General features: G+C 56.3%; 53 protein-coding genes and 1 other annotated feature (2 of these 54 cut by a window edge). Of the genes, 28 read left to right on the top strand and 25 right to left on the bottom strand.

Going from position 1 to position 56,384, the window contains the following annotated elements; all coding sequences use genetic code 11:
• The 6 genes from lpxH to mnmH all read left to right on the top strand — a co-directional run.
• Window positions 1-291 carry the 3' portion of a UDP-2,3-diacylglucosamine diphosphatase gene (gene lpxH / locus AK59_RS0109250; RefSeq protein WP_029882625.1) on the top strand. Its footprint begins 432 nt before the window's first position, so the window shows 291 of its 723 coding nt (coding positions 433-723); the start codon falls outside the window, past its left edge; its stop codon occupies window positions 289-291.
• 140 nt (window positions 292-431) lie between these two features.
• Complete coding sequence (locus AK59_RS0109255; RefSeq protein WP_013095921.1) at window positions 432-641, top strand: YdgH/BhsA/McbA-like domain containing protein; 210 nt, start codon at window positions 432-434, stop codon at window positions 639-641.
• Between the two features lie 65 nt (window positions 642-706).
• Window positions 707-892 (top strand): hypothetical protein, encoded by a 186-nt coding sequence (locus AK59_RS0109260; protein ID WP_029882626.1) that lies wholly within the window; start codon window positions 707-709, stop codon window positions 890-892.
• A 160-nt stretch (window positions 893-1,052) separates the two neighbouring features.
• A complete protein-coding gene (gene purE, locus AK59_RS0109265) occupies window positions 1,053-1,562 on the top strand; it encodes a 5-(carboxyamino)imidazole ribonucleotide mutase (RefSeq protein WP_029882627.1) in 510 nt (169 codons plus the stop codon).
• Window positions 1,559-2,626 (top strand): 5-(carboxyamino)imidazole ribonucleotide synthase, encoded by a 1,068-nt coding sequence (purK, locus tag AK59_RS0109270; RefSeq protein WP_013095918.1) that lies wholly within the window; start codon window positions 1,559-1,561, stop codon window positions 2,624-2,626. Before purE ends, purK begins: the two co-directional genes overlap by 4 nt.
• A 95-nt stretch (window positions 2,627-2,721) precedes the next feature.
• On the top strand, window positions 2,722-3,792 hold the full coding sequence (gene mnmH / locus AK59_RS0109275) for a tRNA 2-selenouridine(34) synthase MnmH (RefSeq protein ID WP_029882628.1): 1,071 nt from the start codon (window positions 2,722-2,724) through the stop codon (window positions 3,790-3,792).
• A gap of 123 nt (window positions 3,793-3,915) precedes the next feature.
• On the opposite strand, the gene AK59_RS0109280 is transcribed toward mnmH, so the two are convergent.
• From AK59_RS0109280 to ybbA, 3 genes are all read right to left on the bottom strand, one after another.
• Entirely contained in the window at window positions 3,916-5,061 is a 1,146-nt protein-coding gene (locus AK59_RS0109280) for a porin (protein WP_013095916.1), read from the bottom strand.
• 182 nt (window positions 5,062-5,243) lie between these two features.
• A complete protein-coding gene (gene ybbP, locus AK59_RS0109285) occupies window positions 5,244-7,658 on the bottom strand; it encodes a putative ABC transporter permease subunit YbbP (RefSeq protein WP_029882629.1) in 2,415 nt (804 codons plus the stop codon).
• Window positions 7,655-8,341 carry a putative ABC transporter ATP-binding protein YbbA gene (gene ybbA / locus AK59_RS0109290; RefSeq protein ID WP_013095914.1) on the bottom strand — a complete coding sequence of 229 codons (687 nt, stop codon included), beginning with the start codon at window positions 8,339-8,341 and terminating at the stop codon, window positions 7,655-7,657. The genes ybbP and ybbA overlap by 4 nt, the downstream gene beginning before the upstream one ends.
• Between ybbA and tesA the strand changes: the two genes are divergently transcribed.
• Genes tesA through AK59_RS0109305 form a run of 3 tightly spaced genes read left to right on the top strand, consistent with a single transcriptional unit; the run spans window position 8,312 to window position 10,648 of the window.
• Window positions 8,312-8,935: a multifunctional acyl-CoA thioesterase I/protease I/lysophospholipase L1 gene (gene tesA, locus AK59_RS0109295; RefSeq protein WP_013095913.1), complete on the top strand. Its 624-nt coding sequence runs from the start codon at window positions 8,312-8,314 to the stop codon at window positions 8,933-8,935. The genes ybbA and tesA overlap by 30 nt on opposite strands.
• Before the next feature lie 28 nt (window positions 8,936-8,963).
• Complete coding sequence (locus AK59_RS0109300; RefSeq protein ID WP_013095912.1) at window positions 8,964-9,734, top strand: SDR family oxidoreductase; 771 nt, start codon at window positions 8,964-8,966, stop codon at window positions 9,732-9,734.
• A gap of 59 nt (window positions 9,735-9,793) precedes the next feature.
• On the top strand, window positions 9,794-10,648 hold the full coding sequence (locus AK59_RS0109305; protein WP_013095911.1) for a co-chaperone YbbN: 855 nt from the start codon (window positions 9,794-9,796) through the stop codon (window positions 10,646-10,648).
• A gap of 48 nt (window positions 10,649-10,696) precedes the next feature.
• Here AK59_RS0109305 and fetB read toward each other — a convergent pair whose 3' ends face one another.
• Together fetB and fetA are read right to left on the bottom strand one after the other, a co-directional pair.
• On the bottom strand, window positions 10,697-11,479 hold the full coding sequence (gene fetB, locus AK59_RS0109310) for an iron efflux ABC transporter permease subunit FetB (RefSeq protein WP_020685020.1): 783 nt from the start codon (window positions 11,477-11,479) through the stop codon (window positions 10,697-10,699).
• Entirely contained in the window at window positions 11,472-12,143 is a 672-nt protein-coding gene (gene fetA, locus AK59_RS0109315) for an iron efflux ABC transporter ATP-binding subunit FetA (protein WP_013095909.1), read from the bottom strand. Before fetA ends, fetB begins: the two co-directional genes overlap by 8 nt.
• A gap of 162 nt (window positions 12,144-12,305) precedes the next feature.
• Between fetA and AK59_RS0109320 the strand changes: the two genes are divergently transcribed.
• Both AK59_RS0109320 and AK59_RS0109325 read left to right on the top strand, forming a co-directional pair.
• Window positions 12,306-13,220: an SPFH domain-containing protein gene (locus AK59_RS0109320; protein ID WP_008499312.1), complete on the top strand. Its 915-nt coding sequence runs from the start codon at window positions 12,306-12,308 to the stop codon at window positions 13,218-13,220.
• Window positions 13,217-13,669, top strand: coding sequence for an NfeD family protein (locus tag AK59_RS0109325; protein WP_029882630.1), 453 nt, complete (start codon window positions 13,217-13,219; stop codon window positions 13,667-13,669). The genes AK59_RS0109320 and AK59_RS0109325 overlap by 4 nt, the downstream gene beginning before the upstream one ends.
• Here AK59_RS0109325 and cueR read toward each other — a convergent pair.
• Entirely contained in the window at window positions 13,666-14,076 is a 411-nt protein-coding gene (gene cueR, locus AK59_RS0109330; RefSeq protein WP_013095907.1) for a Cu(I)-responsive transcriptional regulator, read from the bottom strand. The genes AK59_RS0109325 and cueR overlap by 4 nt on opposite strands.
• A 108-nt stretch (window positions 14,077-14,184) precedes the next feature.
• Here cueR and copA point away from each other — a divergent pair, with 108 nt between their 5' ends.
• From copA to ybaK, 3 genes are all read left to right on the top strand, one after another.
• A complete protein-coding gene (gene copA / locus AK59_RS0109335; RefSeq protein WP_029882631.1) occupies window positions 14,185-16,683 on the top strand; it encodes a copper-exporting P-type ATPase CopA in 2,499 nt (832 codons plus the stop codon).
• Between the two features lie 148 nt (window positions 16,684-16,831).
• Window positions 16,832-17,626 carry a TraB/GumN family protein gene (locus tag AK59_RS0109340; protein ID WP_013095905.1) on the top strand — a complete coding sequence of 265 codons (795 nt, stop codon included), beginning with the start codon at window positions 16,832-16,834 and terminating at the stop codon, window positions 17,624-17,626.
• Window positions 17,627-17,825: 199 nt separating this feature from the next.
• The gene (gene ybaK, locus AK59_RS0109345; protein WP_010428207.1) at window positions 17,826-18,305 is read left to right on the top strand and encodes a Cys-tRNA(Pro)/Cys-tRNA(Cys) deacylase YbaK; all 480 of its coding nucleotides are present in this window, start codon (window positions 17,826-17,828) and stop codon (window positions 18,303-18,305) included.
• 122 nt (window positions 18,306-18,427) lie between these two features.
• Here ybaK and ushA read toward each other — a convergent pair whose 3' ends face one another.
• Window positions 18,428-20,080, bottom strand: a complete 1,653-nt coding sequence (gene ushA, locus AK59_RS0109350) for a bifunctional UDP-sugar hydrolase/5'-nucleotidase UshA (protein ID WP_029882632.1) — start codon at window positions 20,078-20,080, stop codon at window positions 18,428-18,430.
• Between the two features lie 163 nt (window positions 20,081-20,243).
• Between ushA and AK59_RS0109355 the strand changes: the two genes are divergently transcribed.
• Both AK59_RS0109355 and ybaL read left to right on the top strand, forming a co-directional pair.
• Window positions 20,244-21,464: an MFS transporter gene (locus tag AK59_RS0109355; RefSeq protein ID WP_013095903.1), complete on the top strand. Its 1,221-nt coding sequence runs from the start codon at window positions 20,244-20,246 to the stop codon at window positions 21,462-21,464.
• 228 nt (window positions 21,465-21,692) lie between these two features.
• Entirely contained in the window at window positions 21,693-23,369 is a 1,677-nt protein-coding gene (ybaL, locus tag AK59_RS0109360) for a YbaL family putative K(+) efflux transporter (protein WP_029882633.1), read from the top strand.
• Between the two features lie 110 nt (window positions 23,370-23,479).
• On the opposite strand, the gene AK59_RS0109365 is transcribed toward ybaL, so the two are convergent.
• From AK59_RS0109365 to AK59_RS0109405, 9 genes are all read right to left on the bottom strand, one after another.
• Window positions 23,480-24,784 (bottom strand): inosine/guanosine kinase, encoded by a 1,305-nt coding sequence (locus AK59_RS0109365; protein ID WP_020685011.1) that lies wholly within the window; start codon window positions 24,782-24,784, stop codon window positions 23,480-23,482.
• Window positions 24,785-24,846: 62 nt separating this feature from the next.
• On the bottom strand, window positions 24,847-25,809 hold the full coding sequence (gene hemH / locus AK59_RS0109370) for a ferrochelatase (RefSeq protein WP_013095900.1): 963 nt from the start codon (window positions 25,807-25,809) through the stop codon (window positions 24,847-24,849).
• A gap of 124 nt (window positions 25,810-25,933) precedes the next feature.
• Window positions 25,934-26,578, bottom strand: a complete 645-nt coding sequence (adk, locus tag AK59_RS0109375; RefSeq protein ID WP_006809841.1) for an adenylate kinase — start codon at window positions 26,576-26,578, stop codon at window positions 25,934-25,936.
• A gap of 195 nt (window positions 26,579-26,773) precedes the next feature.
• The gene (gene htpG, locus AK59_RS0109380; RefSeq protein ID WP_023620089.1) at window positions 26,774-28,648 is read right to left on the bottom strand and encodes a molecular chaperone HtpG; all 1,875 of its coding nucleotides are present in this window, start codon (window positions 28,646-28,648) and stop codon (window positions 26,774-26,776) included.
• Window positions 28,649-28,758: 110 nt separating this feature from the next.
• Entirely contained in the window at window positions 28,759-29,364 is a 606-nt protein-coding gene (gene recR / locus AK59_RS0109385; RefSeq protein WP_013095898.1) for a recombination mediator RecR, read from the bottom strand.
• Window positions 29,364-29,696, bottom strand: a complete 333-nt coding sequence (locus AK59_RS0109390; protein ID WP_003858972.1) for a YbaB/EbfC family nucleoid-associated protein — start codon at window positions 29,694-29,696, stop codon at window positions 29,364-29,366. The genes recR and AK59_RS0109390 overlap by 1 nt, the downstream gene beginning before the upstream one ends.
• Before the next feature lie 53 nt (window positions 29,697-29,749).
• Window positions 29,750-31,675: a DNA polymerase III subunit gamma/tau gene (gene dnaX, locus AK59_RS0109395; protein ID WP_029882634.1), complete on the bottom strand. Its 1,926-nt coding sequence runs from the start codon at window positions 31,673-31,675 to the stop codon at window positions 29,750-29,752.
• Window positions 30,356-30,420: a sequence feature (DnaX frameshifting element), on the bottom strand. (Overlaps the previous gene by 65 nt.)
• A gap of 88 nt (window positions 31,676-31,763) precedes the next feature.
• Entirely contained in the window at window positions 31,764-32,315 is a 552-nt protein-coding gene (apt, locus tag AK59_RS0109400; protein WP_000127359.1) for an adenine phosphoribosyltransferase, read from the bottom strand.
• 151 nt (window positions 32,316-32,466) lie between these two features.
• Window positions 32,467-32,844, bottom strand: coding sequence for a DUF454 family protein (locus tag AK59_RS0109405; protein ID WP_013095896.1), 378 nt, complete (start codon window positions 32,842-32,844; stop codon window positions 32,467-32,469).
• Between the two features lie 50 nt (window positions 32,845-32,894).
• Here AK59_RS0109405 and priC point away from each other — a divergent pair, with 50 nt between their 5' ends.
• A complete protein-coding gene (priC, locus tag AK59_RS0109410; RefSeq protein ID WP_020685008.1) occupies window positions 32,895-33,422 on the top strand; it encodes a primosomal replication protein N'' in 528 nt (175 codons plus the stop codon).
• Window positions 33,423-33,434: 12 nt separating this feature from the next.
• Window positions 33,435-33,620: a pleiotropic regulatory protein RsmS gene (gene rsmS / locus AK59_RS0109415; protein WP_029882635.1), complete on the top strand. Its 186-nt coding sequence runs from the start codon at window positions 33,435-33,437 to the stop codon at window positions 33,618-33,620.
• 1 nt (window position 33,621) lies between these two features.
• Here the strand turns inward: rsmS and mscK are convergent, their stop codons facing one another.
• Entirely contained in the window at window positions 33,622-36,969 is a 3,348-nt protein-coding gene (gene mscK, locus AK59_RS0109420) for a mechanosensitive channel MscK (protein ID WP_029882636.1), read from the bottom strand.
• Window positions 36,970-37,082: 113 nt separating this feature from the next.
• Window positions 37,083-37,736 (bottom strand): multidrug efflux transporter transcriptional repressor AcrR, encoded by a 654-nt coding sequence (gene acrR, locus AK59_RS0109425; protein WP_013095892.1) that lies wholly within the window; start codon window positions 37,734-37,736, stop codon window positions 37,083-37,085.
• Between the two features lie 141 nt (window positions 37,737-37,877).
• Here acrR and acrA point away from each other — a divergent pair, with 141 nt between their 5' ends.
• The 6 genes from acrA (at window position 37,878) to AK59_RS0109455 (ending at window position 44,718) form a co-directional block, all read left to right on the top strand.
• On the top strand, window positions 37,878-39,071 hold the full coding sequence (gene acrA / locus AK59_RS0109430) for a multidrug efflux RND transporter periplasmic adaptor subunit AcrA (RefSeq protein ID WP_023620093.1): 1,194 nt from the start codon (window positions 37,878-37,880) through the stop codon (window positions 39,069-39,071).
• Window positions 39,072-39,093: 22 nt separating this feature from the next.
• Entirely contained in the window at window positions 39,094-42,240 is a 3,147-nt protein-coding gene (gene acrB, locus AK59_RS0109435) for a multidrug efflux RND transporter permease subunit AcrB (protein ID WP_013095890.1), read from the top strand.
• Between the two features lie 513 nt (window positions 42,241-42,753).
• Complete coding sequence (gene tomB, locus AK59_RS0109440) at window positions 42,754-43,128, top strand: Hha toxicity modulator TomB (protein ID WP_008499288.1); 375 nt, start codon at window positions 42,754-42,756, stop codon at window positions 43,126-43,128.
• 27 nt (window positions 43,129-43,155) lie between these two features.
• Window positions 43,156-43,374 carry an HHA domain-containing protein gene (locus AK59_RS0109445; protein WP_013095889.1) on the top strand — a complete coding sequence of 73 codons (219 nt, stop codon included), beginning with the start codon at window positions 43,156-43,158 and terminating at the stop codon, window positions 43,372-43,374.
• 209 nt (window positions 43,375-43,583) lie between these two features.
• Window positions 43,584-44,135 carry a maltose O-acetyltransferase gene (maa, locus tag AK59_RS0109450; RefSeq protein ID WP_013095888.1) on the top strand — a complete coding sequence of 184 codons (552 nt, stop codon included), beginning with the start codon at window positions 43,584-43,586 and terminating at the stop codon, window positions 44,133-44,135.
• Window positions 44,136-44,250: 115 nt separating this feature from the next.
• The gene (locus tag AK59_RS0109455) at window positions 44,251-44,718 is read left to right on the top strand and encodes a YlaC family protein (protein WP_013095887.1); all 468 of its coding nucleotides are present in this window, start codon (window positions 44,251-44,253) and stop codon (window positions 44,716-44,718) included.
• On the opposite strand, the gene pdxR is transcribed toward AK59_RS0109455, so the two are convergent.
• Window positions 44,690-46,150, bottom strand: coding sequence for a MocR-like pyridoxine biosynthesis transcription factor PdxR (pdxR, locus tag AK59_RS0109460; protein WP_029882637.1), 1,461 nt, complete (start codon window positions 46,148-46,150; stop codon window positions 44,690-44,692). The two genes, AK59_RS0109455 and pdxR, sit on opposite strands and share 29 nt — an antisense overlap.
• Before the next feature lie 101 nt (window positions 46,151-46,251).
• Between pdxR and AK59_RS0109465 the strand changes: the two genes are divergently transcribed.
• The gene (locus AK59_RS0109465; protein WP_023620096.1) at window positions 46,252-46,962 is read left to right on the top strand and encodes a GNAT family N-acetyltransferase; all 711 of its coding nucleotides are present in this window, start codon (window positions 46,252-46,254) and stop codon (window positions 46,960-46,962) included.
• Here AK59_RS0109465 and ykgO read toward each other — a convergent pair.
• Together ykgO and AK59_RS0109470 are read right to left on the bottom strand one after the other, a co-directional pair.
• Window positions 46,959-47,099: a type B 50S ribosomal protein L36 gene (gene ykgO / locus AK59_RS01000000123640; protein ID WP_003859006.1), complete on the bottom strand. Its 141-nt coding sequence runs from the start codon at window positions 47,097-47,099 to the stop codon at window positions 46,959-46,961. The two genes, AK59_RS0109465 and ykgO, sit on opposite strands and share 4 nt — an antisense overlap.
• 2 nt (window positions 47,100-47,101) lie before the next feature.
• The gene (locus tag AK59_RS0109470; RefSeq protein WP_006176933.1) at window positions 47,102-47,362 is read right to left on the bottom strand and encodes a type B 50S ribosomal protein L31; all 261 of its coding nucleotides are present in this window, start codon (window positions 47,360-47,362) and stop codon (window positions 47,102-47,104) included.
• Between the two features lie 231 nt (window positions 47,363-47,593).
• Between AK59_RS0109470 and AK59_RS0109475 the strand changes: the two genes are divergently transcribed.
• On the top strand, window positions 47,594-49,171 hold the full coding sequence (locus AK59_RS0109475) for an EAL domain-containing protein (RefSeq protein WP_029882638.1): 1,578 nt from the start codon (window positions 47,594-47,596) through the stop codon (window positions 49,169-49,171).
• On the opposite strand, the gene AK59_RS0109480 is transcribed toward AK59_RS0109475, so the two are convergent.
• Entirely contained in the window at window positions 49,152-49,427 is a 276-nt protein-coding gene (locus AK59_RS0109480) for a metal/formaldehyde-sensitive transcriptional repressor (RefSeq protein ID WP_014830896.1), read from the bottom strand. The two genes, AK59_RS0109475 and AK59_RS0109480, sit on opposite strands and share 20 nt — an antisense overlap.
• Before the next feature lie 134 nt (window positions 49,428-49,561).
• Between AK59_RS0109480 and AK59_RS0109485 the strand changes: the two genes are divergently transcribed.
• Window positions 49,562-50,347: a nickel/cobalt efflux protein RcnA gene (locus AK59_RS0109485; protein WP_029882639.1), complete on the top strand. Its 786-nt coding sequence runs from the start codon at window positions 49,562-49,564 to the stop codon at window positions 50,345-50,347.
• Between the two features lie 33 nt (window positions 50,348-50,380).
• Here AK59_RS0109485 and AK59_RS0109490 read toward each other — a convergent pair whose 3' ends face one another.
• The 3 genes from AK59_RS0109490 to yczE all read right to left on the bottom strand — a co-directional run bounded on the left by AK59_RS0109490 (window position 50,381) and on the right by yczE (window position 55,336).
• On the bottom strand, window positions 50,381-53,473 hold the full coding sequence (locus AK59_RS0109490) for a beta-galactosidase (RefSeq protein WP_029882640.1): 3,093 nt from the start codon (window positions 53,471-53,473) through the stop codon (window positions 50,381-50,383).
• A 103-nt stretch (window positions 53,474-53,576) separates the two neighbouring features.
• Entirely contained in the window at window positions 53,577-54,647 is a 1,071-nt protein-coding gene (locus tag AK59_RS0109495; RefSeq protein WP_020686140.1) for a LacI family DNA-binding transcriptional regulator, read from the bottom strand.
• Between the two features lie 77 nt (window positions 54,648-54,724).
• Window positions 54,725-55,336: a membrane protein YczE gene (yczE, locus tag AK59_RS0109500; RefSeq protein ID WP_013095879.1), complete on the bottom strand. Its 612-nt coding sequence runs from the start codon at window positions 55,334-55,336 to the stop codon at window positions 54,725-54,727.
• 85 nt (window positions 55,337-55,421) lie between these two features.
• Here yczE and yczR point away from each other — a divergent pair, with 85 nt between their 5' ends.
• Window positions 55,422-56,384, top strand: partial view of a MocR-like transcription factor YczR gene (yczR, locus tag AK59_RS0109505; protein ID WP_029882641.1) — the 5' portion only. The gene runs 459 nt beyond the window's last position; only the first 963 of its 1,422 coding nucleotides appear in the window; the start codon lies at window positions 55,422-55,424; its stop codon lies beyond the right edge, outside the window.

The following is a 56,384-nucleotide window of genomic DNA, read 5'->3' on the forward strand; positions in this document are numbered from 1 at the left end:
CCGCTGTTTATCCGGAACCGTATCGCCGCCAGAATGCGCGCGGGCAGTAAAGCCGCCAACAGCAGCAAGTCGATGACCATCATGGACGTCAACCCGCAGGCAGTGGTCAACGTGATGGAGAAACACCACGTCCAGTGGTTAATCCACGGTCATACCCACCGTCCCGACGTGCATACGTTGGTCGCCAACGGCGAACCGGCTCACCGTGTGGTACTGGGCGCGTGGCATAGCGAAGGATCGATGGTGAAAGTCACGCCTGAAGGTGTGGAACTGATCGCTTTCCCGTTTTAATCTCCCCCGCAAAACTCATTCTATTTTTTTGAAAGATATCGGCAAATTGTTTCGATTTTAATCAGCCCGTGGTCGGCCTATCATTTATCACATCAGGGCAACACGCCCTATCCCAAACAAAACACTTAAGGATTACGACCATGAAATCTATCAAAACTTTCGTTGCAGTTGCCGCTCTGTCTCTGATCTCTTTCGGTTCTTTCGCACAAAGCGTTAGCGCGACAGCCTCAACTCTGGATCGTGCAGAAGCGAAAATTGCCGCTCAGGCTGCTGAACAGGGCGCGTCTTACAAAATCACCAGCGCACAGTTCAATAACCGCGTGCACATGACTGCAGAACTGACTAAATAAGATCGCCGTTTGCCGTGCCGCCAGTAGATCCGCGACAGCGACAAGACGATGAGGAAGGAAAGAGAATGAAAAAAATCAGCATCGTAAGTGTCCTGCTGCTGGCCGCTGGACTGTCCGCTGGCGCGATAGCAGCAGAGAATGGCTTCTGTGTACCGGAAGCCGGCTCGAATATCGACACCAGCATGGTGAATCATATTGATGTCAGCCACGCATTCGACAAAGAGAACCTGACCGCAGGGGATCTTCAGTAACCTCTCAAAACAGACCGCCTGAATGCGGTCTGTTTTGTTATTTCCGCGCACCACAACGGCTCGGTTTTTAACCGCGCAACCGTTTTCCTTGCCCGTATTACATGCTATTCTCTGTGCCCTCGAAAGCAGTGTGTTTCGCACCACAGGAGTTTTAAGACGCATGTCTTCCCGCAATAATCCGGCGCGTGTCGCCATCGTGATGGGGTCCAAAAGCGACTGGGCTACCATGCAGTTCGCCGCCGAAATCTTTGAAATCCTGAATGTTCCTAACCACGTTGAAGTGGTTTCCGCACACCGCACGCCGGATAAACTGTTCAGCTTTGCCGAAAGCGCGCAAGAGAATGGTTACGAGGTGATCATTGCTGGTGCGGGTGGTGCAGCTCATCTGCCGGGCATGATTGCCGCCAAAACGCTGGTGCCGGTACTGGGTGTTCCGGTGCAGAGCGCCGCACTGAGCGGTGTCGACAGCCTTTACTCCATCGTGCAGATGCCGCGTGGCATTCCTGTGGGTACGCTGGCCATCGGCAAAGCGGGCGCGGCAAACGCGGCTCTGCTGGCAGCGCAGATCCTAGCGACGCACGATAAAGCCTTACTTCAGCGTCTGGCGGACTGGCGTAAAGCCCAGACCGACGAGGTGCTGGACAACCCGGACCCGCGGGGTGCGGCATGAAGCAGGTTTGCGTCCTCGGTAACGGTCAGTTAGGCCGCATGCTGCGCCAGGCCGGTGAACCGCTGGGTATTGCCGTCTGGCCGGTCGGTCTGGATGCCGAACCCGAAGCCGTGCCGTTCCACCAGAGCGTCATTACCGCTGAGATTGAACGCTGGCCGGAAACCGCGCTGACCCGTGAACTGGCGCGCCATAACGCTTTTGTGAACCGCGACGTGTTCCCAATCATTGCTGACCGTCTGACGCAAAAACAGCTGTTCGACAAGCTCGGACTGGCGACCGCGCCGTGGCAGTTGCTGTCTGATAAAAGCGAGTGGAACGATGTCTTCGCTATGCTGGGCGAACTGGCGATTGTAAAGCGTCGCGTCGGCGGTTATGACGGCCGCGGACAGTGGCGTTTGCGCGCGCACGAAACCGCCGAACTGCCGGAAGAGTGCTACGGAGAGTGCATCGTTGAGCAGGGCATCAACTTCAGCGGTGAAGTGTCGCTGGTTGGCGCTCGCGGCCACGACGGGCGTACCGTATTTTATCCTCTCACCCATAACCTGCATCAGGACGGAATCTTACGCACCAGCGTCGCCTTCCCGCAGGCCAATGCTGAACAGCAGGCCCAGGCGGAAGAGATGCTCTCGGCCATTATGCATGAACTGGGTTATGTGGGCGTGATGGCGATGGAGTGTTTTGTAACGCCATCTGGTCTGCTGATCAACGAACTGGCACCGCGCGTTCACAACAGCGGTCACTGGACGCAAAACGGCGCATCAATCAGCCAGTTTGAGCTGCACCTGCGCGCCATTACTGACCTGCCGCTGCCGCAGCCGGTGGTTAACAGCCCTTCAGTGATGATCAACCTGATCGGTACCGATCTGAACTACGACTGGCTGAAGCTGCCGCTGGTGCACCTGCACTGGTACGACAAAGAGGTTCGTCCGGGGCGTAAAGTGGGTCACCTGAACCTGAACGACAGCGACGCAGGCCGCCTGAGCGCTACCCTGGAAGCGATGATCCCTCTCCTGCCGCCGGAATACGCAAGCGGGATTGTCTGGGCGCAATCAAAGCTCAAATAAGCGATAATTGCCGGGGAGTTGATCTTCCCCTTCCCCGGCCTCTCCTCACGCGCGTAAAATCCCCCTCCATTGCTGTTTTGATTTCTGGAATAACCATGAACGATGGAACGGATTATCGCGCGATACTCGCGTCCGATACCCCTTTGATTGACGTTCGCGCGCCGATCGAATTTGCGCAGGGTGCGATGCCTGCGGCAATCAACCTGCCTTTGATGAACGACGACGAACGCGCCGCCGTGGGGACCTGCTACAAACGCCAGGGGCCCGACGCTGCGCTGGCGCTCGGCCATAGTCTGGTGAACGGCGACACGCGGGAGGCCCGGATCAACGCCTGGCACGAAGCCTGTCTTGCCCGTCCTGAAGGCTTTATCTGCTGCGCGCGCGGCGGACAGCGCTCGCATATCACGCAGGCCTGGCTGAAAGAGGCGGGCGTGGATTACCCGCTGATCCGCGGCGGCTATAAAGCCCTGCGTCAGACGGCGATTCAGGTCACTATTGAGCAGTCACAAAAACCGATGGTGCTTATCGGCGGCTGTACCGGAAACGGTAAAACGTTGCTGGTGAAGCAGCACGCGCAGGGGATCGATCTGGAAGGGCTGGCCCACCATCGCGGCTCATCGTTTGGCCGCACGCTGACGCCACAGCTTTCCCAGGCAAGCTTTGAAAATCATCTGGCCGTCGAGCTGTTGAAAAAAGATGCTGCACGTTGGGTGCTGGAGGATGAGGGCAGGATGATTGGCTCTAACCATCTGCCGGAATGCCTGCGCGACCGGATGGCCGAAGCCCCTATCGTGGTGGTAGAGGATCCGTTTGACATTCGTCTTGAGCGCCTGCGCGAAGAGTATTTCGACCATATGTGGGCCGATTTTTCTGCCGCCTACGGCGAAGAGGCAGGCTGGAAGGAGTATAGCGAGTACCTGCACCACGGTCTGTTCGCCATTCGCCGCCGTCTGGGGCTGCAGCGTTATGCGGAATTCACCGCGCTGTTAGATTCCGCACTGCTGGAACAACAACGCTCTGGCAGCACTGACGCACACTTTAGCTGGCTTGCGCCGCTGCTCAGTGATTATTACGACCCGATGTACGGCTATCAGCTGGAGAAGAAAGCGGAGAAGATTGTGTATCGCGGGACGTATGGCGAGGTCGCTGACTGGCTTGATCGCTAATAGAAAGCCGGGTGGCGAGGTAAAAGCAAAACGGCAACCTGGTTGCCGTTTTTAATGTTTGTACCCTCTCCCTGTGGGAGAGGGTCAGGGTGAGGGCATCAGACCGCACCCTGTGCTTCGACATTAGAAGTCGTAACGCAGACGCACCAGGTTCATATCGCCCAGGTTGTCGGTGCTGGAGGTGAACACGTGTTCGTAATCCACACGGAAACCGTAGTCCAGCTGGAAGCTGATACCCACACCGTTGTCGATGCGCTGGTAGTTACGGCCGTTCACGTACTCGATACGGTCACCCATGAAGTATGGCTGGATGGATTTAACCGCATACTGATTGATTGGGAATTTGTACCCTGCGAAGTATTCGATACCCCATGCGTCACCGGCAAAGTAGTCGTTAACAGACACTTTTTTGGTGGTCAGGAAGTTCTGGTACCAGCCGCCGCCAGCAGAGAAGGTCCAGTTATCCGGTGTCCAGCTGAGCGCGGTACCGAGGATGTTCTGGTCATAGGTTTTGCTGTCGCCGTTGTCCGGGTTACGCATATCCGCACGGGTGTAGTTCCATGCCGCGCCCCAGGTCAGATCGGTGGTCAGGTGGTAATCGATACCCAGGGAACCGCCGCCTTTACGCTTGTAGCGCAGACCGTTGCCCGGCAGGTATTCGCTGTCTTCAAACAGGTAAGAGGCGTAGATATCAGCATCGCCAACGGTTTTCTTATATTTCAGCATATTGCGTGAACGATAAGAGCCATCGTAGTCGCCGTTGATACCGTTACCTGGTGCCTGACCGATCATGTCGTAGTCCCAGATATCGGTTTTCACGCCCACCACATCATAGTACACGCTGTTCTGTTGACCGAAGGTCAGCGTACCCCAGGTGTCGCTCTTCAGGCCGGTGTAGAGCATACGGCGCGTGGTGTCGTGAGCACCTTCGGCATAGTGATGATCCCAGTTGAACTGGGCAGGGATATTCACACCCAGTTCGTAGTAGCTGATCCAGCTGATGTCGTCGAACAGATAGTAATCTGCCGCAAAACGGAAACGGGTGCCGCCGTCGAAACCGTTACGTTTGTAGCTGTTTTTACCGTCGTCGCCCGTCATGTTCTGGAACTGAGGACGAATACTGCCGCCAACGGTGAAGTTCAGACGGCTCAGCGGGTTACCCGCCTGAGGATCTTGCTTAAGAACCGTGATTTCCGCCTGAGATGCGAAGGAGGTTAATGCCACTGCTGCGCCAATAGCTGTCGCCAGCGCGGTTGTTTTTATAGTCATTATTTTTCCTTAATAGACACGCTGCTAAATATTTAGCGTGTGAATATTAACTGGAAATAATCGGGCTGTGTGGGCGGGTTTTTAATGTTTTGTGCTACCAAATGAGTGGGTATTATCGATTTGTGCTGTTAACGGGCTGCACACCAGCATTTAAACCGGTACGCAACCATCACGTCTGTGAACTAACTGACAAACTGGCGGAACAATGCCTTGCCTTTTAACAGCCGCGTTCCAAGCCAGCCGCCGCAAAGTGAAAGCAGAAGCGCACCGCACACCGGCAGCGTCAGCCACAGGCGCCAGTCTGGCTCCCACGGGAAGTCGAAGACTTTCGACTGCAGCACTGCCAGCGCCGCCTCTGCGCCAATGGCGGCCACCAGGCCTGCCACCAGCCCCAGCAGGGCGAACTCGCTCCACAGCGTAGCTCTCAGCAGACGCTTGCCGGCTCCCAGCGTACGGTAGACCACCAACTCCTGATGACGCTGACGCATGCCAACCTGCACCTGTGCCAGCAGCAACAGCACGCCGCAAATCGTCACCAGTACCACCATCACCTCCAGCGCGCGGCTGACCTGCTCCAGCACCTGACCGACCTGTTTCAGTATCGCGCCAATATCCAGCAGGCTGACCGTCGGGAATTCCCGGTTAAGCTGCGTCAACATGCCGTTGCCGTTTTCCCAGCGGAAGCTGGTGAGCCAGCTCTGCGGCTGTCCATCCAGCGCCCCGACAGGGAAGATAAAGAAGAAGTTTGGCCGCAGGCTTTCCCAGTCCACTTTGCGCAGGCTGGTCACTCTGGCGCTGAAATCCTGCGTGTCGCCGGTAAAGGTCACGCTATCTCCCAGCTTCACATTCAGACGCTTTGCCAGTCCCTCTTCCATCGACACTTCCCCGGCCTTTGGCGGCCAGCTTCCGGCGGTGATCGGGTTGTGATCCGGGCGCTTCTCCTGCCAGGTAAGGTTTAGCTCACGGTTGAGCGACTCATCTTTATTCCCCTCCGTCGACTGACCGTTGATCTGCGTCAGGCGCGCACGCACGATCGGATAGAACGACTCGGGAATAATGTGATGCTCAGACAGAAAACCCTTCAGTGGCGTCACCTGTTCTGGAGCAATATTGATCAGAAAATAGTTCGGGCTTTCCGGCGGAAGCTGCTGTTGCCAGCGATCCAGCAGATCGCCGCGCAGCACCAGCAAAAGCGCCAGCAGCATAAACGAGAGCGAAAACGCCGAAAGCTGGCTCAGCGTTGACCACGGCTGATGCAGCAGACGGTTCACCGCCAGCCGCACGGGAAGGGATTTAATCGTCATCCTTTTCAGAACAGTGAGCAACATCCAGCCCAGCATGCCACACAGCAGCGCCAGAACCACCGCCCCGACCAGCACGGCCCACAGCAGGGTACTCCCGCCCATCAGCCAGGCAAGGAGCCCGATCACCACGGCTATCATCACCGGCAGGTAGTATTTAAGCGGCCAGACGCTGGCCACCACATCGCGGCGCAGCACGCGCAGCGGCTGGGTGGCGAGCAGGAGCCGGTACGGGCGCAATCCCACCAGCAATGAAATCACGGTCATCGCGCCAATCGCCCACAGCCATGGCCAGAGGCTTGCTGGCGGCAACGCGGCAGGCAGTACCGGTTTCAGGAGCATCATCAGCAGCTTTTCAAAAAGCAGACCTGTCGCCCCACCGGTGACGGCCGACAGCGCCAGCACCATCAGCCACTGGCCAACAATCAGCCTCCGCAATTGCGCCCTGCCCGCGCCAAGGGTTTTGAGGATCGCCACCAGATCGTAACGGCTGCGGCAGTAGTGTCCCATCGCCACGGCAACCGCCGCGACGGCCAGCAGCAGGGTTAACAGCGCCGAGAGCAGCAGGAACTGCTGAGAGCGTTCAAGAGACTTGCCGAGCGCGCCCTCATCCTGCTCAAGCCCGTACCAGCGGTGCTCCGGTTTTAACTGCGGCAGAAGCCATTTTTCATACGCCTCCAGCTGCGCAGGCGTGCCGCCAAACTTATAGCGCCAGGTGACGCGGCTCCCCGGCTGGACGGCGTTGGTTTTCGCCACGTCTGCGGTGTTCATCAGCAAGCGTGGGGCGAGCTGGAACGGGTTGAAGCCGGAATCGGGTTCCTGAACCACCTCCCCGGCAATGGTCAGCGTCGCGTCCCCCACGTCAATGCTGTCACCTGTTTTCAGGTTCAGCAGCGCCATCAGTCGCGGCGCCAGCAGCACCGTACCGGGTTTCGGCTTGACGCCTGGCGGGCTGGTCTGCAGTTCACCGTACATCGGGTAGATATTATCCACGGCTTTGACGCTGGCCAGCTGCGGCGTGTCACCGGCGAAGGTCATGGTCTGGAAGCTTATCTGCTCCCCGACCTTGAGCCCCCGCTTGCGCGCTTCGTCGATCCAGCCCGGCGGGACGGCACGCGAGCTTTGCAGCGCCCTGTCGCCCGCCATAAATTCGCGGCTTTGCTGGCTAAGCCCTTTCTCCATGCGATCGCTGACGCTGCCCAGCGCCAGCACGCAGGCCACCGCCAGGCTTAACGCCAGCCAGACGATCAGCAGCGAAGGCGAGCGCCACTCGCGCCAGAACCAGCGGGCAATCATGCTTCCTCCTGCAATTCACCGTTGACCAGCCGCAGGCGGCGATCGCAGCGGGCGGCCAACTGCGGATCGTGCGTGACCAGAATCAGCGTGGTGCCATGTTCCCGGTTGAGCGAGAACAGCAGATCGGCAATCTTATCGCCGGTTTTACGGTCCAGGTTCCCGGTGGGTTCATCGGCAAACAGCACCTCCGGGCGACCATTAAATGCGCGGGCCAGCGCCACGCGTTGCTGCTCTCCACCGGAAAGCTGCGCCGGAAGATGGTCAAGGCGTTTCCCCAGCCCCAGCTGTTCCAGCAATGCCTTCGCATGATCGCGGCTTTCACGGCTGCTTTCTCCGCGCAGCAGCGCGGGCAACTCAACATTTTCCAGCGCGTTCAGGGTGGGGATCAGCATGAAGGACTGAAACACAAAACCGATGTGACGGGCACGTAGCGCGGCACGCGCCTCTTCATCAAGCTGATGCAGCGGCTGTCCGACCAGGTTAACCTCGCCGCTGCTGCCGTCGTCCAGTCCGGCCAGAATAGCCAGCAGCGTGGACTTACCGGAACCGGATTCGCCAATCAGCGCAATGGTTTCGGCAGGTTTGACAACGAGTTCAACTCCGGTGAGGATGGAAAGCTCGTGTTCCCCCTGACCGACGGACTTCTTAAGACGATGAACTTCAACAATGTTTTCCGCTGGCATTTGCCCTTCCTGTTTTTGATTCTGATGACTTTCCGCGCGGCGGCAGCGGACACGTTACTGGTTCTCGGCGACAGCCTCAGCGCAGGCTATCGTATGGCGGCCAGTGCGGCCTGGCCGGCTCTGCTCAACGAAAAATGGCAGAGCAAAACGTCTGTTATCAACGCCAGCATCAGCGGTGATACCTCGCAGCAGGGCTTGTCGCGTCTGCCAGCCTTGCTCAAACAGCATCAACCGCGATGGGTACTGGTGGAGCTGGGCGGTAACGACGGATTGCGTGGCTTCCAGCCTCAGCAAACGGAACAAACCCTGCGCACCATCCTGAAGGACATTAAAGCGGCGAACGCCCAGCCGCTGCTGATGCAAATTCGCCTGCCCGCCAACTACGGTCGTCGGTATAATGAAGCCTTTAGCGCGATCTACCCTAAGCTTGCCAACGAGTTTGATATTCCGCTGCTGCCATTTTTCATGGAAGAGGTCTATCTCAAACCCAACTGGATGCAGGATGACGGGATCCACCCCAATCGCGATGCACAGCCGTTTATTGCCGACTGGATGGCAACGCGGCTGGCTCCTTTAGTTAACCATGACTCCTGATTAAGCGGAGATCCTGACAGGTAAAGTTATGCAAAAATCGGTCTTAATTACAGGATGTTCCAGCGGAATTGGTCTTGAAAGCGCGCTCGAATTAAAGCGTCAGGGATTTCAGGTGCTGGCGGCCTGCCGTAAACCTGACGATGTGGAACGCCTCAACGGGATGGGGTTCACCAGCGTGTTGCTGGATCTGGACTCACCGGAAAGCGTTGAACGCGCCGCCGATGAGGTGATCGCCCTTACCGGCAACCGTCTGTACGGTCTGTTCAATAATGCCGGTTACGGTCTCTATGGCCCGCTGAATACGATCTCCCGCGAACAGCTTGAACAACAGTTTTCCAGCAACTTTTTCGGTGTGCATCAGCTCACCATGCGCCTGCTTCCGGCGATGCTGCCTCACGGTGAAGGGCGTATCGTGATGACCTCCTCGGTGATGGGGCTGATTTCTACCCCCGGCCGCGGCGCGTATGCCGCCAGCAAATATGCGCTGGAAGCATGGTCGGACGCCCTGCGCATGGAGTTGCGTCACAGCGGGATTAAGGTGAGCCTGATTGAACCCGGCCCCATCCGCACCCGTTTTACGGATAACGTCAACCAGACGCAGGCGGACAAACCGGTCGAAAACCCCGGCATCGCCGCACGTTTTACCCTTGGGCCGGAAGCGGTTGTCGCGAAAGTGCGCCATGCTTTTGAGAGCGATAACCCAAAAATGCGCTATCCGGTAACGCTAGTCACCCATGCCGTAGGCTGGTTAAAACGTCTGCTGCCGGGCCGGATGATGGACAAAATTTTACACGGTTGAGTTGAAGCGACGACGCTCACCCCCCATGTAAATAACAAACCGATAAAAGAGAATGCCGCATGTCCGTACAGAATATCGTCAATATTACTGAAGCAAACCTGCAACAGGTCCTCGAACAGTCGATGGTTAAACCGGTACTGTTCTACTTCTGGTCTGAACGCAGCCAACACTGTCTGCAACTGACGCCGGTCCTCGAAAGCCTTGCCGCACAATACAATGGCCAGTTTATTCTCGCCAAACTGGACTGTGATGCAGAACCCATGGTGGCCTCACAGTTTGGCCTGCGCGCCATCCCCACGGTCTATCTTTTCCAGAATGGACAGCCTGTTGATGGCTTCCAGGGACCGCAGCCTGAAGAGGCGATCCGCGCCCTGCTGGATAAAGTGCTGCCGCGTGAGGAGGAGCTAAAAGCGCAGGAAGCCATGGCGCTGATGCAGGAAGGTAAATACGACGAAGCCCTGCCGCTGTTGAAAGACGCCTGGCAGCTCTCTAAGCAGAACAGCCAGATTGGCCTGCTGCTGGCTGAAACGCAGATTGCCCTGCACCGCTCAGAAGATGCCGAAGCCGTGCTAAAAACGATCCCGTTGCAGGATCAGGACACCCGCTATCAGGGCCTGGTAGCGCAAATTGATCTGCTGAAACAGGCGGCGGATACCCCGGAAATCCAGCAACTCCAGCAGCAGGTTGCCGATAACCCGGCCGACGCAGCGCTGGCAAGCCAGCTGGCACTCCAGCTGCACCAGGTGGGTCGAAATGAAGAGGCCCTGGAACTGCTGTTCAGCCACCTGCAAAACGATCTGGCTGCCGCAGACGGTCAGGCGCGGAAAATGTTCCAGGAGATCCTGGCCGCGCTGGGTACCGGCGATGCGCTGGCCTCGAAGTACCGTCGTCAGCTGTACGCGCTGCTCTACTAAAAAAAATGCCCGGTGGCGCTCACGCTTACCGGGCCTACACAAACAGGCTTAATCCGCTTTTTTTAGCTGTGTGACCACCAGCTGGTGGCGCGCGTTGTAGAACTTCCTATACGTCAGATAACAGGCAATGATGGTCGACAGGCTCGCCGTGGAGAGCAGCATAAAGGTCACCATGATCTGATATTTGATCGCTTTCACCGGATCAATGCCAGCGAAGATCAGCCCTGACATCATCCCCGGCAGACTCACCAGCCCGACCGTTTTCGCCGAATCCACCGTAGGGATCAGCGACGCGCGGATACTCTCACGAATCAGCCGCGCCGACGCCACTTTTGGCGTGGCCCCCAGGCTTAACTTCTCCTGCAGCTTCTGTTGCTCACTGCTGAAGCGCTGGCCAAGGTTGTTGTAGCACAGCCCTACCGCCACCATGGCGTTCCCGGCGATCATCCCGGAGATGGGGATCACCTGCATCGGCGTAAACTCAATAGAGCCAGATAGCACCAGCACCGCCAGCGTCAGCGCGGTCCCGGTCGTAATGGCAATAAATGACGAGACAAACGCCTTATCGATATATTTGCTGCGCTTCTGCGCATTCCACGCTGCGTTGAAGCAGATAAACAGCACCATCAGCAGCGTCAGCACCGCGTGGTTGACGTTAAAGATGTACTTCAGCACATAGCCAACGATGATGAGCTGAATCACTGCGCGGCAGATGCTCCAGAGGATATCTTTCTCCAGCCCCAGCTTTTCCCGGTAGCTCACTAAAATCGCCACCAGTACCAGCACCATGGAAAACGCCAGCGATGCGTTGGTGATATTATGCTCACCCATGGTTTGCCTCCTGCCATTTCCCACCCTGCGGCTGCAGCGTGATGACATCATCCGCATGGGCAATTTCATTTGCGTCGTGCGTCACCCACAGCACGGCAATATTTTGTTCACTGGCGTAGCGATGGATAATATCGTTCACGTTGCGCTTGTTGGCCTCATCCAGCGCGCTGGTGATCTCGTCCAGCAGCAGCACCTTCGGTAAAAACTGCAGGTTACGAATCAGCGAAACGCGCTGCTTTTCGCCCCCGGAGAGCTCATTAATGGATTTGGTCAATGTCTCCTGCGCCAGGCCAAAGCGGGCCAGGTCAGCGATAAATTTATTCGGCTCCGGCGTTTGCTGGCGAATCTGCCACGGGAAGATCAGGTTGTCATAGACCGTTTCGCCGAACAGTGAAGGGGTCTGTACACAATAAGAGACCTGCTGGCGATAGCGTTCCGGGGAGAGGGTCGCAATATCGTGGCCCTCAAACAGAACGGTTCCCTCCGTAGGACTTAGCAGTGAAGCCACAATTTTCAGCAACGTGCTTTTGCCGCAGCCTGACGGCCCGGTGATTAATTTAAACTCGCCCGGTGAAAGGCAAAATTCGACGTGCTGAAGGATCGTATTCCCCCCAACACGAAACCCGACATCCCTGAGATGTAATATGTTTTTTTGATCGTTCATTCCGCTTCCGTTAACCACTTCTGGTAAAAATCGTCTGTAGCATAATCCTTTGTCCCTTCCCAGCCTATTTTCAGAGGCGAATTTCAGCCCGATAGCCGATATACTGATGAACAATAAACATGCATTTTTACTCATCAACAGCATGCAAAACAGGAGGTTTTTATGCTTATCGTTGTTCCAGTCCTTATATTCGTTGCGCTGGTTATTGTGGGCGCCGGGGTCAAAATTGTCCCGCAGGGATATCAGTGGACCGTTGAACGCTTCGGCCGCTACACCAATACACTCCAGCCAGGTTTGAGCCTGATTGTTCCCTTCATGGACAGAATTGGTCGCAAGATCAACATGATGGAACAAGTGTTGGATATCCCCTCGCAGGAAGTTATTTCGAAGGATAACGCCAACGTCACCATCGATGCCGTCTGTTTTATTCAGGTAATTGATGCGCCCAAAGCCGCCTATGAGGTGAGCAACCTGGAGCTAGCGATTGTTAATCTGACGATGACCAACATCCGTACGGTACTCGGCTCTATGGAGCTGGACGAAATGCTCTCTCAGCGTGACAGCATCAACACCCGTCTGCTGCACATTGTTGATGAAGCGACAAACCCGTGGGGCATTAAAGTCACCCGCATTGAAATCCGGGACGTTCGCCCACCTGCGGAGCTTATCGCTTCGATGAACGCCCAGATGAAGGCAGAACGAACCAAGCGCGCCTATATTCTGGAAGCCGAAGGGGTGCGTCAGGCGGAGATCCTGAAAGCCGAAGGGGAAAAACAGTCGCAAATTCTGAAAGCGGAAGGGGATCGCCAGTCTGCCTTCTTGCAGGCAGAGGCGCGTGAACGTTCTGCCGAAGCGGAAGCCCGCGCAACCCAGATGGTATCCGAGGCCATTGCCGCCGGTGACATCCAGGCCGTGAACTACTTTGTCGCGCAAAAATATACCGATGCGCTGAAAGAGATCGGCTCGGCAAATAACAGCAAAGTGGTGATGATGCCGCTGGATGCCAGCAGTCTGATGGGCTCCATCGCCGGGATTGCTGAACTTATCAAAGACAGCGGAAACGAGCGCAAAAAATGATTGAGCTGATCGTCGCACATCCTCATGCTTTCTGGCTAAGCCTGGGTGGCTTACTGCTGGCCGCAGAGATGCTTGGTGGCAACGGTTATCTGCTCTGGAGCGGTGTGGCCGCGGTGATTACCGGGCTGCTGGTCTGGCTGCTCCCCCTGGACTGGGCGTGGCAGGGCGCGCTGTTTGCCGTGCTGACGCTGGTGGCCGCCTGGCTGTGGTGGCGCTGGCTGAACCGTCAGGTTAACGAGCAAAAACCGCTGGATACCCACCTCAATCAGCGTGGACAGCAGATCGTCGGCCAGCACTTTACGCTTGAGACAGCGCTGGTGAACGGCCGCGGACATATGCGCGTGGGCGATAGCTCCTGGCCGGTGGTGGCCGACGATGACCTCAGCGCCGGGACGCGGGTTGAGGTCATCGCGGTGGAAGGGATTACGCTTCGGGTGAAAGCCTGCTAAGCCTGCGCCTTACGATGACAGCAGCCGGCAAGATTATCGATAATCGGGCAGTCGGCGCTGTCATCTCCCGGACAGGATTCCGCCAGCGCCAGCAGCTGCTTGCGCATCGCTTCCAGTTCCGTAATGTGCCGTTCAATCTCCGCCACTTTTTCCAGCGTCCGTTTTTTTACATCTGCGCTGTGGCGTTTTGGATCGTTGAACAGATTCACCAGCTCACCGCACTCTTCAAGGTTAAAACCCACCTGACGCGCCTGACGCAGTAAGGTCAGCTCGTCCAGATGCAGTTGCGTGTAGCTACGGTAGCCGTTTTCGCTGCGCAGCGGCGGCGTCACCAGCCCCTTCTCTTCATAAAAGCGGATTGCTTTGCTGGTCAATCCGGTTTTTTTCGCAACATCGCTGATATTCACATTTCCCCCTTGACCTTCCCCTTGATGGAAGGTTTAACCTTCATAACAGTTAGCGAAAAGCGTTACTCCGGTCAACAACTGACCAGTTCATTATACGGGAGTTTTGTTATGTCTCACACAATTGACCTGACACTGGACGGCCTCTCCTGCGGCCACTGTGTCAAACGCGTAAAAGAAAGTCTGGAACAGCGTCCTGATGTCGAAAGCGCTGACGTCACTATCGATCACGCCGCCGTCACCGGCAGCGCCAGTGCGCAAGCGCTGATTGATACCATCAAACAGGCAGGTTATGGGGCGGAGCTGAGCCACCCAAAGGCTAAACCGCTGGCAGAGTCATCATCCCCGTCGGAAGCACTGACAGCGGCCACTCCTGAGCTTCCGGCAGCTGATGATATCGATGACAGCCAACAGCTGCTGATCAACGGCATGAGCTGCGCCAGCTGCGTCTCCCGGGTGCAAAATGCCTTGCAGGCGGTACCCGGAGTCGCGCAGGCACGGGTCAATCTTGCGGAGCGTACTGCGCTGGTTATGGGCAGCGCCTCCGCCGCAGAATTAGTGCAGGCCGTTGAAAAAGCGGGCTATGGCGCAGAGGCCATCGAAGATGATGCCAAACGCCGCGAACGCCAGCAGGAAACGGCTATCGCCACCATGAAACGCTTCCGCTGGCAGGCCATTGTTGCGCTGCTGGTCGGGATCCCGGTGATGGTGTGGGGCATGATCGGTGACAACATGATGGTCACCGACGATAACCGCACGCTGTGGCTGGTCATTGGTATTATTACGCTTGGTGTAATGGTATTTGCAGGCGGACATTTCTACTCCAGCGCCTGGAAGAGCCTGAAAAACCGCACCGCAACCATGGATACGCTGGTGGCCCTCGGCACGGGTGCGGCATGGCTCTACTCCATGAGCGTGAACGTCTGGCCACAGTGGTTCCCGATGGAAGCCCGCCATCTCTATTATGAAGCGAGCGCGATGATCATCGGCCTGATTAACCTGGGCCATATGCTGGAAGCCCGTGCCCGTCAGCGCTCCTCAAAGGCGCTGGAGCGGCTGCTGGATTTAACCCCCCCGACCGCCCGCGTGGTCACTGACGACGGAGAAAAAAGCGTTCCGCTGGCCGAGGTTCAGCCCGGTATGACGCTGCGTCTGACCACCGGTGACCGTGTTCCCGTGGACGGAGACATTACGCAGGGCGAAGCCTGGTTTGACGAAGCGATGCTCACCGGGGAACCCATTCCGCAGCAGAAATCACAGGGTGATAATGTGCATGCCGGTACGGTGGTGCAGGACGGTAGCGTGCTGTTCACCGCCAGTGCGGTGGGAAGCCACACCACGCTGTCCCGTATTATCCGCATGGTGCGCCAGGCACAGAGCAGTAAGCCTGAAATAGGTCAACTGGCCGATAAAATCTCCGCCATTTTTGTGCCGGTAGTAGTGGGCATCGCGCTGCTGAGCGCGGCTATCTGGTATTTCTTCGGCCCGGCGCCGCAAATTATCTATACCCTGGTGATCGCCACCACGGTACTGATTATCGCCTGTCCTTGCGCGCTCGGCCTTGCGACGCCGATGTCGATTATCTCCGGCGTGGGACGCGCCGCCGAATTTGGCGTGCTGGTACGTGATGCAGATGCCCTGCAACGCGCCAGCACTCTCGACACGCTGGTCTTTGATAAAACCGGTACCCTGACCGAAGGTAAACCGCAGGTTGTATCCGTGCATACCTCAGGCTTCGCGGAGGCTGACGCGCTGCGTCTCGCCGCGGCCCTGGAACAAGGCTCCAGCCACCCGCTGGCGCGAGCCATCATTGAGAAAGCCGGTGAGGCCAGCCTGCCGCAGGTGAACAACTTCCGCACCCTGCGCGGATTAGGCGTCAGCGGTGAGGCCGAAGGACACACACTGCTGCTGGGTAACCAGGCCCTGATGAATGAAAACGGCATAGCAACTTCAGCGCTGGAAAGTGAACTGAATGCCCAGGCATCACAGGGCGCAACCCCTGTCCTGCTTGCTGTGGACGGTCATATTGCGGCCCTGCTGGCCGTGCGCGATCCGTTACGTCAGGACAGTGTGGATGCCTTACAACGACTGCACCGCGCGGGCTACCGCCTGGTGATGTTAACCGGGGATAACCCAACCACGGCCAACGCCATCGCCAGAGAGGCGGGGATCGATGAAGTCATTGCCGGTGTCCTGCCGGACGGCAAAGCGGACGCCATTAAAACGCTGCAACAACAGGGGCGCCAGGTCGCGATGGTTGGCGACGGTATTAACGATGCGCCGGCGCTGGCACAGGCAGAGGTGGGGATTGCCATGGGAAGCGGGAGCGACGTTGCCATTGAGACGGCAGCTATCACACTGATGCGACACAGCCTGATGGGTGTTGCCGATGCGCTGGCGATTTCGAAAGCCACGTTGCGCAACATGAAGCAGAACCTGCTGGGTGCGTTTATCTATAACTCGCTCGGTATCCCTATTGCTGCCGGCATTCTGTGGCCCCTGACCGGTACGCTGCTTAACCCGGTGGTCGCAGGTGCAGCGATGGCGCTCTCCTCCATTACCGTGGTGAGCAACGCCAACCGGCTGCTGCGCTTTAAACCGAAAGCGTAATACGTTGTAGGCCGGGGAAGCGCAGCGCCACCCGGCTTTTTTACCTGATGGCGCTGCGCTTATCAGGCTTACGAAACGTGCCGACGTTCACCTGTTGCGCCGCCCTTCCCCACGCGTTAGCATGAACCTTTCCGTTTATGGAGCGCGTATGAGTCTGTTTCGCCGTATAAAAACATCGTTTCGCGCCCTCTTCCCCCGCCGTTATACCTGGCCCGGAATGGATATTTCGCTCCCCGGCGGTCAGCATCTGCACCTGGTGGGCAGCATACATATGGGCACGCAGGATATGTCTCCGCTGCCCTCTGGTCTGTTATCCCTCCTGAAGCAGGCCGATGCGCTGGTGGTTGAGGCGGATATTTCAGGCCACGAGTCTCCCTTTGCCGGGCTGGAGAGCGATTTGACCCTGGCCGACCGTCTGGACGAGGCTCAGCTCGCCGAACTGACGCGCGTGGCGGATGAAACCGGCGTTTCGCTCTCGATGCTGGACACCCTGCCGCTCTGGCAGATTGCCATGATATTACAGGCGACGCAGGCGCAGCGTCTGGGTCTGCGCGGTGATTACGGTATTGATTACCAGCTGCTGAATGCGGCCCGGGCACGCCGTCTGCCGATCATTGAGCTGGAAGGTACCGATAGCCAGATTGCCCTCCTTCGCCAGCTGCCTGATGACGGTCTCATTCTTCTTGATGATACGCTGACGCACTGGCATACCAACGCCCGTCTGCTGCAAACCATGATTGGCTGGTGGCTGGATGCCCCGCCTGCTGAGGGGAAATTAACGCTGCCGTCGACGTTCAGCGAATCGCTTTATGATGTGCTGATGAACGCACGCAATGCGGCATGGCGGCAGACGCTGCATGCGTTACCTGCCGGGCATTACGTGGTTGCGGTGGGGGCATTACATTTGTACGGAGAAGGGAATTTGCCGTCGCTGCTGAAATAAAAAAATGGCCAATATTTCTATTGGCCCGTCAAAGAGGAATTTCATCGTTTTTATTATGCCGAAGGAGACCTTCGGTTGAGCCGATTGTCGCTCAAAGTGACCATCACTGCCAATACTATTGCGCAAGATGGTGCTATTTTTTAGACAAACGTCAGGCGTATGCTGTCAGCATGAATTGTCTGTCGTAAGAAGGATAGCTATGACTCCCGCCGTTAAATTACTCGAAAAAAACAAAATTTCTTTCCGGATCCACACTTACGATCACGATCCGAACGAAACCAATTTTGGTGATGAAGTGGTGCGCAAACTGGGGCTGAACGCCGACCAGGTCTATAAAACGCTGCTGGTGGCCGTGAATGGCGATATGAAGCATCTCGCCGTCGCGGTCACGCCCGTGGCTGGGCAACTGGATCTGAAGAAAGTGGCCAAAGCGCTGGGAGCGAAAAAGGTAGATATGGCAGACCCAATGGTTGCGCAACGCACCACGGGTTATCTGGTGGGCGGGATCAGCCCGCTCGGGCAGAAAAAACGCCTGCCAACGCTGATTGACGCCCCTTCTCAGGAATTTGAAACCATCTATATTTCCGGCGGCAAGCGCGGGCTGGATATCGAACTGGCCGCAGGCGATCTGGCCAAAATGCTGGATGCGAAGTTTGCGGATATTGCGCGCAGGGATTAAAAGAAAAAGCCGGGTGGCGGCTGCGAGGTAAAAGCAAAACGGTAACAGACGTTACCGTTTTTTGTGTTCGCGCCCTCTCCCGATGGGAGAGGGTTGGGGTGAGGGCATCAGGCCGCACAACGTTACTGCCAGCTCACCTCGCCTTTCGGCTCATACGCATTCACGTCGATCGGTGAATTCTGCTCGATAAACTGCTTCAGAACCTCGGCATCAATAAAGCCGGTATTCACATAGCCCGGTTTATTATCGATGTGCGGATAACCGTCGCCGCCGGTGGCGTTAAAGCTTAAGGTTGCCAGACGGTAGGTTTTCGCGGGATCAACCGGCTCACCCTTGATTTTGAGATCGTTGAGCTTGCCGTCTTTGGCCACAAAGCTGACGTTAGCGAACTGCGGATAGGCGCCGGAGTCCGGCTTCATCTGCGCCACGGCGGTAAGGTACTCAATCACCTCTTTCCCGCTCATATCGGCATAAACCACCACGTTGCCAAACGGCTGCACCTTCAGCACATCTTTATAGGTGATATTCCCGCCTTCGATGGAATCACGGATCCCGCCGCCGCTCATCACACCAAAATCAGCGCCGGTGCGCGCGATTTGTGCCGCCAGCACCAGGTGCCCCATATTGGTCTGTACGAAACGGACTTTGCTGCGGTCCCCTTCCAGACGCCCGTTCAGCGTACCGATTTTCACCTCCAGCTGCGCTTTGCCTTTATTCTGGAACGGGGTTAAGAGAGAGAGCATCTGTGGGTTCTCGGGGATTTCCGGGGTGTAGAGTACGCGCTCACTTTTCCCGTCCGGATAGGTCACTTTTTTCTTCAGGTTGACCGGGATGAGCTGATAATGCACCAGTTTCATCTCGCCGTTACGGAACTCAAAGTCGGCACGGCCAACGTATTTACCCCACTCGTGCGCCTGCACAATCCAGATCCCGTTCTGACGGTCTGGTGCGCACGGCGTGCCCGGAACATAATCCACCTGCTTTTTATTCTCCGAGGCCATGCACACCGGATCTTGTGAGTGACCACCCACAATCATTGCCAGCGAGCCCGCAGGGAGGCTGCGCGCCATTTCAACGTCGCCCGGTGCGTTAGAACCATGCTCGCCGTTGTCGTAATGTCCCATATGGGTGGTGGCGATGATCACGTCCGGTTTTTCGTTTTGCTGCAACTCCTGAATCACCAGCTTCGCTTCGTCTGCCGGTTTACGGAATTCGATATCGGTAAAGAACTCAGGGTTGCCAATTTTTGCCGTATCGTCCGTGGTGAGGCCAATCACCGCGATTTTCAGATCCTGACGCTTAAACAGCGCCCACGGTTTAAACAGGCGTTCACCGGTGCTTTTCTGATAGATATTGGCGGAGAGGAATGGGAATTTGGACCATTTTTCCTGCTGGCGCAGCACGCTCAGCGGGTTATCAAACTCATGGTTTCCGACGGCCATTGCATCGTAACCGATTAAATTCATACCGCGAAAATCAGGCTCAGCATCCTGTAAATCGGACTCCGGCACGCCGGTATTGATATCGCCCCCCGATAACAGCAGCACGCTGCCCCCTTCGGCGGCAACCTCTTTACGAATGCCATCCACCAGCGTTTTTTGCGCGGAGAGACCATATTCGCCGTACTCGCTGCGCCAGAAATGGCCGTGGTGATCGTTGGTATGCAGGATCGTAATTTTATACGTTTTGTCTTTTTCATACGCCTGTGCGGGCAGGCTTGCCAGACCCCAGGCGGCGAGCAGCGCCAACGCGACGCCATGCTTCATTAACTTCATCTTCTCTCTCCCTGACCAATAGACAAACGCAAAAATTACAGTGAGTAACAAGAATAGACAAATAAGTTTTCATAATTGCGACTTTCTTCAAATGTCGCTGGCAGGTATGTTAGTTGGATAATAATTACCCCCTGCATTTTTCATCACTAACGACGTGGTATTTATGGCAATCAGTGAATCAACCCAGCCCGTTTCGGGCGCGCCGGCGTCGCCGCCACCCTCGCGCACCTCATTTAAAGTCTTAGGCGCTATTAGCCTCTCCCATCTGCTCAACGACATGATCCAGTCGCTGATCCTGGCGATTTACCCGCTGCTGCAATCCGAGTTTTCATTAACCTTCGTGCAGATCGGGATGATCACCCTGACCTTCCAGCTGGCCTCTTCGCTACTGCAACCGATCGTCGGTTACTGGACGGATAAATATCCGATGCCGTGGTCGCTGCCGATTGGCATGTGCTTCACCCTGAGCGGGCTGGTGCTGCTGGCTATGGCGGGCAGTTTTGAAGCGGTGCTGCTTGCCGCCGCACTGGTGGGAACCGGCTCGTCGGTCTTCCATCCGGAGTCCTCCCGCGTGGCACGTATGGCCTCCGGCGGGCGCCACGGGCTGGCGCAATCACTCTTCCAGGTGGGCGGTAATTTTGGCAGTTCCCTCGGCCCGCTGCTGGCGGCAGTGATCATCGCCCCCTACGGCAAGGGTAACGTCGCCTGGTTTGTGCTGGCCGCCCTGCTGGCGATCGTTGTGCTCGCCCAGATCAGCCGCTGGTATGCCGCACAGCACCGCGTAAACAAAGGCAAACCAAAAGTGAAGGTTATCAATCCCCTTCCACGCAATAAGGTTATCCTGGCCGTGTCCGTGCTGCTGGTGCTGATTTTCTCGAAATATTTCTATATGGCGAGCATCAGCAGCTATTACACCTTTTACCTGATGCAAAAATTCGGATTATCGGTACAAAACGCGCAGTTCCACCTGTTTGCTTTCCTGTTTGCCGTCGCAGCAGGGACGGTGATTGGCGGGCCAGTCGGGGATAAAATTGGCCGTAAATATGTTATTTGGGGCTCTATCCTTGGCGTTGCCCCCTTTACCCTTATTTTGCCTTACGCCAGCCTTGAATGGACGGGCATTTTAACGGTGATTATTGGTTTTATTCTGGCTTCGGCGTTCTCGGCTATCCTGGTGTATGCGCAGGAGTTGTTACCGGGGCGTATTGGTATGGTTTCCGGGCTCTTCTTTGGTTTCGCCTTCGGCATGGGCGGCCTTGGTGCAGCCGTGTTAGGCATGGTTGCCGACCACACCAGTATCTTCCTGGTTTATAAAATCTGCGCTTTCCTGCCACTTCTGGGGATGTTGACCATATTCCTGCCTGATAATCGCCATAAAGCGTAATTTCATGGCTGCCAAAGTGAAACTTTGGCAGCCTGATGCCCTCATGGCATAAGGCTTTCCTGTTCATCCCTTCTCTGAATTTATCAAAACCTGCCTTTTCTGAGGCATATTGCCGTTTTATTCAAACTTCAACAATTATTCATAAACACAAGGGTAAAAATTGTCATAAACTATTACTCGGTTTTTGGTTTTCACCAAAATGGAACACCCACAACGAAAGGAGACGGAATGCACCACGCCACACCGCTTATCACCACCATTGTTGGTGGACTTGTGCTCGCTTTTATTCTCGGCATGATTGCCAATAAACTGCGTATTTCCCCTCTTGTGGGCTATCTGTTAGCCGGGGTACTGGCGGGACCGTTTACGCCTGGCTTCGTTGCGGATACCAAACTGGCACCTGAACTGGCGGAACTGGGCGTGATTCTGCTGATGTTTGGCGTGGGGCTGCATTTTTCCCTGAAGGACCTGATGGCGGTAAAGTCTATCGCCATACCGGGAGCGATCGCCCAGATAGGGGTGGCAACGCTGCTGGGCATGGCGCTTTCGGCCGTACTGGGCTGGTCGTTAATGACCGGCATCGTATTTGGGCTGTGTCTCTCAACCGCCAGTACCGTGGTGCTGCTGCGCGCGCTTGAAGAGAGGCAGTTGATAGACAGCCAGCGCGGACAAATCGCAATCGGCTGGCTGATTGTTGAAGATCTGGTGATGGTGCTGACGCTGGTCCTGCTGCCTGCCGTCGCCGGAATGATGGAAAAAGACACCCTCGGCTTTGCCTCGCTGGCGCTGGATATGAGCATCACCATCGGAAAAGTGGTGGCGTTTATCGCCATCATGATGCTGGTAGGCCGCCGTCTGGTGCCGTGGATCATGTCGCGCAGCGCGGCCACCGGCTCGCGTGAACTGTTCACCCTTTCCGTCCTTGCGCTGGCGCTGGGGATTGCCTTTGGTGCGGTGGAGCTCTTTGACGTCTCCTTTGCCCTTGGCGCGTTCTTCGCCGGGATGGTGCTGAACGAATCCGAACTGAGCCACCGAGCGGCACATGACACCCTCCCCCTGCGTGATGCCTTCGCGGTGCTGTTCTTTGTCTCCGTCGGGATGCTGTTTGATCCGATGATTCTGGTTCAGCAGCCGCTGGCCGTACTGGGAACGCTGGCGATTATCATCTTTGGTAAGTCGGTCGCCGCCTTTTTCCTGGTGCGAATGTTCGGCCACTCGCCGCGTACCGCTCTTACCATCGCCGCAAGCCTGGCACAGATTGGTGAGTTCGCCTTTATTCTGGCGGGTCTGGGGATGGCGCTGAACCTGCTGCCGCAGGCCGGGCAGAACCTGGTGCTGGCGGGAGCGATCCTCTCGATTATGCTGAACCCCGTGCTGTTCGCCCTGCTGGAAAAATATCTCGATAAAACGGAAACCCTTGAAGAGCAGACGCTCGAAGAGGCCATTGAAGAAGAGAAGCAGATCCCGGTGGATATTTGCAACCACGCCCTGCTGGTCGGCTTTGGCCGCGTGGGAAGCCTGCTCGGCGAGAAGCTGATGGCGCAGGGGATCCCGCTGGTGGTGATTGAAACCTCGCGTACCCGCGTCGATGAGTTGCGCGAGCGCGGTATCCGCGCGGTGCTGGGCAATGCGGCGAACGAAGAAATTATGAACCTGGCGCATCTGGACTGCGCCCGCTGGCTGCTGCTGACCATTCCAAACGGCTACGAAGCGGGTGAGATTGTGGCCACTGCACGTGAGAAATGCCCAACGATTGAGATCATTGCCCGCGCCCATTACGACGACGAGGTGGATTACATCACCGAACGGGGTGCGAATCAGGTGGTGATGGGTGAGCGCGAAATTGCGAATACGATGCTGGCGCTGCTGGCGAAGCCGCCGGTTGAAGAGGCTGTGACGAGGTAATTTTCGTGCGGCCTGATGCCCTCATGCGGCCTGATGCCCTCACCCTGGCCCTCTCCCACCGGGAGAGGGAATAAACACTAAAAACGGCAACATACGTTGCCGTTTTGCTTTTACCTGTCCCAGTACGCCTCTTCGAGGCTGTCTTCCCTTTCCGGCAGGCCACGTGTTAAGCGCGGGGAGTGCTGGTTCAGCACCTGATAACTGACGCGGTTCGCGTATTTACACACCTGCGCCAGCGACGAATAGGTGAGCCAGCTGAACTTATGTTTGCTGGAATTCGGCACGTTGGTTTTGTGGTAGGCATTGGCGGTGATGTCATGCAGCAGCGCCGCCAGCGCACCGTCGCCCGCACCGTTGGTGTTCATGATCTTCTCCGGGCCGCCCATGTACGGGGCGATGTGCGAGTAGATCCGCAGCGGATTAACACAGTCTTTATAACGCATGCCACGGCTGAACTCATACTGGTTGAACTCGGCGATGGCGCCAGGCAGCAGCGGATGCTGGGTTTTGCGTTTGCTCTCTTCTTCCGTGAAGCCTGCCATATACAGCCCTACCGGTCCGGCGGTGCAGAGCACCAGATCCACCCAGTCCAGCGCTTTATCGGAGGCCAGCAGCGGATCGCTCTCGCCGGTGAGGGCCTCAGCCTCTTCTTCGTTCATCGCCAGAATCGAGACATGCTCTTTCAGGAAGGCCTGCCACCACTCCGGGTTGTCGGCAATCACAAATTTCGTTCCCAGCGTCAGGACCACCGGCACATCGTACTTTTTCGCGTACTCAATCGCCTTCATGGTGGCTTCCGGCATCGGCTCGCCCGGCTTGCAGCGCACCAGGTAGGAGGTGAGCACCAGCGCCGACGCGCCCGCAATCACCTCTTCGGGAATACTCTCGGCACGCAGCTTGTTCATGTGGCCAGGGCTGATGGCAAAGGTACGCTCGCCGGATTCACCGATCAGCGTAAAGCAGCGGCCAATGGGACCGTCGACACCCTGCAGATAGTTAAGATCGGTACGGCTGGAGGTGTTGCACAGGTAACGGTAGGCGTAGCCACCAATTTCGATGTTGCTGCACATCACGCCGAGCAGCACTGAGCGGTCGTCTGCCAGAACGGAGTAGTTGTGCATGGTATTGCCGATGGTGCCACCGGCAAACTGATGGGTGATCAGGTTGTCACGCACCAGCTCCTGATAGAGCGCCTCAGCAACGTCGTCTTCAATTACCAGCGAGTGGCCGGCGCTCAGACCGTAACGGGCGACAAACGCATCATCCACTTTCGCTTCAATGTCCACCAGCGTCTGATCGATACCGACGACCCATGCCGCGCTGGTTTCATTTTCTGGCTGGATTTGCTGCAGGAGCGGATCGCGGGCATCAACAGGGAAGTAGTGTTTGGATTTGCGTTTACCGGGAAATTTCATGGTCTGAACTGTGCATAGAATATGGGCCGGGAATGGTAGCACAAACCCGGCCCAGAGTGCGATCAGCGGCTGTTGGTCACCAGCGAGACCATCATGTCGATATGTTCCGGAGCGTCGTTAAGTGCCGGAATGTACTCGTACTTCTCACCGCCAGCCTCAAGGAAAAACTCCCGGTTTTGCACCGCGATCTCCTCCAGCGTTTCCAGGCAATCGGCCGAAAAGCCCGGGGACATTACCTGAATATGCTTCACGCCTTTCTCGCCGAGCATTTTGAGGGTTTCGTCCGTATACGGTGTCAACCACGGCTCGCGACCAAAGCGCGACTGGAAAGTCATCATCACCTTCTCCGGCGGCAGGCCGAGCGCGGACACCAGCTCACGCGTGGTATCGCGACAGCGCTGCGGATAATCATCCCCTTCGTTAGCGAAACGCTGCGGAATGCCGTGATAGGACAACAGCAGCAGATCCGGCTCGCCGTGTTTTTCAAACGACGCGCGGGCACTGCTGGCAAGCGCTTTGATATAGAGTTCGTTATCGGCGTAGTCGCGTATAAAGGTCACGCCCGGAATGCGGCGGCGGGTCGCCAGAATGCGGGCCAGTTCGTCCCACACCGCAGCGACTGTCGAGCAGGAGTACTGCGGGTAGAGTGCCAGCACCACAATGTGCTCAACCCCCTGCGCCAGCAGCGCGTCGACCGCACTTTCCAGAGACGGTTTGCCATAGCTCATGCCGAGCGCGACAGGCATATCCGGCAGGCGGGCAGCCAGCGCTTTCTCCTGACGACGGCTGTAGACCATCAGCGGCGAGCCCTCTTCCATCCAGACAGACTGATAGAGTTTGGCGACGCGCGGTGAACGAATGGGCAGAATCACGCCACGCAGTAATGGCCACCACAGCAGTCTTGGGGTATCCACAACGCGCGTGTCGCTTAAAAATTGTCGCAGATAGCGTTTTACCGCTTCTGGCGTAGGTGCTTCTGGGGTGCCCAGATTGGCAAGCAGGATGCCGGTTTTCGCCTGACTCATTCACGCCTCTTAACCATTTGAATGGTTGTCAATTGTAGCGGAAATGCGTTTAAACGGAACCCATTGCTGTAATAGGTAAGATGAGAAATATTCTCACCCGGGGCCCCGGGTGAGAGCAGTGCGATTAGCCGAGGATTTTTTCCAGCTCTGCACGAACGTCAGCCACGGCTTTGGTGCCGTCAACTTTCGCGTATTTGGTGTTACCCGCCTGCGCTTCTTTGGTGTAGTAGCCGATCAGCGGCGCAGTCATCTGATGGTATTCCACCAGGCGCTTACGCACGGTCTCTTCCTGATCGTCTTTACGGGTGGTCAGCTCTTCGCCGGTTACGTCGTCTTTACCTTCAACCTTAGGTGGGTTGAATTTAATGTGGTAAACGCGGCCAGAAGCAGCGTGCACACGGCGACCAACGATACGATCAACGATCAGCTCGTCTGGTACGTCGAACTCCAGCACGTAGTCTACGTTGATGCCCGCTTCTTTCATGGCGTCAGCCTGAGGAATGGTGCGTGGGAAGCCGTCCAGCAGGAAACCGTTACGGCAGTCTTCCTGAGCAATGCGCTCTTTGACCAGAGCGATAACCAGCTCGTCGGTCACCAGTTTGCCTGCGTCCATGATGTCTTTCGCTTGTTTACCCAGCTCAGAGCCAGATTTAACAGCGGCGCGCAGCATATCACCGGTGGAGATTTGCGGAATACCGTATTTCTCCATGATGAACTGAGCCTGAGTTCCTTTACCCGCGCCCGGAGCGCCAAGCAGAATAATACGCATTGCGAAAATCCCCTCAAAAGTCGATTCAATTTTTCAAAAGCGCTAAACAATACCACCAGAACGGATGCGGCTCAAGGAAGGCGGGAAGGCTGAAACGGTTAATGGGGGGAGATTATTTGGGGGAGTGCGGTCTGGTGCCCTCACCCCGGCCCTCTCCCACGGGGAGAGGGAGAAGACCAGGGGAGGCGTGGTCAATTACGCCAGCAGCAGCGCATTCACACGTTTAATGAAGAGGTTAGGATCTTCCAGCGTGCCGCGCTCGGCCAGCAGAGACTGATCCAGCAGCAGTTCGACCCACTCAGCGAAGCGGGTTTCGTCCTGGGTATCCGCCGCGCGTTTCACCAGCGGGTGATCCGGGTTCAGCTCGAAGATATATTTCACTTCTGGCATCGCCTGACCTGCCGCGGCGAACAGTTTCGCCATCTGGGTACCCATTTCGTCCGCATCGGTAGTCACAATCGCCGGCGTATCGGTCAGACGGTGGGTGAAGCGCACCTCTTTCACACGATCGCCCAGCAGGGTTTTCACGCGCTCGACGAACGGCTCCAGCGCCTTCTCGGCTTCTTTCGCGCTTTCATCCACTTCATCCGCCAGCTTGTCGATGGATTCATCGGCTTTGGCAACAGACTGGAATGGCTTACCGTCGAACTCGGTCAGGTAGTTCATCATCCACTCGTCGATGCGGTCAGAAAGCAGCAGCACTTCGATGCCTTTCTTACGCAGCAGCTCCAGGTGTGGGCTGCTCTTCGCCGCGGCGTAGCTGTCGGCGGTGATGTAGTAGATCTTCTCCTGCCCTTCTTTCATGCGGGAAACGTACTCTTCCAGCGACACGGTCTGCGCGGAGGAGTCAGTGTGCGTAGAGGCAAAGCGCAGCAGTTTGGCGATCGCTTCTACGTTCGCGGTGTCTTCCGCCGGGCCTTCTTTCAGTACCAGGCCAAACTGCTTCCAGAAGGTCTGGTATTTTTCCGCGTCGTCTTTCGCCAGTTTTTCCAGCATCTGCAGCGTACGTTTGGTCAGCGCGTTACGCAGGTTGCGGGTCACGGTGCTGTCCTGCAGAATTTCACGGGAGACGTTCAGCGGCAGATCGTTGGAATCTATCAGGCCACGGACAAAGCGCAGGTAGTTCGGCATGAACTGCTCGGCGTCGTCCATGATGAAGACACGCTGAACGTAAAGCTTCAGACCGTGCTTGTGATCGCGGTTCCACATATCCCACGGCGCCTGCGACGGGATATACAGCAGGCTGGTGTACTCCTGCTTACCTTCCACACGGTTATGGCTCCAGGTCAGCGGATCGGTAAAGTCATGGGCGATGTGTTTGTAGAACTCGTTGTATTCGTCGTCCTTGATTTCAGCCTTATTGCGCGTCCACAGGGCCTGCGCCTTGTTGATTTTCTCCCAGGAGACCACGGTTTCACCGTCTTTCTCTTCCTGTTTTTCAATCTCAACCGGCAGGGCAATGTGGTCGGAATATTTGCTGATGATGGAGCGCACGCGCCAGTCGTTCAGGAAATCGTCTTCGCCTTCGCGCAGGTGCAGGGTGATTTCGGTGCCGCGATCCGCTTTGGTGATGTCATCAACGGTGTATTCACCTTCACCTTTGGATTCCCAGAACACGCCGTTTTCCGCGCTGTCACCCGCCGCACGTGTACGCACGGTCACTTTGTCCGCCACGATAAACGCCGAATAGAAGCCCACACCGAACTGGCCGATCAGCTGGCTGTCTTTCGCCTGGTCAGAGCCCATTGATTCCAGGAACGCTTTGGTCCCGGATTTGGCGATAGTCCCGAGGTGGTCGATCACCTCGTCGCGGTTCATGCCGATGCCGTTATCGGCTATGGTCAGGGTACGGTTCTCTTTATTGAAAGAGACGCGCACGCGCAGCTCGCCGTCGCCTTCATACAGATCCGGGTTAGACAGCGCGCGGAAGCGCAGCTTGTCCGCCGCATCGGAGGCGTTGGAAATCAGCTCACGCAGGAAGATTTCTTTGTTGGAATACAGGGAATGGATCATCAGGTGCAGAAGCTGTTTTACTTCTGACTGGAAACCACGGGTTTCTTGTCCTTTCATCTAAGTCGACCTCAACAATGCCATTTAATGGGGTTGTAAAACGTTGAGGGAGAAATGGGGATAAGCAGGGAAATTTTCAAGCGGAGGCTGCGAATGCCGCCTCCGTTTGGTCAGAAAATAATCTTGTGACGTCCGGCCAGAGAGTGCGATAGCGTGGTGCCGTCAACCATCTCCAGCTCGCCGCCAACCGGCACGCCGTGAGCGATACGGCTGGCGTCAACACCGTACTGCGCGCACAGCTCGGCGATGTAGTTGGCGGTTGCCTCCCCTTCCACCGTGGGGTTGGTGGCGAGGATCACCTCTTTGATGGTCTCGGACTCCAGACGCTGTTCAAGGCGATCAAGACCGATATCATCCGGGCCAATACCGTCCAGCGGGGAGAGATGCCCCATCAGTACGAAATAGCGGCCAGAGAACTGCCCGGTTTGTTCGATGGCATAGATGTCCGCCGGACTCTCCACCACGCAAATCTGACCGTTCTCCTGACGACGCGGATTCGAGCAAATATTACAGACGTCCTGCTCGGTAAAAGTACGGCAATCCGCACAGTGACCAATCTCTGACATGGCGCGGGTCAGAGCCTGCGCCAGGCGCATCCCGCCGCTGCGGTCGCGCTGCAATAGCGTAAACGCCATACGCTGCGCCGACTTCGGGCCTACGCCCGGCAGGCAGCGCAACGCTTCCATTAACTGCGTGAGCAGCGGACTGGTTTGCATCAGAACGGCATCTTGAAGCCCGGCGGCAGTTGCATACCGCTGGATACAGAGGCCATTTTCTCTTTCTGGGTTTCGTCGATACGGCGAGCGGCATCGTTGAACGCGGCTGCAACCAGATCTTCCAGCATTTCTTTGTCGTCTTCGAGCAGGCTTGGATCGATTTCAACGCGGCGGCAGTTATGCGCACCGTTGATGGTCACCTTGACCAGACCGGCACCGGATTCACCCGTGACTTCCAGCTGAGCGATCTCTTCCTGCATCTTCTGCATTTTTTCCTGCATCTGCTGAGCCTGCTTCATCAGGCCACCCAGACCGCCTTTTCCACCAAACATAGGCTTCTCTCTCTTTCACGTTTAACGATGACAACCGTAAGTCAGACTCACGATCAAATAGGGCGAATACTCTCTTCATCCAGATCGGCGTCGAAGAACCGGCGCAGGGTCTGGATGTTGTTATCCGCAATAATCGACTCACGCGCCTGCGCGAGTTTCTCTTCATAAATGGCCTGGCGCCACTCCAGTGGCGTTCGCACCGCCGGATTATCATCTTCAATGATAGTCAATTCAACCGGTGCACCCTGCAATGTGGCCAGCGCCTCGGCCAGCGCTTTTTGTGCGCTGGGGGAGTTCAGGTGCCGTTGACCGGGACGCAGATGCAGACGCACCTGATTACCGTCCTGCTCTTTCCAGGCATTCAGCGCGACCTGCTCAACCAGCTTAGGCAGTTGCAGTTTACTGACCTCAGCGGCCCAGGCGTCACGCGCGATAGACTCTTCCGCGAGCTTCGCGGAAAGCTCCGGTGTTTTTTCATGCTCCAGCGCTTTCTTCAGCGCTTTTGGCGTGGCAACCTCTTTCTTCACCTCTTCGACGATGGTCGTCGACTTCCAGCGGTAAGCCTCTTCTTTCACCGGGGCTTTTTGCTCGAGCGCGGACGGTGCCGGGCGCGCCTGTACGCGCTCCGTTACCGAGGCCAGTCGTTCAAGCGCGGCGTTGTTTACCGGCCGCGCTCTTCCTGGCGCTGCCGGTTCACTCTTTTTTGGTTTGGTTGCTCCCTGCGCTCGCTGCAACTGGCTGCGGGCGGCAAGCACCGAACTGGTGGCATCCGACAGCGGTACATTTTGCGGCGGCGCTGCCGGCTGTGCTGGCACCTGCTGCGGCGACATCACTGCCGTCGGGGCGGTCGGGGCGAATGATTGCCGGGGCACTTCAGGCTCTGGCAGCGGCATACGCGGGTGGAACGCCAGCGCACGCAGCAGCGTCATTTCAACGCCCATTCTAGGATCCGGCGCAAACGGCAGCTCTTTACGGCCAATCAGCAAGGTCTGGTAATAAAGCTGTACGTCAGCAGGCGGCACGGTTCGCGCAAGTTCACGCATCCGCTGTTCAATGGCCGCCATATCCGCCCCCATCGCTGACGGAGAGAGCTGAAGCATCGCTACACGGTGCAGCAGGCTAAGCATCTCGACCAGCAGGGCTTCCCACTCGACGCCACGGGCTGCAGCGGCATTCACCAGCGACATGACGCGCTCACCGTTCGCGGCGATCGTGGCTTCAATCAGGGACAGCGCCTGGTCGTCGTCCAGCGTGCCGAGCATGGTGCTGACCGCCTCCGTCGACAGTTTACCGTCACCGCTGGCAATGGCTTGATCCGTCAGGCTGAGCGCATCGCGCAGGCTGCCGTCCGCTGCACGGGCCAGCAGTTGCAGGGCGCGCGGCTCGTGGACAATGTTCTCTTCGTCGAGAATGTGTTCCAGCTGAGTACGGATCTGTTCAACGTCCAGCGCCTTCAGATGGAACTGCAAACAGCGCGACAGAATCGTCACCGGCAGCTTTTGCGGATCGGTGGTCGCCAGCAGGAATTTCACATGCGCAGGCGGCTCTTCCAGCGTTTTCAGCAGGGCGTTGAAGCTGTGACGTGACAGCATGTGCACTTCATCGATCAGATAGACCTTGAAACGGCCACGCGCCGGGGCGTACTGCACGTTATCCAGCAGGTCACGGGTATCTTCAACTTTGGTGCGCGAGGCGGCGTCGATCTCGATCAGATCGACAAAGCGCCCCTGCTCGATCTCACGGCAGTTGTCACACACGCCACACGGCGTGGCGGTGATCCCGGTTTCGCAGTTCAGACCTTTTGCCAGCAAACGGGCAATAGAGGTTTTACCGACGCCGCGGGTACCGGAGAAGAGATAGGCGTGATGGATACGACCTAGCGACAAGCCGTTCGCCAGGGCCGTCAGCACATGTTCCTGACCGACAACGTCGGCAAAGGTTTGTGGTCGCCATTTACGGGCTAACACCTGATAACTCATGGGCAGGCTCTGCAACGCTGGAAGGTGAATTAATGGAGGGGAATGCTATCACAACCTCACCCATTGAGCGAGGTTGTGAGAAACGGGATTAATGACCCGGGAAAGGCACCAGGCTGTAGCTGGTAATACCCTGTTTTTCCAGGCGCTGTTCGCCGCCCAGATCGAACAGATTGATGATGAAGGCCGCGTCGGTCACTTCACCACCCAGGCGACGAATCAGCTTCACGGTCGCTTCGATAGTGCCACCGGTTGCCAGCAGATCGTCCACCACCAGCACTTTGTCGCCAGGCTTAATGGCATCGACGTGGATTTCCAGCTGATCGGTGCCGTATTCCAGCTCATAGCTCTCCGCGATGGTTTCACGCGGCAGTTTGCGCGGCTTACGCACTGGCACAAAACCTACGCCCATTGCCAGCGCCACCGGTGCGCCAAACAGGAAGCCACGGGCTTCGGTACCTACTACTTTGGTGATCCCGGCGTTTTTATAACGCTCTACCAGCAGTTCAATGCTGAGCGCGTACGCTTTCGGGTCTTCCAGCAAGCTGGTGACATCACGGAAAAGAATGCCAGGTTTTGGATAGTCCTGGATGCTTTTGATGCTGTTTTTCAGATATTCAAGCTGCTGTGCAGTTGCGGTCATCGGTTTGTGCCTAAATGAAACAGTGTTACTCACAGCGCGCAAAGAGGCGGTAAAGGTAACAATTGTTTAACCTTTAACCAGGCGCGCCTGTGCTCGAAAACGGTCGAATTTACTGGCTGCGCACAATAATTGCAACAGCCATTATAAGGCTTCAGTGCTTTTGTTGCTTTTCATCAACCACGGGGATCCGCCACATGAAGATAAGCAGGCAGGTCAGGATAACCAGCAGCAGGATCCGCACCCACATCATTTTCACCAGCCATAATGAAATGGCGAAGGTGATGAGGATGACTGCAATCGCACGCGGCTTTGCGCCAGGCGGCATGGCCCGGTGTTTCTGCCAGTGGCGCAGATAGCCGCCAAACCACGAGCGATACAGCAGCCAGTGATGAAAACGCGGGGATGAGCGGGCAAAACACCAGGCTGCCAGCAGAATAAACGGCGTCGTGGGCAAAAGTGGCAAAACCACGCCCAGAGTGCCTAACACTACCGCGAGCCAGCCAATGATGATTAAAATAGTACGCTGCATAATGCGAATCGTTATCAAACTGAACGGCTACTTTACCACTGGAGCGCGCCTTGAAAATAGCCCTGCTTTTAGAGACGCTGCAAAATCAGCTCGTTGCCCTGCGCACGCAGGCGTCACCGTTGATGCAGCATGCGACGCTCAAACCGCGCTTTGACCGGCAGTTATTTCATACGCGAAGTACGCTGATGAAAGACTATCTTGATGAGGCGCAGACCAACCTCGACGAACTGCGACAGGCCGTGAATGACGGTAAACATGAGCAGGTGGCCTGGCTTGCGGAGCATCTCACCAGTCAGATCACCGCCTTGCACCGGGAGATCGCAGCCTGGCCCCTGCGTACCTGGGATAGCGCGTCGCCCGGCCTCGGTAAATGGCAGCGCAAACGGCTGGAGCACCAGGAGTTTGAACGCCGTCTGTTTGAGATGAAGCGCGAGCGGGAAGCACGTCTGAACAACAGTGAAACGCTGGAAGAGCAGCAGTTATTGATGCGCGAAATCGACGCGCTGGATGGACGTCTTGTCCGCTGCCGTCAGGCGCTGGATGAGATCGAACGCGTCATTGAACGCCTGACCCGTTAAAAGGAGCCACACATGTCGCTGGAAAATGCCCCCGATGAGGTCAAACTGGCCGTCGATTTGATTATGCTGCTGGAGAATCATGAGATCCCGGCTGAGACGGTGCTGAAGGCACTGGAGATTGTGCGGCGGGATTTTGAGGGAAAGGTGAAGGCCGGTTGCCCTCACCCTAACCCTCTCCCACCGGGAGAGGGAAAATAGTTCAGGCGGGAGTCGGATCGTCACCCTTAATCTCACGCTTCACTTCCGTATGCTCGTCACCTTTCTCGTTATGCAGGTGAACCTCAAGCTGGTTGAAAGCAATATTGATATTGTTTTCACGGCACAGGCGGTCGATGGAGCGGTTCAGTTCATCCACGGTGTAGCTGCGATCGCGAAGCTCACGCACGTATAAACGCAGCTCGTGATCCAGCGTGCTCGCCCCGAAGGTGGTGAAGAAGACGTCTGGCGCCGGCTCGTGCATAACCTTTGGATGCTCTTTTGCGGCCTTCAGCAATACCTCTTTCACCTTATCCAGATCCGAACCGTAGGCTACGCCGAGGCGGATCACCACACGCGTCGTCGTATCAGAGAGCGACCAGTTGATCAGACGCTCGGTCACGAACGCTTTGTTCGGGATGATCACCTCTTTGCGATCGAAGTCGGTAATAGTGGTCGCACGAATGCGGATCTTGCTGACGGTACCGGAGAAGGTCCCGATGGTCACCGTATCGCCAATTCGTACCGGACGTTCGAACAGGATGATCAGGCCGGAAACGAAGTTACCGAAAATCTCCTGCAGGCCAAAACCGAGACCCACAGAGAGCGCTGCCGCCAGCCACTGCAGTTTGTCCCAAGACACGCCCAGCGAGCCGAAGACCGTCATCGCCCCGACAATAATAATGACGTAGTTGAGGATGGTGGTAATGGCATAGGACGCCCCCTGACGCAGGTTCAGGCGCGACAGCACCAGCACCTCCAGCAGACCCGGCAGGTTTCGAATCAGCGCCCAGGCCACCATCGACGACACCACCGCAAACAGCAGGCTACCCATGGTGACGCTCTTCATCACCGCAGCACCTGCTTCGGTCCCGCTGTACTGCCAGAGGGTGATACTGTCGAGATAGGCAAAGACGGTTATCAAATCAGACCAGATGGCCCAGAACATCACCGCGAACAGGGCAATCATCACCAGCATGGTGATACGCAGCGTCTGCTGGTTAACCTGCTCCAGCGCGATGGTCGGCTCTTCCTGCGGCTCCGCGCCTTCGGCGCCCTCTTTCACCTGATGCTGACGACGCGCAATGGCGCGGCGATAAGCGATACGGCGAGCCGCCACGCTCAGGCCGCGCAGCACGGTCTGGTAGAGCAGGTTCCAGACAATCACCAGATAGACGGTTTCTATCCAGCGGCCGGACAGGCGCAGCGTGGTGTAGAAGTAGCCCGTCGCCGTGAGCACCATCAGCGCCAGCGGAATGATTGCCAGCACCGTGACGGTGGCGAGGCGCAGGTTGTGAGACTCTTTATCACGCCAGCTATCGCGGCACATCGGCCACATCAGGATGGCAATCAGCAGCAGGTTCAGCAGAATGACCAGCTGACCCAGAACGTCATCCATCAGATGCAGCGGAGAAAGCTCGGAAACCACCGACCAGAAGTGCAGCGGCAGGAGCGCCAAGCTGATGCGGACAATCTGACGACGCCAGTGGCTGGTCAGTTGCTGCGGCATATTGAAGTGACGCACCGCCACGCCGTCTTTTTCCAGCACCTTCCAGCACAGACCAAACACCAGCCAGAACAGGGCCAGCTTTTTACTGAAAGCCCACAGCAAATCGCTGACGTTGAGCTGCATGGTGAGCAGGATCAGGCCAACAGCCAGGATGATCAGGCACACCGGCAGCGCGCGAATGAGATCGATCAGAATCGCTTTTGGCGTATGCAGCTGGCTGTCATTTCGCAGTTGCCCCACTTCTGAGGCCAGCTTCGCCTGATAGTTCTTCAGCCATCCCAGACGCCAGCGGATCACGCCCGCAATCAGCAGCAGCGGTAATCCCGCCAGGAAGGCAATCATCACCGCGGGCCAGGCTTTCTCCCAGTTCCCGGTGATTTTCATGCTTTTAATCTGCGTTTTCAGCGTTTCGGGGAAGGATTTAACCCAGTCCCAGTCCATCGGTTTGTTGCTGTTAACCCAGAAAATCTGCTGGGTTAAAATCTCCTGCAGACTTTTAGAAACGCTCACCAGCTGCTGCTGGTTGATCTGCAGGTTAATCGCCATCATCAGCTGGTTACCAAGCTGTTTATTGAGCTGGTCAAGCAGCTCGCGGCGCATATCCACCACCTGCAACAGTGCGTCGTGCACTTCCGGGTTCACTTCACTGGAGTGGCCCTCTTCTATTTTGGCGACAAAGGTATCGCTCTGGAAAAGGGCATCGCGCTGCTGGTTGACGTCAAACTGTTCCAGACGTAAATCCGCAATGCGGTTGGTCATGTCCTCGAGCTCGTCGGCAGAGGGCAGCGTCTGTTGTTGCTGATAAAGAATGCGTGACAGCAGAAGGCTGCCTTTCAGCACCGCAATTTGCTCTTTGATGTTACGTTCCGCCTGGAGCGCGCGGTCCAGCCAGTTTTTAACTTTAATGTTCTGTTGAACCAGCGAGTTACCGTTCTCGGTCGCCTGAATCAGGCGCTCGCTCAGCTGATGGTTCGCATCGAGCTCCTGCTTCACCAGCGGATTGACCTGGATGCGGGCGGTTTCGTCCGGCGATACCGCCTCCTGGGCGGTTTTTTCCGTCAGCGTCAGGCGCTTGCTGTTCACCGCCTCCTGCAACAGCTGAAGCTGATGTTCCAGACGGTTAATGTTGGCGGTCACGTAATCACGCTGTTTTTGTAGCGTGTCCTGCAGCACCGTATTCCCTTCCAGGCTTTTACGCTGCTGTTCAATTTGCGCATTCAGTAACGACTGCTGAACCAGCAGCAGCGTTTGCTGCGTCGGGCGCAGCGTGCCTTCACCCACCGTGGTGCCGTTCAGGCGGTTACGGATTTGCTGCAGCTGCTGAGACGCGGCGTACATTGCGTTTTGTACGCGCTCGGGCTGAGTCTGCAAAGAGACAAGCTGACTGTTGTAGGTGGCGAGATCCGACTGTGCGGTTTGCAGGTCGTCGAGCAGTTGTGCGACGCGTGACTCCAGCTGACGCAGCGACAGCGTTGCCAGCGTTTTGCGCGTTTCGTCGTCGTTATCCACGTCGCTCAGGGCATTTAGCGAATCCGTTGCTTTACGCATGTTTTCAGGCGCCTGCGCCACCTTCTGACGAAGCTGGGTAGTTTCCGCTTTAACGCGATCGATTTTATCCAGTGATTCCAGCGTTTCCGTCAGATCCTGCTGAACGAGTTTGTCCTGCGGCGTGAGATCTTTTTGTTTATTCAGGGCGTCGAGCTGCGACTGAACATCAGCACGTGATGGAATGTCATTGCCGTTATCGGCGCGGGCCCAGGAAAGCGGTGCCGTTGCGAAGAAAAACAGCGTCGCGAAGAGTAGTGCAAGAACAGGATGTTGCGAGCGATTGGTGTGCAGCATAGTCGTGAGTGATGTCAGAAGATGACCGAAAATAGTCCGGCGTGCAGAATATCACGCTCGCCTGAAGCAGAATAGCGCGAACGTGAGCCTCTGAGATAAATCCTGGAAATGGCTCAGGCAGTGAGCGAAGGCGCGTCGCTGCGCAGCGTCGGGCAGAGCTGTAGCATTTCCAGTAAAATCGCCACGTAGCTGCGGGCTTCCGCTTTTAAGTCAAAGGATTGCGGGGCGAAAAGCCAGTTTTCCATCAGGCCCGAAATGTAGCTGCGCATCAGAATAGCCGCCCGGCGGGTCAGGAGATTGGCCGGTAGCAGTTTAGCCTGCATGCACTGGTTCAGGTTCTGTTCAATGCGGTCATAGCTTTCCAGGCTGAGGCTGCGTTGCGCCTGCTGCACGACAGCCATCTCTCCCACAAACTCACATTTATGGAAAATAATTTCCATCATTAACCGACGGCGCTCTTCAACTACCGTCGCTTCAAGGATATATACTAATATTTCTCTTAATACTGAGAGTGGATCGTCAGGGAATTTTGCCCGATACTCACTCTCGAGATCGCTAATGCTGGACTCTGAAAGCTCCCAGATTTCACTGAACAGATCTGACTTGTCTTTAAAATGCCAGTAAATCGCTCCCCGCGTAACGCCAGCGGCCTGAGCAATCTGTGCCAGCGAGGTTGACGAAACACCTTGCTGAGAAAATAAGCGGATTGCCACATCCAGAATGTGTTGTCGGGTTTCAAGCGCTTGTTGTTTGGTTTTTCGTGCCATAAGTGGGTGAATTTACAGGCGTCAGATTTACATACATTTGTGAATGTATGTACCATAGCATGACGATAATATAAACGCAGCAATGGGTTTTTGGACTCAGGACCATTGATCAATTTGAAATCGGACACTCGAGGTTTACATATGAACAAAAACAGAGGGTTAACGCCTCTGGCGGTCGTTCTGATGCTCTCAGGCAGCTTAGCGCTTACAGGATGTGACGACAAACAGGCTCAACAAGGAGCGCAGCAGATGCCAGAAGTTGGCGTTGTGACGCTCAAATCCGAACCTCTTCAGATCACCACCGAATTGCCTGGCCGCACAAGTGCTTATCGCATTGCAGAAGTTCGTCCTCAGGTGAGCGGCATTATCCTGAAACGTAACTTTACCGAAGGCGGCGATGTGCAAGCCGGTGAGTCTCTGTATCAGATTGATCCCGCAACGTATCAGGCGTCGTATGAAAGCGCGAAAGGCGACCTGGCGAAAGCGGAAGCGGCGGCCAAAATCTCTCAGCTGACGTTGAATCGTTACAAAAAACTGCTCGGTACGCAGTACATCAGCCAACAGGACTACGACACAGCCCTGGCGGATGCACAGCAGGCTAACGCGGCCGTTGTGGCAGCAAAAGCAGCTGTCGAAACCGCGCGCATCAACCTGGCCTATACCAAAGTGACCTCCCCTATCAGCGGTCGTATTGGTAAATCCTCCGTGACGGAAGGGGCACTGGTGCAAAACGGTCAGGCCACAGCGATGGCAACCGTGCAGCAGCTTGATCCGATCTACGTTGACGTGACGCAGTCCAGCAACGATTTCCTGCGACTGAAACAAGAGCTGGCAAACGGCACCCTGAAGCAGGAGAACGGTAAAGCCAAAGTGGAGCTGGTCACTAACGACGGCATCAAATATCCACAGGCGGGTACGCTGGAATTCTCTGATGTGACGGTCGACCAGACCACCGGTTCCATCACCTTACGTGCGATCTTCCCGAACCCTGACCACACCCTGTTGCCAGGTATGTTCGTTCGCGCACGTCTGGAAGAAGGCACTAACCCAACCGCACTTCTGGTTCCACAGCAGGGTGTGACCCGTACGCCACGCGGCGATGCGAGCGCACTGGTTGTTGGCGCTGGTGACAAAGTCGAAATGCGCAATATCACTGCTACGCAGGCGATTGGCGATAAATGGCTGGTGACGGACGGTCTGAAAGATGGCGATCGCGTGATTGTTACTGGTTTGCAAAAAGTTCGTCCTGGCGCGCAGGTTAAAGCACAGGAAGTGAAGTCTGACGATAAACAACAAGCTTCGGCCGCTGGCCAGTCAGAACAAACCAAGTCTTAACTTAAACAGGAGCCGTTAAGACATGCCTAATTTCTTTATCGATCGCCCCATATTCGCATGGGTGATCGCCATTATTATCATGCTGGCCGGGGGACTTGCGATCCTGAAGCTGCCTGTTGCGCAATATCCGACCATTGCGCCACCGGCGGTGACGATCTCCGCAACCTACCCGGGGGCGGATGCGAAAACGGTGCAGGATACCGTTACGCAGGTTATCGAACAGAACATGAACGGTATCGATAACCTGATGTACATGTCCTCAAACAGTGACTCCACCGGTACGGTTCAGATCACCCTGACCTTCGAGTCTGGTACTGATGCTGACATCGCGCAGGTTCAGGTGCAGAACAAACTGCAGCTGGCGATGCCGCTGCTGCCGCAGGAAGTACAACAGCAGGGTGTGAGCGTCGAGAAATCGTCCAGTAGCTTCCTGATGGTTGTTGGCGTTATCAACACCAACGGCACCATGACGCAGGAGGATATTTCCGACTACGTGGGCGCCAACATGAAGGACGCCATCAGCCGTACTTCAGGTGTGGGTGACGTTCAGTTGTTTGGTTCCCAGTACGCGATGCGTATCTGGATGGACCCGAACAAACTGAACAACTTCCAGCTGACGCCGGTTGACGTCATCAACGCCATTAAAGCGCAGAACGCCCAGGTTGCAGCCGGTCAGTTAGGCGGTACGCCGCCGGTGAAAGGCCAGCAGCTTAACGCGTCCATCATCGCGCAAACCCGTCTGACCTCCGCCGATGAATTCAGCAAAATTCTGCTGAAAGTGAATCAGGACGGTTCGCAGGTTCGCCTGCGTGACGTGGCAAAAGTGGAGCTGGGTGGCGAAAACTACGACATCATTGCGAAGTTTAACGGTAAACCGGCTTCCGGTCTGGGTATCAAACTGGCGACCGGTGCTAACGCCCTGGACACCGCAACGGCTATCCGTGCAGAACTGAAGAAGATGGAACCGTTCTTCCCGTCAGGTCTGAAGATCGTTTATCCGTATGACACCACGCCATTCGTTAAAATTTCGATTCACGAAGTGGTTAAAACCCTGGTAGAAGCGATCATCCTGGTCTTCCTGGTGATGTATCTGTTCCTGCAAAACTTCCGCGCGACGCTGATTCCAACCATCGCCGTACCGGTCGTCTTGCTCGGAACCTTCGCCATACTGGCAATATTTGGCTACTCGATAAACACCCTGACGATGTTCGGGATGGTGCTCGCCATCGGCTTGCTGGTGGATGACGCCATCGTGGTGGTAGAAAACGTCGAGCGCGTCATGGCGGAAGAAGGTCTGCCGCCGAAGGAAGCAACCCGTAAATCCATGGGCCAGATCCAGGGCGCGCTGGTCGGTATCGCGATGGTGCTGTCCGCCGTATTTATTCCGATGGCCTTCTTCGGGGGCTCTACCGGTGCGATTTACCGTCAGTTCTCCATCACTATCGTTTCTGCGATGGCGCTGTCGGTGCTGGTGGCGTTGATCCTGACGCCTGCGCTGTGTGCAACCATGCTGAAACCGATTCAGAAAGGCGGTCACGGCGAGCACAAAGGGTTCTTCGGCTGGTTTAACCGCATGTTTGATAAGAGCACGCACCACTATACCGACAGCGTGGGGAACATTCTGCGCAGCACCGGTCGTTATCTGCTGCTCTATATCATCATCGTGGTGGGCATGGCCTATCTGTTCGTTCGTCTGCCAAGCTCGTTCCTGCCAGATGAAGACCAGGGCGTATTCCTGACGATGGCGCAGCTTCCGGCGGGTGCATCGCAAGAACGTACCCAGAAAGTGCTGGATGAAGTGACGGACTACTACCTCACCAAAGAAAAAGCGAACGTTGAATCCGTGTTTGCGGTTAACGGCTTTGGCTTTGCGGGTCGTGGCCAGAACACCGGTATCGCCTTCGTTTCACTGAAAGACTGGTCTGAACGTCCGGGCGAAGAGAACAAGGTTGAAGCGATCACCGGCCGTGCAATGGGCACCTTCTCGCAGATTAAAGATGCGATGGTGTTCGCCTTTAACCTGCCAGCGATCGTTGAACTGGGTACGGCGACCGGTTTCGACTTCCAGCTGATTGACCAGGGCGGTCTGGGCCACGAGAAACTGACTCAGGCGCGTAACCAGCTGTTTGGCGAAGTGGCTAAACACCCTGACCTGCTGGTCGGCGTGCGTCCTAACGGCCTGGAAGATACGCCGCAGTACAAGATCGACATCGACCAGGAGAAAGCACAGGCGCTGGGTGTATCCATCAGCGACATCAATACTACACTGGGCGCAGCCTGGGGCGGTAGCTACGTTAACGACTTCATCGACCGCGGTCGTGTGAAGAAAGTGTACGTGATGTCTGAAGCGCAATACCGTATGTTGCCGAACGATATCAACAACTGGTACGTTCGCGGCAGCGATGGCCAGATGGTGCCGTTCTCAGCCTTCTCGACGTCGCGCTGGGAATACGGTTCACCGCGTCTGGAACGTTATAACGGGCTGCCATCCATGGAAATTCTGGGTCAGGCCGCGCCGGGTCGAAGCACCGGTGAAGCCATGAACCTGATGGAAGAGTTAGCCAGCAAGCTGCCTGCGGGTATTGGCTATGACTGGACCGGTATGTCCTATCAGGAACGTCTGTCCGGTAACCAGGCCCCTGCCCTGTACGCCATTTCACTGATTGTGGTGTTCCTGTGTCTGGCGGCACTGTATGAGAGCTGGTCAATTCCGTTCTCCGTTATGCTGGTGGTGCCATTGGGGGTTATCGGTGCGCTGCTGGCCGCAACGTTCCGTGGGCTGACCAACGACGTGTACTTCCAGGTAGGCCTGCTGACAACCATTGGCTTGTCGGCGAAGAACGCGATACTTATCGTCGAATTCGCCAAAGATCTGATGGAGAAAGAAGGTAAAGGCCTGATAGAAGCCACGCTTGAAGCTGTTCGTATGCGTCTGCGCCCTATTCTGATGACCTCACTGGCATTTATCCTCGGGGTACTGCCGCTGGTTATCAGCTCTGGTGCGGGTTCCGGCGCACAGAACGCGGTAGGTACCGGGGTAATGGGCGGTATGATCACCGCGACCGTACTGGCTATCTTCTTCGTACCGGTGTTCTTCGTGGTGGTTCGCCGCCGCTTCAGCCGGAAGAATGAAGATATTGAACACAGTCATTCGGTAGAACCTCACTGATACCGGTTTCACATGATAAAAAGGCCGCATTAGCGGCCTTTTTCATTTCTGAAAAAAAATCATAAAATACGCTTATTGTCGTTTTATTTATTTTATGCCATGTTTAAAAGGCATATCATAATTAGCAGATAACTTAATGGGCGAACTCAGGATTGTTTTAATTCCATTTCGCCGCTTAACTTATTAGGAATATTCCTAATAACAAGTCCATACAAAGAAAATTCCGAATCCGGACTTTTTCCGCGTGTTTACGCTAAATCAATGAAACGTAAGGAAGCGAAAAAAAACCAGCGTTAATTTGGATAAAAGTGTTCATCTTAGGATGTACTATTGCGTAAACGCTCGCAGACTCTGATTTTAATTGTAATTTTTCGTAATAGCGCGGTGAAATCCTGATCAGAGTGGCTTATAGTTAGAGTGAACAGGAGCACAGCACCCGTAGAGCTAAGTAGGTTGTATCCATCCCGACAATGATGTTCGGTGAGTAAGAAATCACTCAGAAGGGGATGCGCTATGGACGAGTACTCGCCAAAAAGGCATGATATCGCGCAGTTGAAATTTCTCTGCGAATCCTTGTACCATGACTGCCTTGCCAATCTTGATGAAAGTAATCATGGCTGGGTGAACGATCCAACATCGGCCATCAATTTGCAATTGAATGAGTTGATAGAGCATATCGCGACCTTCGCACTTAATTATAAAATTAAGTACAATGAAGATAATAAACTGATTGAGCAAATTGACGAATACCTGGATGACACCTTTATGTTGTTCAGCAGCTACGGCATTAACGCGCAGGATTTGCAGAAATGGCGTAAATCTGGAAACCGGCTATTCCGCTGTTTCGTCAACGTGAGCAGAGCTAACCCGGTTAGCCTTTCCTGTTAAAATTATTACAATGACTAAGGTGAATTTATGTCTGATAAACCACTCACAAAAACCGATTATTTGATGCGCTTACGACGTTGTCAGTCAATTGACACACTCGAACGCGTGATTGAAAAAAATAAATACGAGCTTTCTGATAATGAACTGACCGTATTTTATTCAGCCGCTGACCATCGTCTTGCCGAGCTGACCATGAATAAACTGTATGACAAAATCCCACCTTCCGTGTGGAAATTTGTCCGTTAGTTGTTGCAGTGTGTCTGTAGAGGTTCTACGCCACTCTCTTAGTTGTTTATACCTTTCTAATTACGATCCCGGTGTTAAAGCCAGGTCTCCGTGTAAAACGTGATCATTAGCAACAATGTTGTGACTTTAGTCACACGCGCTTTTCGGGAACGTTCCCTTCCTGGCTTATCCCGATTACCCTGCGGTAATCGAACCCAGAGAGGTATCCTATGAGCGTAGAAAAACAGAAAATGATTGCGGGTGAACATTACCGTCCTGGTGATGAAACATTACGGGCCGACCGACTGCGCGCCCGCCATCTGGTTCACCGCTATAACCACTCCGCCCCCGATGAGAAAACAGAACGCCAGAAGATTCTGGCGGAACTGCTAGGGCAAAGTGAAGGGGCTTATATTGAGCCAGCTTTCCGTTGTGACTATGGCTATAACATTTTCCTGGGCAAAGAATTTTACGCTAACTTCGACTGCGTGATGCTCGATGTCTGCCCTATTCATATTGGTGATAACTGTATGCTCGCGCCAGGCGTGCATATTTATACGGCCACCCACCCGCTGGATGCCGAAGAACGCAACAGCGGAGTGGAATACGGTAAACCCGTGCGCATTGGCAATAATGTCTGGATTGGGGGACGAGCGGTGATTAACCCGGGCGTCACGGTGGGGGATAATGTGGTGATTGCCTCCGGCGCTGTGGTGACAAAAGATGTCCCGGCCAATGCCGTCGTCGGGGGTAATCCGGCGAAAATTATCAAAATGCTGTGAGGGTGTGGGGAGTCAACTGTTATGGTCTTTCAGCACATAACTGTTACTTTTTTCAGTCAAATGGCTCCCCTAAAATAGGCAGATCCCCTGTATTCAACAATCATGAAGGCAAAAAATGACCGAAATACAGCGCCTGCTTACCGCCACCATCGACGATCTCAACATCCGCGAAAAGCGCGATAATCGCCCGCGCTTTAGCATTAGCTTTATTCGCAAACATCCAGGCCTGTTTGTCGCAATGTATGCCGCCTGGCTGGCAACGCTGATTGTCATGCTGAAATCCGAAACGCTGGTGGACTCCGTCTGGCTGCTTGTGGTGCTGTTTGTGGTATTTAACGCGTTTTTCTTTTTTGACGTGCATCCGCGCTATCGTTATGAAGATATCGACGTGCTCGATTTCCGGGTCTGCTACAACGGCGAGTGGTACAACACCCGTTTTGTCCCGCCGGAGCTGATCGACAGCATTCTGCACTCCCCTGCGGTAGAAACCGAACAAAAAGAGAAACTGCAAAAAATGGTCTCAACCAAAGGCCAGCTCTCTTTCTATGATGTCTTTACCCTTTCCCGCCCTGCTGTTGCGTGATGAGTATCTGTATGCGTCGGATAGCCGACGCATACAGTGAAGCGGATGTGTTCCCGTAGCCTAATACCAGACCGCTCTGCCCCTGTTTTGTATCAAGGTAATACCCGCTCAATGCCGCTGGAGCCAGCTGATACGCCCTGGCCTGTTCCACCAGTTGCCTGTCGTCGATTCCGTCAATCGCCACCGTCAGATGCATGCCCCCTTCCCCCGCCAGAATCCGGTGTGGTACATGAAGCTCCGCATTCAGAGCCTCACGCAGCTGCCGGTAGCGTTTACGATAGAGACGACGCATGGCTGCCAAATGGCGGGCATAGTGGCCCTCTTCAATGAACAGCGCCAGGGTACGCTGCTCGGCGCGATGCCCGCCGCGCAATAACGAACCGATGGCCGGGCGTGCCGCTTTCGCCAGCGCCCGGGGGAAAACCATAAACCCCATTCTGAGCGACGGGAATAACGTTTTGCTGAATGTTCCCAGATAAACAACGGGCGCATGGTTAATCATTCCCAGCATCGCCGGTACCGGCTCACCGCTATAACGAAACTCGCTGTCGTAATCATCCTCGATAATCCAGGCGTTATGTTGTCGCGCCACATCCAGTAACGCCAGACGCCGCCGCGCGCTGAGGACACTTCCGTACGGAAACTGATGTGAAGGTGAAGTAAAAATAAGCGAAGGGGACGGCGCATCTGTTCCTTCCCAGCACATGCCCTCTCCATCAACCGGTATTCCCGTTATGGCTAAACACGCTTTCACAAAGGCGCTTTTTGCGCCGGCATAGCCGGGATCTTCCACCCAGGCAACATCGCCCGGCTCACTCAATAGCAGGGTGCAGAGGTTCACACCTTCCAGTGCGCCTTCGGTGATCACAATCTGGCTGGCGTCGCAGTCAATCCCGCGGGAAAGCGCAAGGTGGCGGGCAATGGCCGCCCGCAAAGCAGGTTCCCCGGCGGGATCGCCGTAGCCCAACAGGGCACTTCCCTCCTCCCGCAACACGCGATCGTACAGGCGCCGCCAGAGCGGCAAGGGAAAATAGTTGATGGCCGGTGTCCCCGGCGTAAAGGCCAGAACCGGCGTGCTACGCGGTACAGGGGCAGGCAGTGCGCTAACCCGCCCGGCAAGCGCAACCGCGGGCGCCGGTAAATCCTGCGCGAGCTGACGGGCCGCCAGCGGTGCCACCCGCGTTCCCTGGCGGCTACGCAACAGATACCCTTCGAGCGTGAGCTGTTCCAGTGCCGCATTAACGGTGTTTCGGGAAAGGGAGAGGTGCCCGGCCAGCGTCCTGGAACCAGACAGGCGGCTACCGGACTGTAACCTGCCGGACAATATGTACTCCCGCAATGAAAGATAAAGCGTGCGCTGCAGCGTCTCTTGTCCGCGGTTTTTCAGCGCCGTATTCAGCAAGGTATACAGTTCATCGCCTGGAATATTCATCGCCCCTCCTCGTGGTACCACCAAAACATAGCCTGTTGGTCCTTTTTAAGGAACCACTTCTTCACTAGTCTGGAACTCTTTACAACGTCACGGAGATGAAGATGAATACTTTCAATCAGTTTGGGCAGCCGGTGGGCGAAGCGCTAATCGACTGGCAGCCGCGTCAGCACCCTTCCCGGGTGGTCCTTCAGGGCCGCTACTGCTGGCTTGAGCCGCTGCAGGTGGAGCATGCCGGTGCGCTGTTTGCCGCTTATTCACTCGCCGGGGATACCCGAAGCTGGACATGGCTTCTGCGTGAACCCGATGCCACGGCAGGTGAGTTTGCCGCATGGGTGGCAAGCGTGAGTGAATTATCAGACCCGATACACTTTACCGTCTTCGATAATCAGACCCGCTCCCCGGTGGGAACCCTGGCCCTGATGCGTATCGATCCCAAAAATGGCGTTGTGGAGGTGGGACACGTTCATTTCTCCCCGCTGTTGAGCCGCACGCCGATGTCTACCGAAGCGCAGTTTCTGCTGATGCAATACGTGTTCGATACCCTGGGCTACCGGCGTTATGAGTGGAAGTGCAACAGCCTGAATGAGCCTTCCCGCAAGGCTGCGCTGCGTCTGGGCTTTTTGTTTGAGGGGCGTTTTCGCCAGGCGCTGGTCACCAAAGGCCATAACCGGGATACGGACTGGTTTTCGATTATCGACAAAGAGTGGCCAGCTCTGGCGAGCGCCTTTGAAAGCTGGCTTGCCACCGACAATTTTACTGCCGATGGCAAACAGAAGAGATCCCTGGAAAGCTGGCGTGAAACGGGCGTCTAGCGTCTTTTTTTACGTCCCTGCACCGCTTTAAAGCGCGGGTTTGATTTGCAAATCACATACAGGCGTCCCTTACGTTTGACTATCTGGCAATCCGGGTGACGCTGTTTCGCACTCCGCAACGAGTTAAGTACCTGCATGATCACCCCCGCTTCGCATTAAGAAAGCCGCCAAAACGTTTACGGAAGCGCGCCGCGCTGCCATCCGTCGAGAAGGTTTTCTGTTTGCCGGTATAAAACGGATGCGATTTTGAAGAGACCTCGATGGTGATGTAAGGATAGGTTTCACCGTCGAGTTCAATTTCGCGGTCAGTCTTAATGGTTGAACCAACTTTAAAGTATTCATTGGCGCTGGTGTCATGAAACACCACGGTGCGATAGGCTGGATGGATATTGGGTTTCATCGTGAATCACTCATGTTTTGTTATAACATAACAAAATAATATCCAGGCTCTGCGGTAAAAACAACCCCCGAGAGTGCATCACATTTCCGACGATATTTTTTGATTTCGCTGCTGCGGAACGAAAACCATGACGCTCACGTGCTATAACTATATCATTTCGCGGTAAAAACTTTCTCCTCTGGCAAGCGTCTCAGTGCCCTGGAGTGGGCATATGAGGAAGGACACGGCAGCATGAAAACCCGACATCTGGTCAGCCTGGTGACTGGCATACTGATCTTTTCTGTGCTGATACCGATTTGCCTCAGTATCTGGCTGGCGCATCGCCAGGCGGAAGAAAAATTTGTCGATGCGCTGGACAGCTATGCCTCACGCGTGCTGTTGCGTACGGACAGGGTTGTTGGGCAGGCCAAGGAAGCGCTCACGCAGCTGCAGACCTTTAAAGGCCCTCCGTGTAGCCATTTGCATTTACGGGAAATGCGCCGGATCGCCTTCTCGTGGCTCTATGTTCAGGAAGTGATCTACACCGATAACCTTAAACCGCTGTGCTCGTCGCTGGAACAGGTCAGCAAAGCGACCGCGTTCCCGCCGCCCATGCGCATTACGGAAGATGGCTATAGCGCGTGGCTTACGAGGCCAAATGAACTCGGTTTCAACCGCAACATGGCCGTGCTGGGGCAAGGACATTATCTTGTACTGGTCGATCCCGCCTCGCTGGTGGATGTGATCCCCTTCGCCGATATTTCTATCGATGCCGCCCTGGTAGCGAACGCAACACATCTCGTGTTCTCCAGCAGCAGCAAACTGGATCCGCATATCCGCGACATGATTAAAGATCAGGAGATGGTCAGTGTTGAGTACAACGGTGCAATGTACGTCATGAAGCCCGTACCGGAGCTGGGAATAAACGTTGTTGCATGGGCTGCGCTGAAACCGCTGGCGGAAACCTGGCACCGGCAACTCCTTTTCTGGCTGCCGTTTGGCATGCTGATAAGCCTGCTTGCCGCCCTGTTTGTTCTGCGGATATTGCGTCGCATCCAGTCACCGCGTAACCGCCTGCTTGATGCCATCAATAACCGTGAATTCGAGGTTTACTACCAGCCTATTGTGGCGCTCTGTAGCGGGAAAATAGTGGGCGCAGAGGCGCTAGCGCGCTGGCCTCAGCCTGACGGGAGTAGCCTGTCGCCTGACAGTTTCGTCCCGCTGGCGGAACAAACGGGGCTTATCTCGCGCCTCACGCATCTGGTGATCGAAAAAGTGTTCGAGGATATGGGCAACTGGCTGCATCTCCATGCCGATCAGCATATCTCCGTCAACCTCGCGCCTGCAGATTTAACCTCCGGCAAGCTGCCGCCGCTCCTGAGCCAGCTACTCAATAAATGGCAAGTCCGCCCGGAACAGATAGCGCTTGAATTAACCGAACGCGGCTTTGCCGATCCCAAAATCAGCGCACCGGCCATCGCCGCTTTTCGCCGTTCGGGCCACGCCATTTACATCGATGATTTTGGCACGGGCTATTCCAGCCTGAGCTATCTGCAGGATCTGGACGTCGACACGCTGAAAATTGATAAGTCGTTCGTGGATGCGCTGGAGTACAAAAACGTAACGCCACACATTATAGAAATGGCGAAATCACTGAAGCTGGCGATGGTTGCTGAGGGCGTGGAAACCGCAGGGCAGCTCGCCTGGCTGCACCGTCACGGCGTGCAATACGGGCAAGGCTGGTACTACAGTAAGGCGCTGCCAAAAGCGGAATTTATGGCATGGGCAGAAAATAACCTTAACGCCCCTTCTACTTCAGATAAGATTTGATCACCTGTAAAACCACGCCAAGATCGGCCTCACGCTGATCTTCCTCAGGCTCTTTGACGACGTGATCGGTTAAATGGCCTTCGATCACCTGCAGCATCATGCCATTCACCGCACCGCGGATCGCGGCCAGCTGCTGTAATACCTCGGCACACTCATGCTCGTCGTTACTGAGCATTTTTTCCAGCGCGGTGCTCTGCCCCTGAATTTTCTTCAGGCGAGTCAATAACATCTTCTTGTGACGAACCGTATGTGACATCTCTGCATCCTTCTTCTTCTGGCGGGTAAAGCATAACACGCCCTACTCCCCCTGAGTATTTTTCTACTGGGGGGTAGTATTCAACTACTGGGGGGGAGTACTATCTGCGCACCTTTTCCAGTGCGGATTTTGTAATGAACGATTTTGCTTCTCTTCTGCAACAGGGCAACGCATGGCTATTCATTCCCAGCGCGATCCTGCTCGGTGCCCTGCATGGTCTTGAGCCGGGCCACTCTAAAACAATGATGGCGGCCTTTATTGTGGCGATCCGCGGCACGCTGAAACAGGCGGTATTGTTGGGGCTGGCGGCCACGCTTTCCCATACCGCGGTGGTCTGGATCATTGCCATGGCGGGATTATGGTTTGGTCGCGGCTGGGATGCGCAAACCTCTGAACCCTGGTTCCAGCTTATCTCTGGGGTATTGATCGTTTTGATCGCGCTGTGGATGGCGTGGCGTACCTGGAAGAAGAATCAGCCGCACGATCATCATCACCATCATGATCATCACCACCATGAACATCAACTGGTTGCAGAGGAGTGGCAAGACGCCCACCAGCGCGCCCATGCGCAGGATATCAATCGTCGTTTTAACGGACAAAACGTCACCACCGGGCAAATTGCGATGTTTGGGCTGACCGGCGGGTTGATCCCCTGCCCGGCGTCAATCACCGTCCTGCTGATCTGCCTGCAGCTCAAGCACTTTGCCCTGGGCGCCACGCTGGTATTTAGCTTCAGTATTGGTCTGGCGTTAACGCTGGTGGCATCGGGCGCGATTGCCGCGTTAAGCCTTAAACATGCGACAAAACGCTGGCCGGGGTTCAGCGAGTTTTCACGCAAAGCACCGTGGTTCTCTGCGGCACTGATTATCCTGGTGGGGGGTTACATGATCCTGCACGGGTTAGGCGGTATCCTGGCCTGAACCAGGCGGCCAACGCGTGGCCGCCACCGAAGGTCAGTTGAGGTTCTGACGCCAGCTAAAGCGATAGCGAAGCTGGCGATTTTGCAGGATAAATTCCGGCGAGACGCTGGGGCTCCAGGAGTCATCTCCACCCACGCCCATATGGAACGCATCAAGATTGAGCCAATACCCCGGCTCGTCACGCAGCAGATGGTGATGGGTTGTCTCACGCAGCTGTTGCTGGCTGTAGCGGCTCACAGAGAAATGGAACTGCCCGTTCAACTGATGCGTCCCCAGCACCAGTTCACGGGTATCGCACCGCAAGCCGTTTTCCGTCGGGAAGATGTACGGCGTATGCATTGCCTGCAGCGGCAACGTCCAGCGCCCCTGCTGTGCTGCCAGCTTTCTGTCCGGGTAGTTTTCATGCGGCCCCAGCCCCAGCCAGTGAACGGCTTCCGGCGGCCGGGCAAGATGCATGCTCAGGCCAATACGCGCAGGCTCCGGAATATCAGACGCAACCTCTACTTCAACCTCACCGTGCAGCACACCCTGATCGTCCACTCGCCAGAATTTACGGCTCAGGAACAGCGCTTTGCCGAGATGTTCCCAGGCATGCAGCGTCCTGACTACCGCCTCGCGGGCATGCTGCTCTCCTTCACAACGCAGCAACCGCGGGGTGATGTCGTACATCCCCGCCGCCTTCCAGCGCTCCACCCATGCATTTGGATCGATACGCGTGGCCTCGCTGACCCCGATATCATTGTCCAGCGGCGCGCGGGTAAAGTTATCCGTCAGCGGCGAGAGCAGCGTTTCAACGCCATTGTTCAGCCACTGCGTCAGGTGTCCTGAGGTACGGTCAACTATCCATCGCTGCTGCTGGTGCGTCAGGGTCAGCATCTCATCGGTTTGCGTCAGTACCGGCGGCACACCCACCGGTGCGGGCGGGGCGATAAACAACGGTGCCGGGAGTGGCCATTGATCCCACGCGCAGCGATGGTTTTCCGGTGACCACGGCGTTGCCTTCAGCTGGTACACCTCGACATTCAGCCAGACCTCGCCCGGCTCTGCCGTCAGCGCGGGCAGGGAGATGTCCAGACGCTGAGTCTCCTGAGGCGCGATGGAGAGCGTAACCTCCCCCTTAGCCAGCACCGTTCCGTCACGGGTCACCGACCATCTGAGCACCTCGTTATCCGTATGACGGAACAGGTAATCGCTTTGCACGTCCACCACCAGCGGAGAAGTGCTTACCCGCGTAAAGGTAAAGAACTGCTGCGCGCGCTGAGCCTCATACAGTGCCGGGTGCGGCGTGCGATCGGGGAATACCAGCCCGTTAAGGCAGAACTGACGGTCATTGGGTGTATCACCAAAATCGCCGCCGTAGGCCCAGAATGGGGTGCCATTTTCATCTTTCTTCGTCAGCGCCTGGTCGACCCAGTCCCAGACAAATCCTCCCTGCAGACGCGGATGGCTACGAAACGCCTGCCAGTATCTGGCGAAGCCGCCAAAGCTGTTGCCCATTGCGTGGGCGTATTCGCAGAGGATCAGCGGTCGGGTTTCATCCGGCAACCCGATCCATTTTTTAATGGACCATTTCGGCACCGCCGGGAACGGCTGATCCTGATCAACACGGGCATACATCGGACAAATGATATCGGTCGCCGCCGTGTTCGCCCCACCGCCTTCATATTGAACCGGGCGCGTCGGATCGGTGGTTTTTAGCCAGCGATACAGCGCGTCGTGATTTGCACCGTGGCCAGACTCATTGCCCAGCGACCAGATGATAATGGACGGATGATTACGATCGCGTTGCACCATGCGGGTCACGCGCTCGCTCATGGCGGGCAGCCAGCGGGGATCGTCAGCGAGACGACTCATCGGCACCATGCCGTGGGTTTCGATATTGGCCTCGTCAACCACATACAGGCCGTAGCGATCGCAAAGCCGGTACCACAGAGGATGGTTCGGGTAGTGCGAGCAGCGCACGGCGTTGAAGTTGTGTTGCTTCATGATTTCGATATCGCGACGCATCGTCGCTTCGTCCATCACCTGGCCGTTTTCCGGGTGATGTTCATGCCGGTTGACCCCGCGGATGAGCAGTGGCTTGCCGTTGAGCTTCAGCAGGCCATTGCTGATTTCAACGCGGCGGAAGCCCACATCACAGGCTTCAATCTCCAGCACCTCACCCTGCGGGTCCAGCAGTGCGATCGTCAGCCGATAAAGCGCTGGGGTCTCAGCACTCCATAAGGCGGGTGACGCAACCGGGATCGCCACCGTCAACCGCTCGGCCCAGTTGCCGCGTTCATCCACAATGGCCGAGCCTGGCTGCCGGGTGGCGCTGGCACAGCGTTCACCGTTGCGCCAGAGCGTTATTGCCACCTCGCACTCCGTAAAGTGAGCGCCCGCCAGGGCGACATCCACCTTCAGCACGGCGCGATCCAGCTCCGCATTGAGGTCGGTGACCACCTGATAATCCGCGATGTACGTCTCCGGCTTATGCAGCAGCGACACATCGCGGAAAATCCCGCTCATGCGCCACATGTCCTGATCTTCCAGATAGCTTCCGTCGCACCAGCGCAAAACCATCACGGCCAGACGGTTCTGGCCAGCACGCAACACGCCCGAGAGATCGAATTCGGCCGGCAGACGGCTGTCCTGGGAATACCCCACCCACTGACCGTTGCACCAGAGATGAAACGCCGAGTTCACGCCATCAAAGATAATGCGGGTTTGCCCGCCCTCGAGCCACGCGTCCTCCACTTCAAATGTGAGCGAGTAACAACCGATCGGATTCTCTGCCGGAACAAAGGGCGGATTGACGGGAATGGGATAGGTGACGTTGGTGTAAACAGGTGTATCAAACCCCTGCATCTGCCAGTTTGACGGCACCGGCATCGCAACGGCATCCGGGCAATCTTCGCCTGTCCATGCCTGCGGAACCTGCTCAGGTGCAGAAAAGAAGCTAAATCGCCACTCCCCATTCAGGGAACGTCGGCTGATGGATGCCGCGTCCTCTCTGGCGGCGTGTTCATTACGCCAGCTGTGGAATGGCGCATGCGCCGCCAGCCGGTTCCACTGGGTGACGCCGGGATTTTCCCAGTCCCGACGGGCCAGAAGTGCGCTGAGAGTCAGCGAGACAGTATTGGACATGTTTTCCTCTTTGCGAAGCGCTCACAATTTTACTCAACATGCCCTGGCAAACTGCCGCGGTAAAGCGTGGGATCGCCGTGTAGCGAGTCAGATCACAAAAGTGTTACTGGCGAGCAAGTTGCTCTGCCAGCAGGGCCAGGCTTCTGAGCTGCTGCGCAAGATCCTCACGATCGGCCTGCTGCGGGGTGCGACGAGCACTGGATTGTCGGCTAATCAACGTGACGGGCAACTGAACCTGCCAGCAGGCTTCATGGCGGGCGGGAGCCAGCAGCCACTCCACACTTTGTTCACCTGCCTCGCGAAATGCCTGACGGATGGTGGTAAGCGGAGGTGAAAACCAGGCGCTGTCGGCGGTATCGTCAAACCCCACTATCGATATCTGGCCCGGGATCGTCACCCCTTTTTCCGCGCAGGCCCGCATCACCCCCAGCGCCATTTGATCGTTAGCCACCAGAATGGCATCCGGTAACGTTGCAGCAGACAACAGCGCATGCCCCTTCTCATAACCGCAGGCTGCGCTCCAGTCGCCGTAGGCCACCGCCGCCGCCTCAAGGCCAGCTTCCGCCAGCGCGGCTTTCCATGCCGCCAGACGGGCACGAGCGGAAACAGAGCTTTCCGGCCCGCTCAGCAATGCAATACGCTGATGCCCGAGCGACAGCAAATGTTCAACGCCCAGACGAGCGCCCTGTTCAGCATTGAACACCAGGCTGTTGACCGCTGCCGACGGAGAGACATCCAGAAACAACACCGGCACGGGCGACGCCAGTGCCTTGAGTTGTTCGGCATGGGGATCGTCAAGCGGCACGTTCACCAGCAGGGCTTCCACGCGCTGCGCCAGCAGCTCCTGAAGCGCGGCCTGGCACTGTTGCGGATGTTCCACCATTGAGATCAGTACGCTCGCCCCCTTTTCTACCGCCCGGGATTTGACCGCAGAGACAATTTGCGAAGGCGCATGCAGCGCCAGATCGGTAGTGATCAGTCCCAGCGTACGGGTGCGCTTGCCCGCCAGCTGCTGCGCGCCACGGTTAGGAACATAGTGCAGCTCCGCCATGGCCTGCTGCACCTTTTCCCGTGTCCGGGCAGAAACATGCTCCGCGTCGTTAATCACACGGGAAACGGTTTGATAAGACACCCCCGCAAGGAGGGCAACATCATAGAGGGTAATGGCTTTCATGCGTTCCGGCTTGGTGTTAACAGAGCCGTCTATTGTGGCACAGCGCGGCCATTAATACCTGTGAGCGCTTCGCAAAATTAAACAACCCGCTCTGGCTGAGGAACGTTATCCGTACGCGGCTTCTGACGGAACCACGGCAAACAGAGCTGGATAAGCGGGCCGATGGTCAGGGCATACAGTACCGTCCCGACGCCAAACGTTCCGCCAAGGACGCAGCCAATCAGCAGAACACTCACTTCAATTGAGGTCCGAACGCTGCGGATTGACCACCCCAGCCGGGCGTGAATGCCGGTCATCAGTCCATCGCGTGGGCCCGCCCCGAACCCGGCACCGATATACATACCGGTTGCTATCGCGTTCAGCACAATGCCCCCAACCAGCAGAGCAATCCGAATGGGGAGAAGATCCAGCTCGGGGATAAGGGCCATCGAGGCATCCGCCGCCAGGCCAATACAGACAACGTTACTGAGCGTTCCCAGCCCAGGCATCTGACGCAGCGGGATCCACAGCAGCAGCACCGCGGCACCGGTCAAAATAATCACCGTACCGATGGTCATCCCCAGCTGTAATCCCACCCCAAGGTGAAACACATCCCACGGGTCAACCCCCAGATCCGAACGAATAAACATCGCGGTTGAAAGCCCGTACAGGCCTAAACCAACGTACAGTTGCAGCAGACGACGTACCATTTTAGCTTCTCCAGTGAACCAGGCTTTCATCTTGTTCGAAAATGGCACTATGATTAATGTCCAGTTTTCAAATAGTGGACTGCATATGTCATCACGCCGTTTCGGAAGTCAGTCGCTGGTTCGCCTTTTGGGCCACTGGCAACAAACCCCGTCCCGAACCCCACTCTGGCGACAGCTGGCCGACGCGTTGCGCCTGCTGATCCTCGACGGCAGGCTGGCGTTGAGCACGCGCCTGCCCGGTGAACGTGAACTGGCCACGGCGTTAGATGTAAGCCGGACGACCATCAGCAGCGCGCTGGCCCATCTGCGAGAAGAAGGGTATCTGGAGAGCCGCCACGGCAGCGGTTCACGCGTGATCCTGCCCGATACCCGTGCCGTACCGACGCTTTCAGCGGCAAGCGCAGCGCTGGATCTCTCGACTGCCGCCCTGAATGCCGGGCCAGAGATCCACCAGGCTTACACCTGGGCGCTCACCGCGATCACCCAGCATCTTACGCTGACCGGTTACGATCAGCTCGGCCTGGCGGCTCTGCGCGACGCCATTGCCGCTCGCTATACCGCACGCGGGCTGCCGACCCGCGCAGACGAAGTGATGGTGGTCAATGGTGCCGTCAGCGGTTTTGCGCTGGTACTGCGGATGATGGCCGGCCCGGGCGATCGCGTCGTGGTCGATCATCCCACCTATCCGCTGGCGATTGCAGCCATCCAGGGGGCATCGTGTCGGCCGGTGGGCGTGTCGCTGCCGGAAAGCGGCTGGGATACGGATGGCTTTGCCGCCACGCTGGCGCAGACAGCACCGCGCCTGGCGTACCTGATGCCGGATTTTCACAATCCAACAGGGCGATGCATGGATATCGCCACCCGTCAGGAAATAACCGACATTGCCGCTCGCACCCGTACCACGCTGGTGGTCGATGAAACGATGGTCGATCTCTGGTTTGAAGCACCGCCCCCGCCGCCGCTGGCGTCGTTTAATTCGCAGGCTACGGTGATCACCCTGGGTTCGGCGGGAAAAAGTTTCTGGGGTGGGCTGCGCCTCGGCTGGATC

The organism is Enterobacter sp. T1-1 (assembly GCF_000710795.1).
In the GTDB taxonomy this organism is placed as follows: domain Bacteria; phylum Pseudomonadota; class Gammaproteobacteria; order Enterobacterales; family Enterobacteriaceae; genus Enterobacter; species Enterobacter cloacae.

What these genes read in the sequence shown, in the direction of transcription:
- AK59_RS0109255 (WP_013095921.1), top strand. Translation starts at nt 432, where the DNA reads ATGAAATCTATCAAAACTTTCGTTGCAGTTGCCGCTCTGTCTCTGATC.
- AK59_RS0109260 (WP_029882626.1), top strand. Translation starts at nt 707, where the DNA reads ATGAAAAAAATCAGCATCGTAAGTGTCCTGCTGCTGGCCGCTGGACTG.
- purE (WP_029882627.1), top strand. Translation starts at nt 1,053, where the DNA reads ATGTCTTCCCGCAATAATCCGGCGCGTGTCGCCATCGTGATGGGGTCC.
- purK (WP_013095918.1), top strand. Translation starts at nt 1,559, where the DNA reads ATGAAGCAGGTTTGCGTCCTCGGTAACGGTCAGTTAGGCCGCATGCTG.
- mnmH (WP_029882628.1), top strand. Translation starts at nt 2,722, where the DNA reads ATGAACGATGGAACGGATTATCGCGCGATACTCGCGTCCGATACCCCT.
- AK59_RS0109280 (WP_013095916.1), bottom strand. Translation starts at nt 5,061, where the DNA reads ATGACTATAAAAACAACCGCGCTGGCGACAGCTATTGGCGCAGCAGTG.
- ybbP (WP_029882629.1), bottom strand. Translation starts at nt 7,658, where the DNA reads ATGATTGCCCGCTGGTTCTGGCGCGAGTGGCGCTCGCCTTCGCTGCTG.
- tesA (WP_013095913.1), top strand. Translation starts at nt 8,312, where the DNA reads ATGAACTTCAACAATGTTTTCCGCTGGCATTTGCCCTTCCTGTTTTTG.
- ybbA (WP_013095914.1), bottom strand. Translation starts at nt 8,341, where the DNA reads ATGCCAGCGGAAAACATTGTTGAAGTTCATCGTCTTAAGAAGTCCGTC.
- AK59_RS0109300 (WP_013095912.1), top strand. Translation starts at nt 8,964, where the DNA reads ATGCAAAAATCGGTCTTAATTACAGGATGTTCCAGCGGAATTGGTCTT.
- AK59_RS0109305 (WP_013095911.1), top strand. Translation starts at nt 9,794, where the DNA reads ATGTCCGTACAGAATATCGTCAATATTACTGAAGCAAACCTGCAACAG.
- fetB (WP_020685020.1), bottom strand. Translation starts at nt 11,479, where the DNA reads ATGGGTGAGCATAATATCACCAACGCATCGCTGGCGTTTTCCATGGTG.
- fetA (WP_013095909.1), bottom strand. Translation starts at nt 12,143, where the DNA reads ATGAACGATCAAAAAAACATATTACATCTCAGGGATGTCGGGTTTCGT.
- AK59_RS0109320 (WP_008499312.1), top strand. Translation starts at nt 12,306, where the DNA reads ATGCTTATCGTTGTTCCAGTCCTTATATTCGTTGCGCTGGTTATTGTG.
- AK59_RS0109325 (WP_029882630.1), top strand. Translation starts at nt 13,217, where the DNA reads ATGATTGAGCTGATCGTCGCACATCCTCATGCTTTCTGGCTAAGCCTG.
- copA (WP_029882631.1), top strand. Translation starts at nt 14,185, where the DNA reads ATGTCTCACACAATTGACCTGACACTGGACGGCCTCTCCTGCGGCCAC.
- AK59_RS0109340 (WP_013095905.1), top strand. Translation starts at nt 16,832, where the DNA reads ATGAGTCTGTTTCGCCGTATAAAAACATCGTTTCGCGCCCTCTTCCCC.
- ybaK (WP_010428207.1), top strand. Translation starts at nt 17,826, where the DNA reads ATGACTCCCGCCGTTAAATTACTCGAAAAAAACAAAATTTCTTTCCGG.
- ushA (WP_029882632.1), bottom strand. Translation starts at nt 20,080, where the DNA reads ATGAAGTTAATGAAGCATGGCGTCGCGTTGGCGCTGCTCGCCGCCTGG.
- AK59_RS0109355 (WP_013095903.1), top strand. Translation starts at nt 20,244, where the DNA reads ATGGCAATCAGTGAATCAACCCAGCCCGTTTCGGGCGCGCCGGCGTCG.
- ybaL (WP_029882633.1), top strand. Translation starts at nt 21,693, where the DNA reads ATGCACCACGCCACACCGCTTATCACCACCATTGTTGGTGGACTTGTG.
- AK59_RS0109365 (WP_020685011.1), bottom strand. Translation starts at nt 24,784, where the DNA reads ATGAAATTTCCCGGTAAACGCAAATCCAAACACTACTTCCCTGTTGAT.
- hemH (WP_013095900.1), bottom strand. Translation starts at nt 25,809, where the DNA reads ATGAGTCAGGCGAAAACCGGCATCCTGCTTGCCAATCTGGGCACCCCA.
- adk (WP_006809841.1), bottom strand. Translation starts at nt 26,578, where the DNA reads ATGCGTATTATTCTGCTTGGCGCTCCGGGCGCGGGTAAAGGAACTCAG.
- htpG (WP_023620089.1), bottom strand. Translation starts at nt 28,648, where the DNA reads ATGAAAGGACAAGAAACCCGTGGTTTCCAGTCAGAAGTAAAACAGCTT.
- recR (WP_013095898.1), bottom strand. Translation starts at nt 29,364, where the DNA reads ATGCAAACCAGTCCGCTGCTCACGCAGTTAATGGAAGCGTTGCGCTGC.
- AK59_RS0109390 (WP_003858972.1), bottom strand. Translation starts at nt 29,696, where the DNA reads ATGTTTGGTGGAAAAGGCGGTCTGGGTGGCCTGATGAAGCAGGCTCAG.
- dnaX (WP_029882634.1), bottom strand. Translation starts at nt 31,675, where the DNA reads ATGAGTTATCAGGTGTTAGCCCGTAAATGGCGACCACAAACCTTTGCC.
- apt (WP_000127359.1), bottom strand. Translation starts at nt 32,315, where the DNA reads ATGACCGCAACTGCACAGCAGCTTGAATATCTGAAAAACAGCATCAAA.
- AK59_RS0109405 (WP_013095896.1), bottom strand. Translation starts at nt 32,844, where the DNA reads ATGCAGCGTACTATTTTAATCATCATTGGCTGGCTCGCGGTAGTGTTA.
- rsmS (WP_029882635.1), top strand. Translation starts at nt 33,435, where the DNA reads ATGTCGCTGGAAAATGCCCCCGATGAGGTCAAACTGGCCGTCGATTTG.
- mscK (WP_029882636.1), bottom strand. Translation starts at nt 36,969, where the DNA reads ATGCTGCACACCAATCGCTCGCAACATCCTGTTCTTGCACTACTCTTC.
- acrR (WP_013095892.1), bottom strand. Translation starts at nt 37,736, where the DNA reads ATGGCACGAAAAACCAAACAACAAGCGCTTGAAACCCGACAACACATT.
- acrA (WP_023620093.1), top strand. Translation starts at nt 37,878, where the DNA reads ATGAACAAAAACAGAGGGTTAACGCCTCTGGCGGTCGTTCTGATGCTC.
- acrB (WP_013095890.1), top strand. Translation starts at nt 39,094, where the DNA reads ATGCCTAATTTCTTTATCGATCGCCCCATATTCGCATGGGTGATCGCC.
- tomB (WP_008499288.1), top strand. Translation starts at nt 42,754, where the DNA reads ATGGACGAGTACTCGCCAAAAAGGCATGATATCGCGCAGTTGAAATTT.
- AK59_RS0109445 (WP_013095889.1), top strand. Translation starts at nt 43,156, where the DNA reads ATGTCTGATAAACCACTCACAAAAACCGATTATTTGATGCGCTTACGA.
- maa (WP_013095888.1), top strand. Translation starts at nt 43,584, where the DNA reads ATGAGCGTAGAAAAACAGAAAATGATTGCGGGTGAACATTACCGTCCT.
- AK59_RS0109455 (WP_013095887.1), top strand. Translation starts at nt 44,251, where the DNA reads ATGACCGAAATACAGCGCCTGCTTACCGCCACCATCGACGATCTCAAC.
- pdxR (WP_029882637.1), bottom strand. Translation starts at nt 46,150, where the DNA reads ATGAATATTCCAGGCGATGAACTGTATACCTTGCTGAATACGGCGCTG.
- AK59_RS0109465 (WP_023620096.1), top strand. Translation starts at nt 46,252, where the DNA reads ATGAATACTTTCAATCAGTTTGGGCAGCCGGTGGGCGAAGCGCTAATC.
- ykgO (WP_003859006.1), bottom strand. Translation starts at nt 47,099, where the DNA reads ATGCAGGTACTTAACTCGTTGCGGAGTGCGAAACAGCGTCACCCGGAT.
- AK59_RS0109470 (WP_006176933.1), bottom strand. Translation starts at nt 47,362, where the DNA reads ATGAAACCCAATATCCATCCAGCCTATCGCACCGTGGTGTTTCATGAC.
- AK59_RS0109475 (WP_029882638.1), top strand. Translation starts at nt 47,594, where the DNA reads ATGAAAACCCGACATCTGGTCAGCCTGGTGACTGGCATACTGATCTTT.
- AK59_RS0109480 (WP_014830896.1), bottom strand. Translation starts at nt 49,427, where the DNA reads ATGTCACATACGGTTCGTCACAAGAAGATGTTATTGACTCGCCTGAAG.
- AK59_RS0109485 (WP_029882639.1), top strand. Translation starts at nt 49,562, where the DNA reads ATGAACGATTTTGCTTCTCTTCTGCAACAGGGCAACGCATGGCTATTC.
- AK59_RS0109490 (WP_029882640.1), bottom strand. Translation starts at nt 53,473, where the DNA reads ATGTCCAATACTGTCTCGCTGACTCTCAGCGCACTTCTGGCCCGTCGG.
- AK59_RS0109495 (WP_020686140.1), bottom strand. Translation starts at nt 54,647, where the DNA reads ATGAAAGCCATTACCCTCTATGATGTTGCCCTCCTTGCGGGGGTGTCT.
- yczE (WP_013095879.1), bottom strand. Translation starts at nt 55,336, where the DNA reads ATGGTACGTCGTCTGCTGCAACTGTACGTTGGTTTAGGCCTGTACGGG.